The 55991-nt window shown below is 57.0% G+C and carries 59 protein-coding genes (2 of these 59 only partly in view); 40 read left to right on the forward strand and 19 right to left on the reverse strand.

Annotated features, from left to right (window positions below; all coding sequences use genetic code 11):
- The 5 genes from IB212_RS10930 to IB212_RS10950 form a co-directional block, all read right to left on the reverse strand.
- A protein-coding gene (locus tag IB212_RS10930) for a manganese catalase family protein (protein ID WP_028013106.1) crosses the window boundary here: on the reverse strand, positions 1–351 show its 5' end (the start). 522 nt of this gene lie to the left of the window's left edge; 351 of the gene's 873 nt are visible here — the first part of the coding sequence; its start codon is at positions 349–351; its stop codon lies beyond the left edge, outside the window.
- 17 nt (positions 352–368) lie between these two features.
- Positions 369–875, reverse strand: coding sequence for a ferritin-like domain-containing protein (locus IB212_RS10935; protein WP_028013107.1), 507 nt, complete (start codon positions 873–875; stop codon positions 369–371).
- Between the two features lie 25 nt (positions 876–900).
- Complete coding sequence (locus tag IB212_RS10940) at positions 901–1104, reverse strand: hypothetical protein (protein ID WP_008502273.1); 204 nt, start codon at positions 1102–1104, stop codon at positions 901–903.
- Positions 1105–1127: 23 nt separating this feature from the next.
- Complete coding sequence (locus tag IB212_RS10945; RefSeq protein ID WP_008502272.1) at positions 1128–1622, reverse strand: ferritin-like domain-containing protein; 495 nt, start codon at positions 1620–1622, stop codon at positions 1128–1130.
- A 94-nt stretch (positions 1623–1716) separates the two neighbouring features.
- Entirely contained in the window at positions 1717–1902 is a 186-nt protein-coding gene (locus IB212_RS10950; protein WP_004150795.1) for a general stress protein, read from the reverse strand.
- 506 nt (positions 1903–2408) lie between these two features.
- On the opposite strand from IB212_RS10950, the gene IB212_RS10955 reads away from it, so the two are divergent.
- Together IB212_RS10955 and IB212_RS10960 are read left to right on the forward strand one after the other, a co-directional pair.
- Positions 2409–3752 (forward strand): VOC family protein, encoded by a 1344-nt coding sequence (locus IB212_RS10955; RefSeq protein WP_028013108.1) that lies wholly within the window; start codon positions 2409–2411, stop codon positions 3750–3752.
- A 43-nt stretch (positions 3753–3795) separates the two neighbouring features.
- Entirely contained in the window at positions 3796–5301 is a 1506-nt protein-coding gene (locus IB212_RS10960; RefSeq protein WP_188245633.1) for a carboxylesterase/lipase family protein, read from the forward strand.
- On the opposite strand, the gene IB212_RS10965 is transcribed toward IB212_RS10960, so the two are convergent.
- Entirely contained in the window at positions 5288–6130 is an 843-nt protein-coding gene (locus IB212_RS10965) for a LysR family transcriptional regulator (RefSeq protein WP_048999545.1), read from the reverse strand. The two genes, IB212_RS10960 and IB212_RS10965, sit on opposite strands and share 14 nt — an antisense overlap.
- Positions 6131–6244: 114 nt before the next feature.
- Here IB212_RS10965 and IB212_RS10970 point away from each other — a divergent pair, with 114 nt between their 5' ends.
- From IB212_RS10970 to rimL, 4 genes are all read left to right on the forward strand, one after another.
- Entirely contained in the window at positions 6245–7414 is a 1170-nt protein-coding gene (locus IB212_RS10970; protein WP_188245632.1) for a pyridoxal phosphate-dependent aminotransferase, read from the forward strand.
- A gap of 155 nt (positions 7415–7569) precedes the next feature.
- Complete coding sequence (locus tag IB212_RS10975; RefSeq protein ID WP_025756391.1) at positions 7570–8343, forward strand: transporter substrate-binding domain-containing protein; 774 nt, start codon at positions 7570–7572, stop codon at positions 8341–8343.
- Between the two features lie 242 nt (positions 8344–8585).
- Complete coding sequence (locus IB212_RS10980) at positions 8586–10241, forward strand: glucan biosynthesis protein D (RefSeq protein ID WP_045260490.1); 1656 nt, start codon at positions 8586–8588, stop codon at positions 10239–10241.
- A gap of 45 nt (positions 10242–10286) precedes the next feature.
- A complete protein-coding gene (rimL, locus tag IB212_RS10985; protein ID WP_188245631.1) occupies positions 10287–10835 on the forward strand; it encodes a 50S ribosomal protein L7/L12-serine acetyltransferase in 549 nt (182 codons plus the stop codon).
- Here rimL and ydcK read toward each other — a convergent pair.
- On the reverse strand, positions 10830–11810 hold the full coding sequence (ydcK, locus tag IB212_RS10990; protein ID WP_188245630.1) for a YdcK family protein: 981 nt from the start codon (positions 11808–11810) through the stop codon (positions 10830–10832). The two genes, rimL and ydcK, sit on opposite strands and share 6 nt — an antisense overlap.
- Positions 11811–11932: 122 nt before the next feature.
- On the opposite strand from ydcK, the gene tehA reads away from it, so the two are divergent.
- Complete coding sequence (tehA, locus tag IB212_RS10995; RefSeq protein WP_060571852.1) at positions 11933–12934, forward strand: dicarboxylate transporter/tellurite-resistance protein TehA; 1002 nt, start codon at positions 11933–11935, stop codon at positions 12932–12934.
- Positions 12934–13527: a tellurite resistance methyltransferase TehB gene (gene tehB, locus IB212_RS11000; protein WP_028013116.1), complete on the forward strand. Its 594-nt coding sequence runs from the start codon at positions 12934–12936 to the stop codon at positions 13525–13527. Before tehA ends, tehB begins: the two co-directional genes overlap by 1 nt.
- Here the strand turns inward: tehB and pepT are convergent.
- Positions 13524–14753, reverse strand: coding sequence for a peptidase T (gene pepT / locus IB212_RS11005; protein ID WP_047365200.1), 1230 nt, complete (start codon positions 14751–14753; stop codon positions 13524–13526). The genes tehB and pepT overlap by 4 nt on opposite strands.
- 111 nt (positions 14754–14864) lie before the next feature.
- On the opposite strand from pepT, the gene IB212_RS11010 reads away from it, so the two are divergent.
- Together IB212_RS11010 and IB212_RS11015 are read left to right on the forward strand one after the other, a co-directional pair.
- A complete protein-coding gene (locus tag IB212_RS11010; RefSeq protein WP_047368531.1) occupies positions 14865–16460 on the forward strand; it encodes an ABC transporter substrate-binding protein in 1596 nt (531 codons plus the stop codon).
- 134 nt (positions 16461–16594) lie between these two features.
- Positions 16595–17269 (forward strand): DUF3313 domain-containing protein, encoded by a 675-nt coding sequence (locus IB212_RS11015; RefSeq protein WP_041910029.1) that lies wholly within the window; start codon positions 16595–16597, stop codon positions 17267–17269.
- Positions 17270–17304: 35 nt separating this feature from the next.
- Here the strand turns inward: IB212_RS11015 and IB212_RS11020 are convergent, their stop codons facing one another.
- Positions 17305–18201 carry a DMT family transporter gene (locus IB212_RS11020; protein ID WP_188245629.1) on the reverse strand — a complete coding sequence of 299 codons (897 nt, stop codon included), beginning with the start codon at positions 18199–18201 and terminating at the stop codon, positions 17305–17307.
- 174 nt (positions 18202–18375) lie between these two features.
- Here IB212_RS11020 and IB212_RS11025 point away from each other — a divergent pair, with 174 nt between their 5' ends.
- A complete protein-coding gene (locus IB212_RS11025) occupies positions 18376–19248 on the forward strand; it encodes a helix-turn-helix transcriptional regulator (RefSeq protein ID WP_188245628.1) in 873 nt (290 codons plus the stop codon).
- On the opposite strand, the gene IB212_RS11030 is transcribed toward IB212_RS11025, so the two are convergent.
- On the reverse strand, positions 19222–20394 hold the full coding sequence (locus IB212_RS11030; RefSeq protein ID WP_188245627.1) for a benzoate/H(+) symporter BenE family transporter: 1173 nt from the start codon (positions 20392–20394) through the stop codon (positions 19222–19224). The two genes, IB212_RS11025 and IB212_RS11030, sit on opposite strands and share 27 nt — an antisense overlap.
- Before the next feature lie 92 nt (positions 20395–20486).
- On the opposite strand from IB212_RS11030, the gene IB212_RS11035 reads away from it, so the two are divergent.
- Both IB212_RS11035 and IB212_RS11040 read left to right on the forward strand, forming a co-directional pair.
- Positions 20487–21014, forward strand: coding sequence for a helix-turn-helix domain-containing protein (locus IB212_RS11035; RefSeq protein ID WP_188245626.1), 528 nt, complete (start codon positions 20487–20489; stop codon positions 21012–21014).
- Between the two features lie 80 nt (positions 21015–21094).
- Positions 21095–23059 (forward strand): U32 family peptidase, encoded by a 1965-nt coding sequence (locus tag IB212_RS11040; protein WP_048958188.1) that lies wholly within the window; start codon positions 21095–21097, stop codon positions 23057–23059.
- Here IB212_RS11040 and IB212_RS11045 read toward each other — a convergent pair whose 3' ends face one another.
- On the reverse strand, positions 23060–23290 hold the full coding sequence (locus IB212_RS11045; protein WP_041912011.1) for a DUF2554 family protein: 231 nt from the start codon (positions 23288–23290) through the stop codon (positions 23060–23062).
- Positions 23291–23533: 243 nt separating this feature from the next.
- Here IB212_RS11045 and IB212_RS11050 point away from each other — a divergent pair, with 243 nt between their 5' ends.
- Positions 23534–23896 (forward strand): hypothetical protein, encoded by a 363-nt coding sequence (locus tag IB212_RS11050; protein WP_041910018.1) that lies wholly within the window; start codon positions 23534–23536, stop codon positions 23894–23896.
- Between the two features lie 155 nt (positions 23897–24051).
- Here IB212_RS11050 and ftrA read toward each other — a convergent pair whose 3' ends face one another.
- Entirely contained in the window at positions 24052–25059 is a 1008-nt protein-coding gene (ftrA, locus tag IB212_RS11055) for a transcriptional regulator FtrA (RefSeq protein WP_041910016.1), read from the reverse strand.
- Between the two features lie 73 nt (positions 25060–25132).
- Between ftrA and IB212_RS11060 the strand changes: the two genes are divergently transcribed.
- The 8 genes from IB212_RS11060 (at position 25133) to zinT (ending at position 33151) form a co-directional block, all read left to right on the forward strand.
- Positions 25133–25546, forward strand: coding sequence for a rhodanese-like domain-containing protein (locus IB212_RS11060; RefSeq protein WP_041910013.1), 414 nt, complete (start codon positions 25133–25135; stop codon positions 25544–25546).
- A 156-nt stretch (positions 25547–25702) separates the two neighbouring features.
- Entirely contained in the window at positions 25703–26806 is a 1104-nt protein-coding gene (locus IB212_RS11065) for a cobalamin-independent methionine synthase II family protein (protein WP_041910011.1), read from the forward strand.
- A 202-nt stretch (positions 26807–27008) separates the two neighbouring features.
- Positions 27009–28280 (forward strand): urea ABC transporter substrate-binding protein, encoded by a 1272-nt coding sequence (gene urtA, locus IB212_RS11070; RefSeq protein WP_028013130.1) that lies wholly within the window; start codon positions 27009–27011, stop codon positions 28278–28280.
- A gap of 24 nt (positions 28281–28304) precedes the next feature.
- On the forward strand, positions 28305–29879 hold the full coding sequence (urtB, locus tag IB212_RS11075; RefSeq protein ID WP_041910009.1) for an urea ABC transporter permease subunit UrtB: 1575 nt from the start codon (positions 28305–28307) through the stop codon (positions 29877–29879).
- On the forward strand, positions 29879–30952 hold the full coding sequence (urtC, locus tag IB212_RS11080) for an urea ABC transporter permease subunit UrtC (protein ID WP_047365177.1): 1074 nt from the start codon (positions 29879–29881) through the stop codon (positions 30950–30952). The genes urtB and urtC overlap by 1 nt, the downstream gene beginning before the upstream one ends.
- Entirely contained in the window at positions 30952–31749 is a 798-nt protein-coding gene (urtD, locus tag IB212_RS11085) for an urea ABC transporter ATP-binding protein UrtD (protein WP_041910005.1), read from the forward strand. The genes urtC and urtD overlap by 1 nt, the downstream gene beginning before the upstream one ends.
- 9 nt (positions 31750–31758) lie before the next feature.
- The gene (gene urtE, locus IB212_RS11090; RefSeq protein ID WP_028013134.1) at positions 31759–32457 is read left to right on the forward strand and encodes an urea ABC transporter ATP-binding subunit UrtE; all 699 of its coding nucleotides are present in this window, start codon (positions 31759–31761) and stop codon (positions 32455–32457) included.
- Positions 32458–32509: 52 nt separating this feature from the next.
- Positions 32510–33151, forward strand: coding sequence for a metal-binding protein ZinT (gene zinT, locus IB212_RS11095; protein ID WP_028013135.1), 642 nt, complete (start codon positions 32510–32512; stop codon positions 33149–33151).
- 46 nt (positions 33152–33197) lie between these two features.
- On the opposite strand, the gene ydeE is transcribed toward zinT, so the two are convergent.
- Positions 33198–34391 (reverse strand): efflux MFS transporter YdeE, encoded by a 1194-nt coding sequence (ydeE, locus tag IB212_RS11100; RefSeq protein WP_188245625.1) that lies wholly within the window; start codon positions 34389–34391, stop codon positions 33198–33200.
- 194 nt (positions 34392–34585) lie between these two features.
- Here ydeE and eamA point away from each other — a divergent pair, with 194 nt between their 5' ends.
- A complete protein-coding gene (gene eamA, locus IB212_RS11105; RefSeq protein WP_028013137.1) occupies positions 34586–35485 on the forward strand; it encodes an O-acetylserine/cysteine exporter in 900 nt (299 codons plus the stop codon).
- Positions 35486–35523: 38 nt separating this feature from the next.
- Here eamA and marB read toward each other — a convergent pair whose 3' ends face one another.
- The 3 genes from marB to marR are packed head-to-tail and all read right to left on the reverse strand — an operon-like array spanning position 35524 to position 36611.
- Positions 35524–35742 carry a multiple antibiotic resistance protein MarB gene (marB, locus tag IB212_RS11110; protein WP_028013138.1) on the reverse strand — a complete coding sequence of 73 codons (219 nt, stop codon included), beginning with the start codon at positions 35740–35742 and terminating at the stop codon, positions 35524–35526.
- A 33-nt stretch (positions 35743–35775) separates the two neighbouring features.
- Positions 35776–36156 carry an MDR efflux pump AcrAB transcriptional activator MarA gene (marA, locus tag IB212_RS11115; protein ID WP_008502237.1) on the reverse strand — a complete coding sequence of 127 codons (381 nt, stop codon included), beginning with the start codon at positions 36154–36156 and terminating at the stop codon, positions 35776–35778.
- A 20-nt stretch (positions 36157–36176) separates the two neighbouring features.
- The gene (gene marR, locus IB212_RS11120; protein ID WP_028013139.1) at positions 36177–36611 is read right to left on the reverse strand and encodes a multiple antibiotic resistance transcriptional regulator MarR; all 435 of its coding nucleotides are present in this window, start codon (positions 36609–36611) and stop codon (positions 36177–36179) included.
- A 256-nt stretch (positions 36612–36867) separates the two neighbouring features.
- On the opposite strand from marR, the gene IB212_RS11125 reads away from it, so the two are divergent.
- A complete protein-coding gene (locus tag IB212_RS11125) occupies positions 36868–37533 on the forward strand; it encodes a MarC family NAAT transporter (RefSeq protein ID WP_041909999.1) in 666 nt (221 codons plus the stop codon).
- Positions 37534–37579: 46 nt separating this feature from the next.
- Here the strand turns inward: IB212_RS11125 and IB212_RS11130 are convergent, their stop codons facing one another.
- Positions 37580–38776: a sugar transporter gene (locus IB212_RS11130; protein WP_047365168.1), complete on the reverse strand. Its 1197-nt coding sequence runs from the start codon at positions 38774–38776 to the stop codon at positions 37580–37582.
- A gap of 177 nt (positions 38777–38953) precedes the next feature.
- Between IB212_RS11130 and IB212_RS11135 the strand changes: the two genes are divergently transcribed.
- From IB212_RS11135 to IB212_RS11145, 3 genes are all read left to right on the forward strand, one after another.
- Positions 38954–39742, forward strand: coding sequence for a PhzF family phenazine biosynthesis protein (locus IB212_RS11135; RefSeq protein WP_041909994.1), 789 nt, complete (start codon positions 38954–38956; stop codon positions 39740–39742).
- 26 nt (positions 39743–39768) lie between these two features.
- Positions 39769–40563: a PhzF family phenazine biosynthesis protein gene (locus IB212_RS11140; protein ID WP_047365166.1), complete on the forward strand. Its 795-nt coding sequence runs from the start codon at positions 39769–39771 to the stop codon at positions 40561–40563.
- Between the two features lie 90 nt (positions 40564–40653).
- A complete protein-coding gene (locus IB212_RS11145) occupies positions 40654–41136 on the forward strand; it encodes a GNAT family N-acetyltransferase (RefSeq protein ID WP_153655877.1) in 483 nt (160 codons plus the stop codon).
- Here the strand turns inward: IB212_RS11145 and ptrR are convergent.
- On the reverse strand, positions 41090–41968 hold the full coding sequence (gene ptrR, locus IB212_RS11150) for a putrescine utilization regulator PtrR (RefSeq protein ID WP_028013145.1): 879 nt from the start codon (positions 41966–41968) through the stop codon (positions 41090–41092). The genes IB212_RS11145 and ptrR overlap by 47 nt on opposite strands.
- A 98-nt stretch (positions 41969–42066) precedes the next feature.
- Between ptrR and sad the strand changes: the two genes are divergently transcribed.
- From sad to IB212_RS11190, 8 genes are all read left to right on the forward strand, one after another.
- Positions 42067–43455 (forward strand): succinate-semialdehyde dehydrogenase, encoded by a 1389-nt coding sequence (gene sad / locus IB212_RS11155; RefSeq protein ID WP_188245624.1) that lies wholly within the window; start codon positions 42067–42069, stop codon positions 43453–43455.
- 107 nt (positions 43456–43562) lie between these two features.
- Entirely contained in the window at positions 43563–45152 is a 1590-nt protein-coding gene (locus tag IB212_RS11160) for a methyl-accepting chemotaxis protein (RefSeq protein ID WP_041909985.1), read from the forward strand.
- A gap of 86 nt (positions 45153–45238) precedes the next feature.
- Positions 45239–46141, forward strand: coding sequence for a glutaminase B (glsB, locus tag IB212_RS11165; RefSeq protein ID WP_153656315.1), 903 nt, complete (start codon positions 45239–45241; stop codon positions 46139–46141).
- Positions 46141–46503 (forward strand): DUF4186 domain-containing protein, encoded by a 363-nt coding sequence (locus tag IB212_RS11170; protein ID WP_188245623.1) that lies wholly within the window; start codon positions 46141–46143, stop codon positions 46501–46503. Before glsB ends, IB212_RS11170 begins: the two co-directional genes overlap by 1 nt.
- 170 nt (positions 46504–46673) lie before the next feature.
- Entirely contained in the window at positions 46674–47639 is a 966-nt protein-coding gene (locus IB212_RS11175) for a sensor domain-containing diguanylate cyclase (RefSeq protein WP_188245622.1), read from the forward strand.
- 83 nt (positions 47640–47722) lie between these two features.
- A complete protein-coding gene (locus IB212_RS11180; RefSeq protein ID WP_045630591.1) occupies positions 47723–48250 on the forward strand; it encodes a GNAT family N-acetyltransferase in 528 nt (175 codons plus the stop codon).
- Positions 48251–48366: 116 nt separating this feature from the next.
- Positions 48367–49818 carry a tagaturonate reductase gene (locus tag IB212_RS11185; RefSeq protein WP_041909979.1) on the forward strand — a complete coding sequence of 484 codons (1452 nt, stop codon included), beginning with the start codon at positions 48367–48369 and terminating at the stop codon, positions 49816–49818.
- Positions 49819–50018: 200 nt separating this feature from the next.
- Complete coding sequence (locus IB212_RS11190; protein ID WP_041909978.1) at positions 50019–50933, forward strand: bestrophin family protein; 915 nt, start codon at positions 50019–50021, stop codon at positions 50931–50933.
- On the opposite strand, the gene IB212_RS11195 is transcribed toward IB212_RS11190, so the two are convergent.
- Positions 50921–51469 carry a GNAT family N-acetyltransferase gene (locus tag IB212_RS11195; RefSeq protein ID WP_041909977.1) on the reverse strand — a complete coding sequence of 183 codons (549 nt, stop codon included), beginning with the start codon at positions 51467–51469 and terminating at the stop codon, positions 50921–50923. The two genes, IB212_RS11190 and IB212_RS11195, sit on opposite strands and share 13 nt — an antisense overlap.
- Before the next feature lie 229 nt (positions 51470–51698).
- Between IB212_RS11195 and IB212_RS11200 the strand changes: the two genes are divergently transcribed.
- The 5 genes from IB212_RS11200 to IB212_RS11220 all read left to right on the forward strand — a co-directional run.
- Positions 51699–52139 carry a GNAT family N-acetyltransferase gene (locus IB212_RS11200; protein ID WP_041909975.1) on the forward strand — a complete coding sequence of 147 codons (441 nt, stop codon included), beginning with the start codon at positions 51699–51701 and terminating at the stop codon, positions 52137–52139.
- Between the two features lie 145 nt (positions 52140–52284).
- Positions 52285–53280: an alpha/beta fold hydrolase gene (locus tag IB212_RS11205; RefSeq protein ID WP_041909973.1), complete on the forward strand. Its 996-nt coding sequence runs from the start codon at positions 52285–52287 to the stop codon at positions 53278–53280.
- Between the two features lie 44 nt (positions 53281–53324).
- Positions 53325–54065 (forward strand): response regulator, encoded by a 741-nt coding sequence (locus IB212_RS11210; protein WP_028013158.1) that lies wholly within the window; start codon positions 53325–53327, stop codon positions 54063–54065.
- The gene (locus tag IB212_RS11215; RefSeq protein ID WP_041909971.1) at positions 54062–55360 is read left to right on the forward strand and encodes an ATP-binding protein; all 1299 of its coding nucleotides are present in this window, start codon (positions 54062–54064) and stop codon (positions 55358–55360) included. The genes IB212_RS11210 and IB212_RS11215 overlap by 4 nt, the downstream gene beginning before the upstream one ends.
- Before the next feature lie 136 nt (positions 55361–55496).
- A protein-coding gene (locus tag IB212_RS11220) for a cytochrome c biogenesis protein/redoxin (RefSeq protein ID WP_041909969.1) crosses the window boundary here: on the forward strand, positions 55497–55991 show its 5' end (the start). The gene runs 696 nt beyond the window's last position; only the first 495 of its 1191 coding nucleotides appear in the window; its start codon is at positions 55497–55499; its stop codon lies beyond the right edge, outside the window.

Raw genomic sequence — 55991 nt, forward strand, 5'->3', positions numbered from 1 at the left:
GCCGCCGTAGAGGAGGGAGGTGATGTGGCTGTCGTTACCGTTTTCGGTCATGGACCGATACAGTTCAGCCTCATTTTCCACCCCTTCCGCCAGCGCCCCTTTGGCACCTTTGTTCAGCATACCAACCAGCGTACCGATGATTTCGAGGTGGCTTAGCTCCTCGGTGGCGATATCCATCAGCATATCCTTGCGGCCCGGATCGTCATCGCTCAGGCCCTGAGTGAAGTAACGGCAGGCGGCAGCCAGTTCGCCCTGCGGCCCACCAAATTGTTCCAGTAAAAGGTTAGCGAGACCGGGGTTGGGTTCGGCGACGCGAACCGTATATTGCAGCTGTTTGACGTGTCGAAACATAGGCACTCTCCTGTGGATTATTTTTTCGCTTCGACACCGTCTGCGTCTGAACGCAGCAGGAACTGTTCCGTCGTTTGCGGGATATGGCGAATCAGCCAGTCGGCCATTTCGCGCTCTTCTGCGAGGATCGTCTCAATGGCAGGCACAGAGGCGGTATCGCCCGCTTTTTTCGCCGCAGCGAGCAGGGAGGTGTAGCAGGCGATTTCAAACTGTTCGAAGACATAGCCGCTGATCGAGCCCTTAACGATCTCATCGGACGGGAACATACCGCCGATGGATTGACCCAGGGCCGCCATTTTGCTCATCGAGTCTTTTAAGACCGAACGAGAAATATCATTACGGTCGAGGATTTCCTCCAGCAATGTAATTTGCCGTTTTGTCTCATTAATATGTTGCTCAATTCTGGCGCGAACATCAGGATAATTATCAATACGGCTGGCCATGGATTCCAGCATTGATTCGGCTTGCTTTTCCATCGCATGGGCATCGCGTAGCCAGTCATGGTAGTGTTCTACGTGATTCATCATTGTATCCTCATTAAGGGTTCGCTTATTTGGTCTCACTTTCAGCTGCCTGATCGGCACGTGCGGCACTATAGCCAGATAAGTGGCCGACAATATTGGCGTAAATGCTGATGATAATGACCCATAGTACGCTATTCTTCCACCATATTACGGAAGGGATAGCGAGAATGAACCATATTATTGCTGCCGCTAAATGGCACCGTTTAATTGTCCTGGGACTGATGCTCATTTTATTTAACCTGTCTTATCGCGTCATTTCTGCGCTTTTTGGTTAATATTGCCAACGGCCAGGTCGGTGAGTTTAAGGTCGGTCTCTTTCTCTTCTTCCAGCGTTTCGGCAAGAAGTTTAACGGCTTTTTTGTAGCCCAGTTGTTCTGCGAGGGTCGCAAGAGTACCGTAGCTGGCTATTTCGTAATGCTCCACTTTTTGCGCAGCGGCAATTAATGCAGCATCACGCACTTCATTTTTTTCCGTACTTTCGATAACTTCGTTGGCTTCTTCAATTAAGCCCTCCATTGCCACGCACTTCATGCGCTTGAGCTTAATACCGTCTTCCTGTTCGACGATCTGGTCAATACGTTCAATCTGGCCCTGCGTCTCCTCCAGGTGCGCGGTGAAGGCGGCGCTCAGCTTCTCGCTGGAGGCGGCGCGAGCGAGTTTGCTTAACGCTCGGGTAAGTTGTTTTTCAGCGCTGTAGGTATCGGACAGAAGATGAATAAATACATCCTCAACACTTTTCATATTCATATTAATTACGCTCCGGTAAAATAAGGAAAGGGTACTGCGAGCTTTTCAGCCCGCAGCATGCTCTCAGGTTTTATTAAAAGAGTACTAAATAAGATCAGGAGTTATCAGATTTACGGCCTCCGCCGTGACTGTTCTGTCCCCCTTTCTTACCCGCTTCAGATGCGCGTTGCGGATCGTTTTTGAAATTACCACCGCTGTGCTGGCCGCCTTTACGTCCAGCTTCTGATGCTTTTTCACGGTCTTCAGCGAAATTACCGGAACCACCACGATGCTCTGCCATATTAAACCTCATAGTCATATATTGGTTATGTCAGTACGATACGAAAATATTCCGTATCACTCGTCGTTCGAGTAATAACTCTAGTCGCTGTGAGGCATACGTCAAATTCGTTTCGCCATTAGCGGTTGCGTTATATTTAATTATTGCTGCGTTTGCGCTTCGCTTGGCTTGGAAATATGGAAGTGTGGGAAGGACTTGTAAACAAATGTTCAGATTAGTCCTAAGTTTCATTTAAAAATCGGAAGGTTGAGGCCAATAATAATGGCGTAGCAAAAACGAATAATTTGCAAGCGGCGATTTGGGGAAAATTACCCCTTTGGGGCTAGAAAAAATAGCCGCTACGAATCATAAGGAAAATCCTGGAAAAAGATGACGAGGCGCCTGACAGGGGGCGGTAGCACACGGTTTAACCACTGGCGTCTTAAGATCACAAATCGGAAATTCTTCTCCCCGGAAGGAACGGCCTTCTCTACACTCCAGGTAATATTCACTGGAGGCATGACATCATGGCGAACACCATCACGGCTGATGATATTCGGGAACATTTTTCGCAGGCTATGTCGGCGATGTACCAGCAGGAAGTTCCGCAGTACGGCACCTTGCTTGAGCTGGTCGCGGACGTAAACCTGGCGGTTCTGGAAAATAATCCACTATTACATGAACAACTGGCGAACGCCGACGAGCTGGCGCGCCTGAACGTGGAGCGTCACGGGGCGATCCGCGTCGGTACGGCACAAGAGCTTTCCACCCTGCGTCGTATGTTTGCCATCATGGGCATGTTCCCGGTCAGCTATTACGATCTTTCTCAGGCGGGGGTACCGGTCCACTCAACGGCGTTTCGTCCGGTTGACGATGCGGCGCTGTGCCGCAATCCGTTTCGTATCTTTACCTCACTGCTGCGCCTTGAGCTGATTGAAAACGTGGCGTTACGCGAGCGGGCGGCAGAAATTCTCTCTCAGCGGAACATCTTTACGCCGCGCTGTCTGGAACTTATTGACCTCCATGAGTCGGAAGGGCACTTTACCGAAGCGCAGGCGCACGAGTTTGTGCAGGAAGCGTTAGAAACCTTCCGCTGGCACCGTCATGCAACGGTCGACCAGGAGACCTACCTGGCGTTGAGTAACGAGCACCGCCTGATAGCTGACGTGGTCTGCTTCCCGGGGTGCCATATCAACCACCTCACGCCGCGCACGCTGGACATTGACCGGGTGCAGGAGCTAATGCCGAAGTACGGGATTGAGCCCAAAATTCTGATCGAAGGGCCGCCGCGTCGTGAAGTGCCGATCCTGCTGCGTCAGACCAGCTTTAAAGCCCTCGAAGAGCCGGTGCTTTTCGCCGGGGAACATAAAGGCACCCACACCGCGCGCTTCGGTGAAATTGAACAGCGCGGCGTGGCTCTGACCCCGAAAGGCCGTGAACTGTACGATAGCCTGCTGGCCCAGGCCGGAACCGGAAAAGATAACCTCACGCACCAGCTGCATTTGCGGGAGATTTTCAGCGCCTTCCCGGACAGCGAAATGTTCCTGCGCCGTCAGGAGCTGGCGTATTTTCGCTATCGCCTGACCCCGGCGGGAGAGGCCCATCGTCACGCGTTTCGTCCGGGGGATGACCCGCAGCCTCTGATTGAGCGCGGGTGGGTGGTGGCCCAGCCGATAATTTACGAAGATTTCCTTCCGGTCAGCGCGGCGGGGATTTTCCAGTCCAATCTCGGGAATGAAACCCAGGCGCGCAGCCACGGCAATGCCAGCCGCAATGCGTTTGAAGCCGCGCTCGGCTGCCCGGTGTATGACGAATTTACGCTCTACGAGGAGGCGGAAACGCGCAGCAAACAGCGTTGCGGTTTGCTCTGAAATCGTTACTCTTCAGGGGTGTGATGGAAAAAATAAGGTCGTTATGCAAAATCCTTCCGCCCCTGTGGTTGAAACGCGCCAGGGCGCACTGTCTGGTTTAACCGATGAAAACGTTCACCTCTGGCGCGGTATTCCCTATGCCGCACCGCCCGTTGGCGACTGGCGCTGGCGCTCACCCCGGCCGCCGGAACGCTGGGATGGCGTGCGTGCAGCTACCGACTTTTCGCCCTCAAGCTGGCAAAGCAGTGAATATTGTCAGGAGCTGGGCGGAGGCGATCCCGGCCAGTTTTCTGAAGACTGCCTCTATCTGAACGTCTGGTCCCCTATCGACCGTACCGGGCCGCTGCCGGTCATGGTCTGGCTGCACGGGGGCGGGTTTACGATCGGCGCCGGAAGCCTGCCGCCGTATAACGGCAAAGCCCTGGCATCCCGCGGGGTGGTTGTCGTCACGATTAACTACCGTCTCGGCCATCTCGGCTTCTTCGCCCATCCCGCTCTGGAAGGTGAAGAGGAGCGGGTGGTGCATAATTTTGCCCTGCTGGACCAGATCGCCGCGCTCGAATGGGTGCGGGATAATATCGCCGCGTTTGGTGGCGACCCGAATAACGTGACCCTGTTTGGTGAATCCGCCGGCGCGCGCAGCGTGCTGTCTCTGCTGGCCTCGCCGCTGGCGGAAGGACTATTCCATAAGGCGATAGTGCAAAGCGGGTACACTTTGCCGGATACGCCGCGCGCGCAGGCCCTGCAAAAAGGGGAAGCGCTGGCCACCCACTTCGGGCTGGAAAATGCGACGGCAGAGCAGCTGCGCGCGATCCCGCCCGAGGCGTTCTGGCCGCTGACCGCGCCGCTGAACGTCGCCCCGGCCCCTATCGTTGGGGATTGCGTTCTGCCGGAGGCGATGCTGGACGTCTTTTTCGCCGCCCGCCAGCATCCCGTGCCGGTGATGATTGGCTCCAACAGCGATGAAGCCAGCGTGATGGCGGTGTTTGGTGTCGATCTCGCCGGGCAGATCCAGAAGCTTCGCCGGGAGCGCCGCTTCGGGCTGGGGCTCATCAAGCTGCTTTATCCGGGCGTGAAGGGCGACGAGGAGCTCGGCAGGCAGGTGTGCCGCGACATGGCCTTCACCACCATGGGCTACGTGGTGATGCAGGCCCAGCAGCGCGTCGGCGGGCTTTGCTGGCGCTACTGGTTTGACTATGTGGCCGAAGCGGAACACGCCACCTATATCAACGGTGCCTGGCACGGCAATGAGGTGCCGTATGCGTTCGATACCCTCGGGCAGGTGGAGCCTTCGCGCCAGTACGTTAACGAACGGGATCTGGCGTTTGCCGCCCAGGTGGCTGATTACTGGGTGAGCTTTGCGCGCGATGCCGGAACGCATGACAGCCTTCACGGGCCGACGCGCTGGCCCGCCTGCCGCAAAGGGCGGGACGTGCTGTTACGTATTGGTGTGAATAAACATGCAGGTTTCAGGCTTGAAAACCGCTTTATGCGCGCCCGCATGAGCCTCTTCAAGCGCGTAATGAAGCACCACGTCAGCCTCGATTAAGCAAACAGGCGCGAAACGCCGCCAGACCATTCTCCTGACAAGGCGTTTCGCGCAGCACCAGCCGGTAGCTCGCGCCGGTTTTAATGCTGGTCTCATAGGGCCGCATTAGCCTTCCGGCGCGGACATCTTCTGCCACCAGCGTTTCGTCGGCAATGGCTACGCCCAGCCCCTGAATGGCGGCGGTAATGGCGAGATCCATCGTATCGAAGTGTTGATTTTTGTGCATAGCAAAGCCCGGACCTTCCTGATTCGCCAGCCACAGTGACCAGTCTGTTTTATCCCTTGTCGGATGAAGAAACGTCAGCGAACCCAGCGCGGCACCCGCTCGCACGGGGCTGAACACCGGCGTCAGCGCCTCTTCGAACAGCAGATCTCCTGCGCTCATGTGCGTGCCGAAGACGATGGCGGCATCGTAAGATTCGGTTTTGAAATTGACGTTATGATCGGTCGTGGTGGTGAGCGCGATCTGCAGATCCGGCTGCTCGCGCTCCACTTCCAGCAGGCGCGGCACCAGCCAGCGCATCGCGCAGGTGGGGGCCTTGAGGCGGATCACCGTATGCTGGCTGCGGGCCTGGTCGGCCACGCTCAGCAGCTGTTCGAAGGAGGACTGCAGTTCGGGAAGCAGGGCGCTGCCCTGCGGGGAGAGGCGCAACCCGCGCGCGTGGCGCTCAAACAGCGGAAAGCCAAACCAGGCTTCAAGGGAGGCAATCTTACGGCTCACGGCCCCCTGCGTCAGGCAGAGTTCCGCGGCGGCGTGGGTAAGATTCAGATGACGCGCGGTGACTAAAAATGCGTCGATAGCATTGAGCGGGAGCGAACGGCGTGACATTGAAACACCTCAGCTATGCATTTTTCTCATGGCTATTATGACAACAATTCGATTGTCCCGGCAACGAAGTTGTTGTTTGAATAGTTATGCAATATCCATGAGAAGGGAAAGAGGATGACTTTACGAACGCCGGTGCAAACGCGCTCCAAGCTGCCAGACGTGGGGACCACCATTTTTACCGTTATCGGCCAGCTTTCGGCCCAGCATAACGCCATCAACCTTTCTCAGGGGGCACCGAATTTTTCCTGCGACCCGAAGCTGATCGCCGGCGTTACCCGCGCGATGGAGGCAGGGCATAACCAGTATGCATCGATGACCGGCCTGCAGCCGCTCAAAGAACGCATCGCCGATAAGATTGCCGCGCTCTACGGCACGCAGTATCACCCTGCCAGCGAGGTGCTGGTCACCGCCAGCGCCAGCGAAGGGCTCTATTCGGCGATAAGCGGGCTTGTGCACCCTGGCGATGAGGTGATCTACTTTGAGCCGTCGTTTGACAGCTACGCGCCGATTGTTCGTCTGCAGGGGGCAACGCCTGTCGCCATCAAGCTCACGGTGCCGGATTTTGCCGTCAACTGGGATGAGGTCCGTGCGGCAATCACCCCGCGCACGCGCATGATCATCATCAATACGCCGCACAACCCGAGCGGCCAGGTCTTCTCTGCTAATGACCTGCAGCAGCTGGCGGCGCTAACGCGCAATACCGACATCATTATTTTTTCTGACGAAGTGTACGAACACGTCGTGTTTGATGGGGAACCGCACCACGGGATGGCCACGCACCCGCAGCTGGCGGAGCGTAGCGTGATTATTTCTTCTTTCGGAAAAACCTATCACGTCACCGGCTGGCGCGTGGGTTATTGTGTGGCACCCGCAGAGCTGATGGACGAGATATGTAAAGTCCATCAATTTTTGATGTTCTCTGCCGATACGCCAATGCAATACGCGTTTGCAGAACACATGACCGATCCGCAAACCTGGCTGTCGCTGTCGGCGTTTTACCAGCGTAAGCGCGATCTGCTGCACGGCCTGCTGGCCGATTCGCCGTTTACCCTGCTGCCGAGCGCCGGGTCGTTCTTTATGCTGGCGGACTACAGCCAGTTCAGCGACGAGCGCGACAGCGAGCTGGTGAAGCGGCTGATTGTTGAGTACGGTGTTGCCACCATTCCGCTGTCGGCGTTTTATGCCGACGGCACGGATAATAAATTGATTCGCCTCTCTTTTGCGAAAGATGAGGCGACGTTACGGGCAGGTGCTCAAGCCCTGTGTCAGGTTAAACCACGCTGAGCCTATCCCATTAGGCTATTTTATTCGCCATTTTGGCACCGGGCAGTGCTCGAAATCCTCACGTACTACATGTACGTTCCGGTTTCTGTGCGCTGTCCGGTACCAAACTGTCTTCAACAATTACGCCTACTGGGATAGGCTCTGAGGAGTATGAGATGAAATTACGCGCGTTAGTTGTCGGCATGGGATTGCTGTGTACCTTTTCCTCCTTCGCGGCCACCGAGCTGCGTTATGGTCTGGAAGCGGAATATCCGCCGTTTGAAAGCCGTAATGCGGCAGGCGAACTGGAAGGGTTTGACGTTGAGCTGGGAAATGCCATCTGCAAAGCGGCAGCGCTGAAGTGCAGCTGGGTCGAAACCTCGTTTGACGCGCTGATCCCGGGGCTGGTGGCGAAGAAGTTTGACGCCATCAATTCGGCGATGAATATCACCGAACAGCGCCGCAAGAGCATCGATTTTACCCAGCCGATCTACCGCATTCCGTCTCAGCTGGTGGGCAAGGCCGGTACGGCGGTCGAAGCAACGCCTGAAGGGCTGAAGGGGAAAACCATCGGCGTGCTGCAGGGGTCGATTCAGGAAACCTATGCCAAAGAGCACTGGGAAAAGCAGGGTGTCACCGTGGTGTCGTATAAAGATCAGAATATGGCCTGGGGCGACCTGCTGAATGGCCGCATTGATGCCTCGCTGGTCATGTCCGCGGCCGGGCAGGCGGGTTTCCTCAGCAAGCCGCAGGGAAAAGGGTTTGGCTTCATCGGCAAACCGGTGTCTGACGACACTATCCTCGGCAGTGGGATCGGCTTTGGGTTGCGCAAAGGTGACGAGGCCACCAAAAAGCAGCTTGATGCCGCCATTGATAAAGTACGTGCCGACGGCACGATCGCCAAACTCGCTGATAAGTACTTCCCGGGTATCGATGTCAGCGTAAAATAACCGCCTCATTGGCCCCGTCAGCTGATGTCCTGACGGGGCATTTTTCTACACATTTTCCAGGCTTTCTTTACACCACTTTCGGGCCGTTCTGGTCGACAGAAAATATTTCTCACTTTGTTCAGATAATCACCGGCAAACAATTGGATTCTTAACCATTTTTGTTTAGGCTGTGCGTTCTTTCTTGCCGTCATTTCGCCGAGCGCGAAACACATTCACACGACCATAAGGACGTTTTTCCAGGCATGAATCGCAGACGTTTTCTAAAAGGCTCGCTGGCTGTGGCAGCCCTGAGCGGCACCTCCGGCCTTGCTTCCCTGTTTTCCAAAGCGGCATATGCGGCTGACTCTGACATCGCTGACGGTCAGAGCCGTCGGTTTGACTTCTCCGTACTGCAATCCATGGCGCATGACCTGGCGAAAACCCCGTGGGGTGGCGCGCCGCGTCCGTTGCCGGAGACGCTGGCGACCATGACGCCGCAGGCGTATAACGCCATCCGCTACGATGAAAAACAGTCTCTGTGGAACAACATTGAAGGGCGTCAGCTGGACGTGCAGTTCTTCCATATGGGAATGGGGTTCCGCCGCCGCGTGCGGATGTTCTCGCTGGACCAGTCTACCTCTATGGCGCGCGAGATCCACTTCCGCCCTGAGCTGTTCAGCTACGGTGACACGGGCGTCGATACCAAACAGCTGGAAGGGCAAAGCGATCTCGGCTTTGCGGGCTTCCGCGCCTTTAAAGCGCCTGAGCTGGCGCGCCGCGATATCGTCTCTTTCCTCGGGGCGAGCTATTTCCGTGCGGTGGACGATACCTACCAGTACGGGCTTTCCGCGCGCGGTCTGGCGGTAGATACCTTTACCGACACCCCGGAAGAGTTCCCTGACTTCACCTCCTTCTGGTTTGAAACCGTCAAGCCGGGTGACACCACCTTTACCGTCTATACGCTGCTGGACAGCCCGAGCGTCACCGGTGCCTATAAATTCGTGATCCACTGCGAGAAGAGCCAGGTGATCATGGAGGTGGAAAACCATCTCTACGCGCGTAAGGACATTAAGCAGCTGGGCATCGCGCCGATGACCAGCATGTTCAGCTGCGGCAACAACGAACGCCGCATGTGCGACACCATTCACCCGCAAATCCACGACTCCGACCGCCTGGCAATGTGGCGCGGCAACGGGGAGTGGATCTGCCGTCCGCTCAATAACCCGCAGAAGCTGCAGTTTAATGCCTATCTGGACAAAAACCCGAAAGGGTTCGGCCTGCTGCAGCTCGATCGCGATTTTTCCCACTATCAGGACGTGATGGGCTGGTATAACAAGCGCCCGAGCCTGTGGGTTGAGCCGCGCAACGACTGGGGGAAAGGATCTATCGCGCTGATGGAGATCCCAACCACCGGTGAAACGCTGGATAACGTGGTCTGCTTCTGGCAGCCGGAAAAACCGGTGAAAGCGGGCGACGAGCTGGACTTTAAATATCGTCTCTACTGGAGCGCGCAGCCGCCGGTGCGTTCCCCGCTGGCCAACGTTTACGCGACCCGCACCGGCATGGGCGGATTCCCGGAGGGCTGGGCGCCGGGCGAACACTATCCGAAAGTGTGGGCCCGTCGCTTTGCGATTGATTTCGTCGGCGGTGACCTGAAGGCCGCCGCGCCGAAGGGCATCGAGCCGGTGATTACGCTCTCCAGCGGTGAAGCGAAGCAGGTTGAGATCCTTTACGTTGAGCCGTTTGACGGGTATCGCATTCTGTTTGACTGGTACCCAACGTCGGATTCGACGGAGCCGGTGGATATGCGCCTGTTCCTGCGCTGCCAGGGCGATGCCATCAGCGAAACCTGGCTGTATCAGTATTTCCCGCCAGCGCCGGATAAACGTCATTACGTTGATGACCGGGTAATGCGTTAACGATCGATTCCCTCTCCCACAGGGAGAGGGTTAGGGTGAGGGGCAATGACCGCAACACAATCCGAAACTATTCCCGTATCTGACGCGCTCGAGCTTCGCGCCGTCGAAGAGCGCTACACCGCCGAACTGCATAACCTCGTCGTCAAAAACAGAGCCTATCTGCAAACCGCCTTTGACTGGGCGCAGCACGTGGGAAATGAAGATGACACCCGACGCAACGTGCAGAGTAACCAGATGCTGCACCAGCGCGGCTACGCCAAAATGTTTTTGATCTTCAGGGAGGATGCGCTGGTCGGCGTACTGTCGTTTAATGCGATTGAGCCTGCCAACAAAGCCGCGTACATCGGCTACTGGCTGGATGAAGCACATCAGGGGCAGGGGGTCCTCTCGCAGTCGCTGCAGGCGTTCATGCGCTACTACGCTGAGCGCGGTGAGATCCGCCGATTTGTGATCAAGTGTCGGGTGGCGAATCAGCACAGCAACAGCGTGGCCCTGCGCAACGGTTTCACGCTGGAAGGGTGCCTGCGGGAAGCGGAATACCTCAATGGCGCCTATGACGATGTGAACATCTACGGCAAAATTTATACCCTATAGCGCCCCCAGCAGCGGCGTGCGGGTGATGCGCTGGTCGCCGTTGATCACCTTTTCACCGCGCAGGTGAATGCTCTCACCAGCAAAGGCCTCTATCACCGCATCGTCGGTGATTTCTACCCGATGCTCAATCAGCACGTCGCCGCTGATCCGCGCGCGTCCCTGAATCACCACTTTATCATCCAGCATGATCGGCCCGCCGCGCAGCCATGCCTGACCGCCGATCAGGACGTGGTGCTTGATGATGCAGTTTCCTTCCACCACGGCGTTCTCGGCAATCTGAGAGCTGTAGCGCACGGTAGGGATGGCGTCATCGTCGAAACCGGCTATTACGCGGGCGTTGCCGTACACTTTGGCGCAGTCGCACACCCAGACGTTGTTGAGTTCGTTACCTTCGAGGATCGCGCAGTCGAACACTTCGGCGCGGTGCTCAACAAACGCGTTATTCACCATCGCCTCGCCGTATATTTGTGCCTGATGCACAATGCGCGATCGGCTTACCGTCGCCTTGCCGTAGATTTGCAGGATCTGGTCGTGGTCCGGCGTGAGGCCTTTAGCGGCACTGATGACGCTGTTGTGCAGCACGCGCGCGTCGCCGTAGAGATGGCACTCACCCCGCACGCAGGAGTGCTGAATAGTGACGTTGTCACTTATTCGCGCCCCGTGGCTGACCTCTGCGGCGTCAAGCCAGCAGTTATCGCCGATATGCGCATCATGGCTGACGGTGCACGGCAGGGTCAGGCGCGCGTTGCCGGACACGGTTGCGCCAGCGAATACCACGCTGTTTTCATCGTAGATCCAGCAGTCTCCGTCCTGCGCAAGGGCGCGCTCATCGTCAATCCAGCCGCCTTTCGTGCCGGCCTTCACATCGTTAAAGTCCACCGTAGCGATAATCTGCCGCAGCGTCGTTGAGTGGGATGTTTCGCCATTTTTCCATTGCCAGAGCCGGGTTTCATCGCTGAGCCGATACTTATTCATCGTGGGGTCCCTGATATGCGTCTTCACTAAACGTAGCAAACTTTCGGCTTTCCGTTGTGCTGGCATCCGTTGCTGAAACCCCTTAAAATGGCATTTAAAATACATTTTAAAAATTCAAATTAATGGATAAATTAAACAAACCTGAACAGGCGCTTAACCTTCCCGCAGGCTATTTTGGCATGGTGCTGGGCATCATCGGCATGGGTTTCGCCTGGCGATACGCCAGCACCCTGTGGCCGGTGACGCGCTGGCCGGGTGAGATTCTGGTCGCTCTCGCAGTTGCCTGCTGGTTTTTACTGACGACGGCGTTTATTACCCGTGCGATCCGTTTCCCGCACAGCGTGCTGGCAGAGATGCGCCACCCGGTGATGAGCAGCTTCGTCAGCCTTTTTCCGGCCACCACCATGCTGGTCGCCATCGGTTTTGTGCCCTGGTTCCGCCCGGTATCGCTGGCGCTGTTCGGCGTGGGCGTGATGTTACAGCTTGCTTATTCCGCCTGGCAAAGCGCCGGGCTCTGGCGAGGCAGGCACCCGCAGGAGGCCACCACGCCCGGATTGTATCTGCCGACGGTGGCGAATAATTTCATCAGCGCGATGGCGTGCGGTGCTCTGGGGTTCAACGATGCAGGGCTCGTTTTTCTCGGCGCGGGCGTCTTTTCCTGGCTCAGCCTGGAGCCGGTGATCCTCCAGCGTCTTCGCAGCGCCGGGGAGCTTCCCACCGCGCAGCGCACCGCTTTAGGCATTCAGCTGGCGCCCGCGCTGGTGGCGTGCAGCGCCTGGTTTAGCGTCAACGGTGGGGAAGCCGACACCTTCGCCAAAATGCTGTTCGGCTACGGCCTGTTGCAGTTGCTCTTTATGCTGCGCCTGCTGCCGTGGTATGTGTCTCAGCCGTTTAACGCCTCCTTCTGGAGTTTCTCGTTTGGCGTGTCGGCTCTGGCTACCACCGGGCTGCATCTGGGTCACGGCAGTTCGTCTGGATTCTTCCACGCCATTGCCGTGCCGCTGTTTATCTTTACCAATCTCATCATTGGGATGCTGTTGGTCCGTACGTTTATTCTGCTGATTCAGGGCAAACTTCTGGTGCGCACTGATAAGGCACTGCTTATGCAATCTGAGGAAAAATAATGGCTGTCGATGAAAATTACTTCACAGAGAAATATGGCTTAACCCGTACGCATTCAGAGGTGCTGTACAGCGCGGGGATCGTAAAGCCCGGCAAGACATTGGATCTGGGCTGCGGAAATGGCCGCAACAGCCTTTACCTGGCGGCCAACGGCCACGAGGTGACCGCCTGGGATAAAAACCCGATGAGCGTTGATAACATTGAGCGCATCAAGGCGGCAGAAGGGATTGAGAATCTGCACACTGCCGTCAAAGATCTTAACAGCCTGAGCTTTGACGGCGAGTACGACTTTATTCTCTCCACCGTGGTGCTGATGTTCCTGGAGGCGAAAACCATTCCGGGCCTTATCGCCAACATGCAGCGCTGCACCAAACCCGGCGGCTACAACCTGATCGTTGCCGCGATGGACACGGCGGATTACCCGTGCACCGTCGGCTTCCCGTTTGCGTTCAAAAGCGGTGAGCTGAGCAGCTACTACGAAGGCTGGGAGCTGCTGAAATACAACGAAGAGGTTGGCGAACTGCACCGCACCGATGAAAACGGCAACCGCATCAAGCTGCGCTTTGCCACTATGCTGGCGCGCAAGCCCGCTTAACGGGCGGCCAGCAGGCAGATCTGCAGGGCAGTCTTGTAAGACGCCTCGAACGACGACAGCGGCAGGAACTCAAACTTCGAGTGGAAATTATGCGCGCCGGTGAAGAAGTTCGGGGTGAGTAGCCCTTTTGCCGACAGCGCCGCACCGTCCGTGCCGCCGCGCATAGGGATCGGCTTTGGGGTGATGCCGAGCGATTCCATCGCCTCAAACATCAGGTCGATGGCGCGCCGGTCTTCACCAATCGCATTGCTGATGTTGCTGTAGGTATCTTCAATGCGATAGTCGACCTTCGCCGTCGGGTGTTGGGCGGCAATCAGCGCGGCGACGTCCGCAATCTGCTGCTTGCGGGCGTCAAAGCTGGCTTTATCAAAATCGCGAATATTAGCCTTTAGCACGGCGTCGTTCTGTCCGGCCTGAATGCCGTTAAACCAGATATAGCCTTCGCGGCCCTCGGTGCACTCCGGGGTTTGCTGGCGGTCGAAATGGCTGATGAAGTCGGTTGCCATCAATAACGGGTTCACCAGTACCCCTTTGGCGGACATCGGGTGCGCCGTCACGCCGGTGAAGTGGATCTCTGCCGCTGCCGCGTTAAAATTCTCGTAAACAATTTCTCCCAGCTCGCAGCAGTCAATGGTCCAGGCAAAGTCCACGTCGAAGCGTTTCAGATCCAGCGCCTTGGCGCCGTTCAGGCCAATCTCTTCGTCGGGCACAAACGCGACCACAATGTCGCCATGCTGATGCTCAGCGGTGAGGTTTTCCAGTACGGTCATTACCACCGTCACCGCCGCTTTATTGTCTGCGCCCAATACGCTGGTACCGTCGCTGAAAATAATCTCCTCATTCGGATAAGCCAGAATTTCCGGGTGCTCGTTCACGCGCAGCCAGATGTCTTTTTCCTTATTCAGGCAGAGATCTTCACCATTAAACGTTAATATTTGCGGATGAATATTCGGTGATAAACCGACGTCAACGGTATCAATGTGGGTAATAAAGCCGATGCGCGGCGCGCCGGGCACGTTGCCTTTTTTCACTGCCGTCACGGTCGCGAATTCGTCAATCACGATGTCGTCTAACCCCAGCTGCGCCAGCTCCTGCGCCAGCTCTCGCGCCATGTCGTGCTGGCCCGGCGTCGAGGGCAGAGTTTTCACTTTCGGATCGCTCTGGCTGGTAATCGCAAGATAGCGGAAAAAACGGTGCGTTAATTGTCTGGAAAGCGGCGAGCCCATAGTGTTTTCTTCCTTATTTATTTTTCGGGTGTTTGCCACTTCACTTTAATGTTATTTATGAAATGGCAAAAGAATTAATTAGCCGTCGAATTAAAAAGACAGGAATAAATGATGACAAGCAAACGCACAACGTTAACGCTGGCACTCGCTGCGCTCACGGTCAGTTCCACCGTAGCCGCGAAAACGCTGGTGTATTGCTCCGAAGGGTCACCGGAAAACTTTAATCCCCAGTTATACACCTCGGGCACCAGCGTGGATGCCAGCGCAGTGCCGGTCTACAACCGGCTGGTCGATTTCAAACCCGGCACCACGGAGCTGGTGCCGAGCCTGGCAGAGCGCTGGGAGGTGAGCGACGACGGTAAGGTTTATACCTTCCATCTGCGTAAAGGGGTGAAGTTTCAGAGCAATAAATTCTTCACGCCGACCCGCGATTTTAACGCCGATGACGTGATCTTCTCGTTTATGCGCCAGAAGGACGTTAACCATCCCTATCACAACGTCTCAAACGGCAGCTATTCCAACTTCGAAAGCCTGGAGTTTGGCAGCCTGATTACCGCTATTGATAAAGTCGATGACCACACGGTGCGCTTTACCCTGGCGCACCCTGAAGCGCCGTTTGTTGCGGATCTGGCATGGTATTTTGCCTCGATCCTCTCCGCGGAGTATGCCGATGCAATGTTGAAAGCGGGCACGCCGGAGAAGGTGGATATGCAGCCCATTGGCACCGGGCCGTTTAAGCTGGCGCAGTATCAGAAGGATTCCCGCATTCTGTTTACGGCGTTTGCCGACTACTGGCAGGGGAAATCAAAGCTGGACAGGCTGGTCTTTACCATCACCCCGGATCCTTCCGTGCGTTTTGCCAAAATTGAGAAAAACGAATGCCAGGTGATGCCGTTCCCGAACCCGGCGGATCTGCCGCGCATGAAGGCCAATAAAGATATTACGCTGATGAGCAAGGCCGGGCTGAACACGGGTTTCCTGGCGTTTAATACCCAAAAGCCGCCGCTGGATAACGTGAAGGTTCGCCAGGCGCTGGCGATGGCGATCAATAAGCCGGCCATTATCGACGCGGTGTTCCACGGCACCGGCACCGCGGCGAAAAACCTGCTGCCGCCGGGCGTCTGGAGCGCTGACAGCGAGCTGAAGGATTACGATTACGATCCTGAAAAAGCCAAAGCGTTGCTGAAAGAGGCCGGTTTAGCCGGCGGCATGAGTATTGACCTGTGGGCGATGCCCGTCCAGCGGCCCTATAACCCGAACGCCAGACGGATGGCGGAGATGATTCAGGCTGACTGGGCGAAGGTGGGGGTGCAGACCAAAATTGTCACCTACGAATGGGGCGAATATCTCAAGCGCGTGAAGGACGGTGAACATCAGGCTGCCCTGATGGGCTGGACGACCGCAACGGGCGACCCGGATAACTTCTTTGGCCCGCTGTTTACCTGCACCTCGGCCAACGGCGGTTCGAATTCGGCGAAGTGGTGCTATAAGCCGTTTGATAAAATTATCGCGGAAGCAAAATCAACTACCGATCGCGACAAGCGCGTAGCGCTGTATAAAGAGGCGCAGCAGATCATGCATGACCAGATGCCGGCGGTCATGATTGCGCATTCAACGATCTTCGAACCGGTGCGCAAAGAGGTGACAGGTTACGAAATCGATCCGTTTGGCAAACATTTGTTCTGGCAGGTGGATATTAATCAGTAATTTTCTATGCCCGGTACGCTGCCGGGCACTCTTTTCGCAATTTGTGCTCCCCACGTCATTTTTTGTCACAACAAACCCGCCGAACTTTTGCTATAACTTCAAATGCATACTTGCAGATTACATGGAAAACTATCATGCGTACTCAAACTTTTTTTAAAGTTGCAGTGCTTACGGGTTTATTGGCAGTGGCGGGCTGTTCTTCAAAAGTCGCGGCTCCAGAACAATATTCAGGCTTTTTAAAAGATTATTCCGGCTTGCAGCAGACGACGTCTGCAACGGGTAAACCAACGCTGCGTTGGGTTGACCCTTCTTATAACGAAGCCAACTATGACAGCATTATCTGGACGCCGATTACCTATTATCCAGCGCCAAAACCAACCACTCAGATTGGTAAAAGAACGCTTGATGAGCTGCTGGATTACACCAATAACAAAATGAAAACGGCTATTGGTACCCGTAAGCCGATTGTGACCACACCGGGTAAACACAGCCTGATTTTCCGCGGTGCTATTACCGGGGTGAGTTCGCAGAAAGAAGGCCTGCAGTTCTATGAAGTGGTGCCGGTCGCGCTGGTGGTAGCAGGTACGCAGATGGCAACCGGCCATCGCACCATGGATACCCATCTCTACTTTGAAGGTGAGCTGATCGACGCGGCCACCAATAAACCGGTGATGAAGGTGGTTCGTAAAGGTGAAGGTAAAGAGCTGAATAACGAAAGCACGCCGATGACCTTTGCGACGCTGAAGCAGGTTGTTGACGACATGGCGACGGACGCCACCATGTTTGACGTGCATAAAACAGCGAAATAACGTTAAGCGGCCTGCATTGCGCAGGCCGTTTTTTTTTACGCCGTACGCAGGCGCCTGAACCAGGTCTCTGGTTTCGTGAACATCACCATATTCCCGCCCAGAATCAGCAGCAAACCGGCGATACCGTTAATGTGCCAGACGTAGCCTTCATACACCGTTGAGATAGAGAGCGCCACCAGCGGGAAGAGCAGCGTACTGTAGGCCGCTTTCCCGGGGCCTATGCGTCCCACCAGCGTGAAGTAGGCGCCAAAGGCAATCACCGAGCCGAAGAGTGCCAGATAGAGCAGCGCGCCCATGTAGGTGACCGTCCATTCCGGGGTAAAACTGTCGCCTCTGAAGAGCGCAATAACCCCCATCACCAGCGTGCCGTAAAGCATAGCCCAGGCGTTGGTGGTCATGGTTTCCAGACCTCTGCGCTGATGGCGCATGCTGATCATATTGCCCAGCGAGAAGCCGTACGTGCCGAGGGCGGAAAGGCCAATGCCCGTCAGGAGCGATACGCTCCAGCCGCTGGCCAGCAGGTCGTCCCAGAAAAGGGTCACGATCCCCACAAGACCCAGCGCCGCCGCCGTCCAGAAACGCGCGGGCGGGCGCTGTCCAAAGAAAATAAAACAGTTAATGGCGTTGTAGAGCACCGCCATGGAGAAGATAACCGATTCCAGCCCGGTGTTGATGTGTGCCGCCGCGGTATAAAAACACCAGAAGTTAAAGCAGAAGACGCAGCATCCCTGAAGCATGCAGAACAGATGATCCCGCAGCGCCAGCTTACGCAACCGGCGCAGGGCAAGTAACACCACCATCATCGTGGCGCTGGCCACCGCGAAACGCCAGAAAATAGAGACGGGGGCGGGTACGGGACCCTGCTGCAGGAAAATGGCAATCCAGGTGGTTCCCCAGATGATCACCACCAGTCCGTATAATAACGCGTTCATATTTTTTCTCTTCTCAAACCACGGAAGCCCGCAGTATGGCGCTGTCCTCGGTCTGGGGCTTTCACCGGCTTGCGCTAGACTTGCAAAATCTTGCGCTTTTTTTTTTTCCGGGGGCTGGCAACGGGGGACAACAGTTCTTAGACTGACAGTTCACTCAATAACGCGCTAACGGTTATGTCTCACGCTTACGATACCTTTGAAACGCTTCGCCAGCAGAATGCGGTCCTTCGGGAAACGGTCGCGCTCAATTCCGGCATTCAGCTGGCGGCGTGGTACAACAAGCACGATACGATAACGGTTAAAAGCAATCATCATACCCTTAGTCTGTACGTCGCCGACGGTTACGAAAGCTATCAAAAGACGCCGGGCGGCTGGAAGAACGGCGGGGGACCGGACCGTTTCTGTCTGATGCCGAAAGAGAGCGAATCGACGTGGGACATCCGCGATGACCTGTCGTTTGTCCATCTCTACTGCACCGATGAACACCTGCGCGATGTGGGCGAAAAAATCTGGGACAGGCGGCCCCTGTCGCTGACTCTGGACGAGCGCATTTTTGGCAGCGACCCGAAGATCACCGCGCTGTACCGCCAGTTTCTGCTCGGCTGCGACTGGCAGCAGCAGGCCAACCAGCTCACCCTGAGCACGGCCTCTACGCTGCTGTTGACCCACCTGCTGCAAAACTACGCCAACGTTCAGTGGAAGCTCCCGGTCGTTACCGGCGGGCTATCGCCGTTTGTTCTGCGCAACGTGCTGGCATTTATTGAAGAAAACCTCGGACAGCCCCTGACGCTGGCCGATCTGGCGGCGCAGGCCGCACTCAGCGAATACCATTTTGCCCGCATGTTCCGCCAGTCGACGGGGCTGGCGCCGCATCAGTACGTTATGCAACGGCGCATGGAAAAAGCGAAAAACCTGGTGCAGCATACCTCGACGCCGCTGACGGATATCGCGCTGGCCTGCGGGTTTAACTCCGCCAGCCACTTCAGTAACCGTTTTCGCAGCGTCATGGGCATCACGCCGTCACAGCTGCGCGCGGCGAGCGCGTGAAAACAGGGCATAGCTTAAGCCGCCCAGCACCAGCCCCCAGAATGCCGAGCCGATGCCCAGGAGCGTGACGCCGCTTGCGGTCATCAGAAACGTGACGATAGCCGCGTCGCGCTCCGCTTCATGATTCAGCGCCTGATATAAACTCCCGCTGATGGTACCCAGCAGCGCCAGACCGGCCAGCGTCTGGATCCAACTGAGCGGCAGCGCAGCCATTATCCCGGTGATGGATCCGCCGAACACTCCCGCCAGCAGATAAAACCCGCCGGCCGCGATGGCCGCCAGCCAGCGTTTACCGGCATCGGGGTGGGCATCCGGGCTTTGACAGATAGCGGCGGTAATGGCGGCTATGCAGATGGAAAAGACGCCGAAGGGGGAAAGCAGCAGCGCCAGCCCGCCCGTAAAAATAATGAGCGGTGAGACCGCCAGCGGATAGCCGGACGCTTTCATGGTCGCGAAACCGGGCGCATTTTGCGAGGCCATGGTCACCAGGAAGAAGGGCAAGCCGATGCTCACCAGGCTGGTGAAGGTGAACGTGGGCGCAATAAACTCAGGTGTCACGAAGGAAATGGTGATTTTATCCGTGACAACGTCACCTCCTGCCCACGCCACGATCCCGCCCACCAGCAGCGTGACGACGATCGCATAGCGCGGTGCCAGCGCTTTCGCCAGCAGCCACGCGGCAATCATGCTGCCGCACAGCAGAAAGTGCCCGTCCAGATGGGCAAACGCATGCAGCCCAAACTGCAGGAGTACGCCTGCCAGCATGGCCGCAGCCAGTGAGTGTGGGATCAGCTTCATCAGGCGGGCGAAAAGCCCGGTCATGCCGCAGAGTAAAATGAGCGCGTTGGCGAAGATAAACAGGCCGATTGTCTCGGCAAGCGTCACGCCGTGCAGGCTAGTGGCGAGCAGCGCCGCGCCGGGCGTAGACCAGGCGGTCAGCACCGGAGCTTTATACCACCAGGAGAGCGCCAGCGTGCTGACGCCCATCCCAACCCCCAGCGCGGTCATCCAGCCCGCAATCTGCTGCGCGCTGGCGCCTGCCGCCGCGGCGGCCTGCCAGATGATGGCTGCCGAACTGGCGTAACCGACCAGAACGGCGACAAATCCAGCCATTACGACTGGAACGAGATGAGAGGTAGGGCGCATAGATACTCCGCTGTGCGTTATAACGTCCGCGATAAGTTAACACTGTGCGCTATAGCGTACAAGTGGTATGCTCAGGGCCATCAGGAGGGAGCATGGACATTACACAACATCTTGCAGCAACGCTGAAAACGCTGCGCCAGGCGCGCGGCTGGAGTTTGTCGAAGCTGGCGGACGAAACGGGCGTGTCGAAAGCGATGCTCGGGCAAATCGAGCGCAATGAGTCCAGCCCGACGGTGTCGACGCTGTGGAAAATTGCCACCGGGCTGAACGTCCCGTTTTCCGCTTTCATTACGCCAGAGGCGGACAGGCCAGCTGTGTTTGATTCACAGCAGCAGGCGATGGTGGTCAAACCGCTCTTTCCCTGGGATGAGACGCTCCGGTTCGATCATTTCTCCATCACGCTGGCACCGGGTGCCCTGAGCGAGTCCACGCCGCATGAGGCAGGCGTGATTGAACATGTGGTGGTCATCAGCGGCGAGCTGGAGATGAACATCAACGACAAGTGGCAGACGGTGCATGCCGATTCTGGCGTCCGTTTTGCCGGCGATAAACCGCACGCCTACCGCAACAGCAGCGACAGGCCGGTGCATTTTCACTCTCTGATCCATTATCCCCGCTGAGGCTACGCAAAACTGTTTCGCTGGCGCATACTTCTGACTACAATAGCCGCCATTTTGACCATAACGGATAACGACGAAGTATGCGCCTGCAATCCCATCATCTTGAACTTTTAAGCCCGGCCCGCGACGCCGCCATTGCCCGTGAAGCGATCCTTCATGGCGCTGACGCCGTCTACATCGGCGGCCCTGGCTTCGGTGCCCGCCATAACGCCAGCAACAGCCTGCGCGATATTGCCGATCTGGTGCCGTTCGCCCACCGTTTCGGGGCGAAAGTGTTCGTGACCCTGAACACCATTCTTCATGATGATGAGCTGGAACCCGCGCAGCGTCTGATTACCGATCTCTACCAGACCGGCGTCGATGCCCTGATTGTTCAGGACATGGGCGTGCTTGAGCTGGATATTCCGCCTATCGAACTGCATGCCAGCACCCAGTGCGATATCCGCACGGTTGAGAAGGCGAAGTTTCTCTCCGACGTGGGCTTTTCGCAGATCGTTCTGGCCCGCGAGCTGAACCTCAATCAGATCCGCGATATTCACCAGGCAACCGACGCGACGATCGAATTCTTTATCCACGGCGCGCTGTGCGTGGCCTATTCCGGCCAGTGCAACATCTCCCACGCGCAGACGGGCCGCAGCGCCAACCGCGGCGACTGCTCGCAGGCCTGCCGTCTGCCGTATACCCTGAAAGACGACCAGGGTCGCGTGGTGGCGTTCGAAAAACACCTGCTTTCCATGAAGGATAACGATCAGACCGCCAACCTGGGCGCGCTGATCGACGCGGGCGTGCGTTCCTTTAAGATTGAAGGGCGCTACAAAGATATGAGCTACGTGAAGAACATCACCGCGCACTATCGCCAGATGCTGGACGCCATCATCGAAGATCGCGGTGACCTGGCGCGCGCCTCGGCCGGTCGTACCGAACATTTCTTTATTCCGTCAACGGACAAAACCTTCCACCGCGGCAGCACGGACTATTTCGTGAACGCCCGCAAAGGGGATATCGGCGCGTTTGACTCACCGAAGTTTATCGGTTTACCGGTCGGTGAAGTGCTGAAAGTGGCGAAAGATCACCTGGACGTTGAAGTGACCGAGCCGCTGGCGAACGGCGACGGCCTTAACGTAATGATTAAGCGTGAAGTGGTGGGCTTCCGCGCCAACACGGTCGAAAAAACCGGCGAGAACCGCTACCGCGTCTGGCCGAATGAAATGCCTGCCGATCTCTACAAGGCAAGGCCGAACGCGCCGCTCAACCGTAACCTGGATCATAACTGGCAGCAGGCGTTGCTGAAAACCTCCAGCGAGCGTCGCATCGCGGTGGACATTGAGCTGGGCGGCTGGGAAGAGCAGCTGATCCTGACCATGACCTGCGAAGACGGCATCAGCGTAACGCATACCCTTGATGGCCTGTTCGAGGTGGCAAACAACGCGGATAAAGCGCTTAACAGCCTGAAGGACGGCGTAGCGAAGCTGGGCCAGACGATTTACTACGCGCGCGCCATCGAGGTTAATCTGCCGGACGCGCTGTTCGTGCCGAACAGCCTGCTGAACCAGTTCCGCCGCGAAACGGCAGAGATGCTGGATGCCGCACGCCTGGCGCAGTATCCGCGCGGCAGCCGTAAGGCCGAATCCGTTCCTGCGCCTGTGTATCCGGACACCCATTTATCGTTCCTGGCCAACGTTTACAACCATAAAGCGCGTGAATTTTATCATCGCCACGGCGTGCAGCTTATCGACGCGGCCTATGAAGCGCACGAAGAGAAGGGCGATGTGCCGGTGATGATCACCAAGCACTGCCTGCGCTTTGCTTTTAACCTGTGCCCGAAACAGGCGAAAGGGAATATTAAAAGCTGGAAGGCCACCCCCATGCAGCTGGTCAACGGCGACGAAGTCCTGACCCTGAAGTTTGACTGCCGTCCTTGTGAAATGCATGTTATCGGCAAAATGAAAAACCACATTTTCAAAATGCCACCGCCGGGCAGCATCGTTGCGTCCGTGAGCCCGGACGATCTGATGAAAACCCTTCCGAAACGCAAGGGCAGTTAATTACCTTACGTGCGTGTCCGGTTTGCGCGATTTCTGCCACAGGTGGTGTTCGCGCAAACCCTCCGCTGACTCTTCCGCTGCACTGCGTAACTCGTCACTGTCGGCCTCATGCCGCAGCTGATGATCCACATTCTTTACCCAAACATATTCATGCCCTTTGTGCCCGGCCATCAGCTGGCCGGAAAACAGCGCACAAATAAGCATGACGAGAGATAACCCTTTTTTCACCATGGTTTCACCGCTGAATAACATTGCGGGAATAAGCATGCCGATTATTTCTTCTCGTTATTATTCAATAATTCAAAGTACGGCAAAGAAAGTGTCAAATACTGTAGGATCGGAATTCTTCTTAAGAAATATCCTAAAAACGAATTACGCGTTGTAAACTACCTGTTCTGGTACGGAAACAGACATTTACTTTAAGGATAATCCTATATAATAGAGGTTCTCTGGCTAAGGAATGAGTCTAAATAAATGAAAAAAATAATCGCACTTGCGCTCCTCGTGGCTGCCGTTGGGGCTACCGCAGGATTTCGCTATATCGGTAATGACGAACCAGAATATATTCAGTCCGCTGAAATTCGCGTTGGTTCCTATTTAACCAGCGACTATGGACGCGTAGCCTGCACTAGTAAAAGAGTAAATGAACAGCGCTGGGAATTAGACTGCACCCATCCGGCACGGGGAAAAACATTCCAGTTTGCGGTATATCCCTCTGAAAAGGCTCCCTATGGCGTATCGCGATCGTTTTATCTCGAGGCCCTTAACGATGATGCCAGGCAGAGCGCTGAGCAGGGCCTGATGCGCTATTTACAAATCAACACCAGCGCGAGTTAATCAGGCTGTTTAGCTTTCGTTGAGACAGCCAGTGTTAGTTTGTATGAGATCCGCTGCCCGACCATGGAGCGTCGGGGACGTAGAGACCAAAATACAAATCTATCCATGCAAGCATTTACCGCCAGATAATGGCGGTTTTTTTTGCGCTTTTGCCGCTAGCGGGCAGTATCAGAACGTGAAAATTGTTTGCGATACTGAGCCGGGGAAAGCGCGAACTGCTGACGAAAATGATGACGCAGCGTCGACGCCTGACCAAACCCGGTCTGTTCCGCGATGCTGTCGATGCTTAAACGGCTGCTCTCCAGATAATCTTTTGCTCTCAGCAGGCGCTCATTGAGCAGCCAGCGTGCGGGCGTCGTGCCCGTTGCCGCCTCGAAGCGACGAAGAAAGGTGCGCTGGCTCATGCCGACCCGACGCGCCAGCGAATCGACGCTGTGCGGCTCGATAAGGTGCGTGTGCAGAAAATCAAACAGCTGGCCCAGGCGCTGGCTCTCACGCAGCTGCGCCACCGGGCGGCTCAGCTGCTGCGGCTGTGAACCATCCCGGTGAGGGGGGATCACCAGCCGACGCGCCACGCTGTTGGCGGTTTCCATGCCATAGTCCCGCCGGACGACGTGCAGACAGAGATCGATCCCCGCCGCGCTGCCCGCGGAGGTCAGGATATCGCCCTCATCCTGGTAGAGCACATCCTCAACCACCTCGATGTCAGGGTAGCGGACCTTAAGCGCGTCAATGTAGCGCCAGTGCGTCGTGGCTTTACGTCCGTTCAGCAGCCCCGTAGCGGCCAGCACGAACACGCCCGAGCAGATGGACAGCAGCTGACATCCGCGCGCGCTGGCCTGGCGCAGCGCCTCGCAGAGCGCCGGAGGAACCGGTGGGTCCAGCCCCCGCCAGCCGGGAACCACGATCAGGTCCGCCGACGCAAGCAGGCTCAAGTCCCCATCGGTAACGATGCGGATCCCGCCGGTCGCCCGCAGTTCGCCGCTATCCACGCTCGCCACCGCAAAACGATACCAGTCGTCGCCCAGCTCCGGACGCGGCAGGCCAAAAATCTCAACCGCCACGCCAAACTCAAAGGTACATAGCCCGTCATATGCCAGCACCACCACCTGCGGGCGGGTAACCTGTCTTAAGTTTGTCATCTTTTTGCTGTTTTCTGGCATAAGCGAGCGCATTCACGGGCTGAATTTGTGGATAGAGTAGTGTTAACACAAACGCCAAAGATGAGGAAGGATCATGAGCTATGTTACTGAATTTCCGGCTGCCGAGCCGCAGGAAGCCGTTACCCATTTTCTGCGTCGCCTGAGCGTCGAAACCGACTGCGCCGACGTGCATCACGCCATCGCCAATAATGAGCAGGACTTCGTGCTGCTGCATGTGGTGGGGAGCCCGGAGCAGTTTGCCCGCCGCCATGTGCCGGGCGCTCTGCATATGCCGTGGAGCCAGATGACCGCTGAGCGCATGGCCCAATGGCCGGAAGGTACGCTGTTTGTCGTCTACTGTGCGGGGCCACACTGTAACGGCGCGGACAGGGCGGCGCTGAAGCTGGCGCGTCTCGGGCTGCCGGTCAAAATCATGCTCGGCGGCATCACCGGCTGGGAAGATGAACGCTACGCCTTTGCCAGCCAGGCCCACGCTGACGCGCTGTGAAGATGAATTTTTTTCAACACCCGTGAAATTTTCTCGTTTGCCGGAAACGGTAAGGTATGACATCTTTTTTGGACATTTAGACATCCAGAAGTCTAAAGATTCAAATGATGAATTATCACTGCGGGCAATTAATACCGGCAGACTGAGGAGATTTCCATGCAACGACAGCACGCCCCATACCGCGCCGACGTAGTCGGCAGCTTTTTACGCCCGGATGCCATCAAGCAGGCTCGCCTGAAGTTCGCCAGCGGCGAGATTGATGCCGGACAGCTTCGCGCGGTGGAGGACGAGGCTATTCGCCACGTCGTCGAGCAGCAGTGCGCGTGCGGCCTGCATGTGGTGACCGACGGTGAATTTCGCCGTGCCTGGTGGCACTTCGATTTCTTCGACGGTCTTCAGGGCGTTGAGCGTTACGATTCACAGCAGGGGATTCAGTTCAACGGAGTACAAACCAAAGCCCACGGCGTGCGCGTGACCGGCAAGCTGGGCTTTGGCGACCACCCGATGCTGGAAGACTTCCGCTATCTGAAAAGCATCAGCGGCAATGCCCAGCCGAAGATGACCATTCCCAGCCCAAGCGTGCTCCATTTCCGCGGCGGGCGCAAAGACATCGACGCGACGGTGTATCCGGATCTGAACGACTATTTCGACGATCTGGCAACCACCTGGCGCGACGCGATACGCGCATTCTACGACGCGGGCTGCCGTTATCTGCAGTTGGACGACACCGTCTGGGCCTACCTCTGCTCGGACGACCAGCGCCGTCAGATCCGCGAGCGCGGCGACGATGCCGATGAGCTGGCGCAAATCTATGCCCGCGTACTGAACAAGGCTCTGGAAGGCAAGCCGGAGGATCTGACCATCGGGCTGCACGTCTGCCGCGGTAACTTCCGTTCAACCTGGATTTCCGAAGGCGGCTACGAGCCGGTGGCGGAAGTGCTGTTCGGGACGGTCAACGTTGACGCATTCTTCCTGGAATACGATAACGACCGCAGCGGGGATTTCGCGCCGCTGCGCTTCGTTCGCCCGGGCAAGCAGCAGGTGGTGCTGGGCCTGATCACCACGAAAAACGGTGAGCTGGAGAACCCGGAAGGCGTGAAGGCCCGTCTGGAAGAGGCGGCGAAATACGTGGCGAAAGAGCAAATCTGCCTCAGCCCGCAGTGCGGTTTTGCCTCCACCGAAGAGGGCAACAGCCTGAGCGAGTCCCAGCAGTGGGATAAGGTCCGTCTGGTGACGCAGATCGCCAGCGAAGTCTGGTAAAACCGCTTCCTCAGCGCTGCATTATAAAAGTGCAGCGCTGTGCCATTCTGAGTCGTTCTCTTTACATCCTGCCGTCTGTCTCCTGCAATAGCGCATCCTCCATTCTGGCATCCTTTTTGCTCCTGCTTCGCTGACACCTTTATTTCCGCGTCCATGCCGTAACGGACGTTTTCGCACAGCGTTCTTTTTCAGGAGTGAAAATATGCAGCGTCGTACCTTATTAAAAGCCTTTGCGTTATCCGCGTCCGTCGTGGCGATGGGAATGAGTTTTGGCGTGCAGGCGGCCGACACCATCAAAGTGGGGATCATGCACTCTCTGTCCGGCACGATGGCCATCTCCGAAACCCCGCTAAAGGACGTCGCCCTGATGACCATCGACGAGATCAACGCCAAAGGCGGCGTGCTGGGTAAGAAACTGGAGCCTGTGGTGGTGGATCCAGCCTCAAACTGGCCGCTGTTTGCCGAGAAGGCGCGCCAGCTGCTGAGCCAGGATAAAGTGGCGGTGGTGTTCGGCTGCTGGACGTCGGTTTCGCGCAAATCCGTACTGCCGGTTTTCGAGGAGCTGAACGGCCTGCTGTTCTATCCGGTGCAGTATGAGGGCGAGGAAATGTCGCCAAACGTCTTCTATACCGGCGCGGCGCCGAACCAGCAGGCTATCCCGGCGGTGGAATACCTGATGAGCGAAGACGGCGGCGGGGCGAAGCGCTTCTTCCTGCTGGGGACCGACTACGTTTACCCGCGCACCACCAACAAAATCCTGCGCGCGTTCCTGCATTCGAAAGGGGTTGAGGATAAGGACATCGAAGAGGTTTACACCCCGTTTGGTCACAGCGACTACCAGACCATCGTCGCCAGCATCAAGAAATTCTCCGCCGGCGGCAAAACCGCCGTGGTGTCGACCATCAACGGCGACTCCAATGTGCCGTTCTACAAAGAGCTGGCTAACCAGGGGCTGAAGGCCACCGACGTGCCGGTGGTGGCGTTCTCTGTCGGCGAAGAAGAGCTACGCGGAATCGACACCAAACCGCTGGTGGGTAACCTGGCGGCGTGGAACTACTTTGAGTCCGTGGATAATCCAACCAACCAGGCGTTCGTCGCGGATTACAAAGCCTATGCGAAGGCGCACAAGCTGCCGAATGCCGATACCGTCGTGACAAACGACCCGATGGAAGCGACTTACGTGGGGATCCACATGTGGGCACAGGCGGTGGAAAAAGCGGGCACCACCGACGTGGATAAAGTGCGCGCGGCGATGGCCGGTCAGTCATTTAAGGCGCCGTCTGGCTTTACGCTCACCATGGATGCCACCAACCATCATCTGCATAAGCCGGTCATGATCGGTGAAATTGAAGGCAACGGCCAGTTCAACGTGGTCTGGCAGACGGAACAGCCAGTACGCGCCCAGCCGTGGAGTCCGTTCATCGCCGGAAATGACAAAAAGCCCGACCAGCCGATGAAAACCGCCAGCAACTAGGCCATTGCCTCAGGGAGAAACGTCATGAACGCCATGCGCATGTTCATCGCTCTTGTATGGCTTTCCGGACTGCTGCCAGGGATGGCGCAGGCATCGGATGCCGATCGTTTTGTTGCCGCCAGCCGCGGCCAGCAGGCGGAGCTCCTCACGCAGTGGGCCGCCGCGCCGGATGCCGCCAGGCTTCCGCTGCTTCAGTCCCTGCAAAAGGAAAACCTGTATACCGACAGCCAAAAGCACGCCTTTGCGAAGCGTAATGGCGAAATGGTTTCGCTCGGTGACGCCCGCGCGGCAGTAGGGCAAACCAAAGCCGTACGCCTGACAAACCGGCTGCGCGTGCTGGCTGCAACGGCCATTGCCACGCATCAGCTTGTTAGTGACAGTGTCACCGAAAGGCGGGCGGCAGCCCGTCAGCTCCAGCGTGATGCTCAGCCCGACATGCTCGCTTTTCTGGAAAAGCGCGCCGGGGATGAAGCGGACGCTGTGGCGCGTCAGGCGCTGCTGCTGGCGGTGGCAAACCTCCAGCTGGCGAGCCCGCAGCCGGAGGTGCGCCGCAGGGCCGTCGAACTGCTGGGCCAGTCAGACGATCCGGACGTACAGTCCAGACTCACTCCGTTTACCCAGGCGCAGACCGAGCCGGATGCCGGCGTGCGCGCGGCCGCAGAAGAGAGCCTTAGCCAGATTACGCATCGCCTGATGTGGGGCGATCTGCTGGGCCAGGCATTTATGGGGCTTTCTCTGGGGTCGGTGCTGCTGCTGGCCGCGCTGGGGCTCGCGATCACCTACGGCCTGCTGGGCGTCATTAACATGGCCCACGGCGAGATGCTGATGCTGGGGGCGTACGCTACGTGGATGGTGCAGCAGGCAATGGCCGGGATTGCCCCTCAGTGGCTGGCGCTCTATCCCGTTATCGCCTTGCCGGTAGCGTTCTGCCTGACGGCGGGCATTGGAATGGTGCTGGAGCGCACCGTGATCCGTCACCTGTACGGTCGTCCGCTGGAAACGCTGCTGGCGACATGGGGGATCAGCCTGATGCTCATCCAACTGGTGCGCATGACCTTTGGTGCCCAGAACCTCGAGGTGGCAAACCCGGCATGGCTTTCCGGCGGGGTGCAGGTTTTTGCCAACCTGACCCTGCCGTGGAACCGCATTGTGGTGCTGGGCTTCGTGCTGCTGGTGCTGTTCTTCACCTGGCTGATTCTGAATAAAACCCGTCTTGGTCTGAACGTGCGCGCGGTGACGCAAAACCGCAGCATGGCCGCCTGCTGCGGGGTACCGACCGGGCGCGTCGATATGCTGGCGTTTGGGTTGGGCTCAGGGATCGCCGGGTTAGGCGGCGTGGCGTTATCCCAGCTTGGTAACGTCGGGCCGGAGCTTGGTCAGGGGTACATCATCGACTCGTTCCTCGTAGTCGTTCTCGGTGGCGTAGGCCAGCTGGCAGGCAGCGTGGCCGCCGCGTTCGGGCTGGGCATATTCAATAAAATCCTTGAGCCGCAGATGGGTGCGGTGCTGGGCAAGATCGTGATTCTGGTGGCGATCGTCCTGTTTATCCAGAAGCGCCCTCAGGGGCTGTTTGCGCTGAAAGGGAGGGTGATTGACTGATGAGCCAGCCGCTGACCTTAACGCTGGCGCGTAAAGCGCCGCGCACGACACAGATTGCAGGCAGCCTGCTGGTGGCGTGTTTGCTGATATTACCATTTTTCGCCTTGCTGCCCGCCACGCATCCGCTGGCGCTGTCGACCTGGATGCTGACGCTCATCGGCAAGATCCTCTGCTATGCCATCGTTGCGGTGGCGCTGGATCTGGTGTGGGGCTACGCCGGCATGCTCTCTCTTGGACACGGCATCTTCTTCGCCCTGGGCGGCTATGCGATGGGCATGTACCTGATGCGCCAGGCGTCAGGCGACGGCCTGCCCGCGTTTATGTCGTTTCTCTCATGGAGCGAGCTGCCGTGGTTCTGGTGGGGCACCCAGCACTTTGCCTGGGCGCTGGTGCTGATCGTGATGGTGCCGGGTTTGCTGGCGCTGGTGTTTGGCTGGTTTGCCTTCCGCTCGAAGATCAAAGGGGTCTACTTCTCGATTATGACCCAGGCGTTGACCTACGCGGGCATGCTGCTGTTCTTTCGCAACGAAACCGGCTTTGGCGGCAATAACGGCTTTACCGGCTTCACCACGCTGCTCGGGTTTTCGGTGACGGAAACGACCACCCGCATCGCGCTGTTCCTGGCGACGGTGCTGTTGCTGCTTCTGGCGTTGGCCCTCGGATTTGCACTGGCGAAGAGCAAGTTTGGCCGCATCCTGACCGCCGTGCGCGACGCGGAAAACCGCCTGACGTTCTGCGGGTACGATCCGCGCGGGTTCAAGCTGCTGGTATGGACGCTCTCTGCCGTGCTGTGCGGCCTGGCGGGGGCGCTGTACGTTCCGCAGGTGGGCATTATTAACCCCGGTGAAATGTCGCCGACCAACTCGATAGAAGCCGCCATCTGGGTGGCGCTGGGCGGGCGCGGCACCCTGGTGGGGCCGGTGATTGGCGCGGCGCTGGTGAACGGGGCGAAAAGCTTCTTTACCGTTGCCATGCCGGAGTACTGGCAGCTGTTTCTGGGGCTGATTTTTATCGCTGTCACGCTGTTCCTGCCGCGCGGCGTCTACGGTCTGTTGCGTAAGGGAGAGAAATAATGCAGCCAACGGAAGAGTTATTTACCCGCCAGTTGCCCGGCGATCGCTACCGGGACCAGACTGACCCGGTGCTTCAACTTGAGGCCATTAACGTCAGTTTCGACGGCTTCCAGGCGCTGACCGATCTCTCCCTGAATATCGGCGTGGGCGAGTTGCGCTGCGTGATTGGCCCCAACGGGGCGGGTAAAACCACGCTGATGGACGTGATCACCGGCAAAACCCGACCCAAAAGCGGGAGAGCGATTTACGACCAGTCCATCGACCTGACCGGGCTGGAGCCTGCGGCCATTGCTCGCCAGGGGATTGGCCGAAAATTCCAGAAACCCACGGTCTTTGAAGCGCTGACGGTGTGGGAGAACCTTGAGATCGCCATGAAAACCGATAAATCCGTCTGGGCGAGCCTGCGGGCAAAACTCAACGGCGAGCAGCGGGACCGCATTGACGAGATGCTGGTTCTTCTGCGCCTTGGCAGCGAGCGGGACCGTCGCGCCGGGCTGCTTTCGCACGGGCAGAAACAGTTCCTGGAGATCGGCATGCTGCTGGTGCAGGACCCGCACCTGCTGCTGCTGGATGAACCCGCCGCCGGGATGACCGATGCGGAAACGGAATACACCGCCGAGCTGTTCAAAACCCTGGCGGGCAAGCATTCCCTGATGGTGGTGGAGCACGACATGGGCTTCGTTGAAACGATTGCCGACCACGTCACGGTGCTGCATCAGGGGCGCGTGCTGGCGGAAGGCTCGCTTCGCGAGGTGCAGGCCAACGAGCAGGTGATTGAGGTCTATCTGGGCCGCTAAGGAGCGATGATGTTACAGGTTAACGAACTGAATCAGTACTACGGCGGCAGCCATATCCTGCGCGGCGTGAGCTTCGAAGCCGCTCCCGGTGAAGTCACCTGTCTGCTGGGCCGCAACGGCGTCGGGAAAACCACGCTGCTGAAGTGCCTGATGGGGCTGATCCCGGCGAAAACCGGGGAGGTCATCTGGCAGGGTAAAACGATCACCCACAGCAGGCCGCACCAGCGGGTGCAGTCCGGCGTGGCGTATGTCCCGCAGGGCCGCGAGATTTTCCCGCGCCTGACCGTGGAAGAGAACCTTTTGCTTGGGCTTTCGCGTTTTTCCGCCCGCGAGGCAAAGCAGGTTCCTGACGAGATCTGGCAGCTGTTCCCGGTTCTCAAAGAGATGAAGCACCGCCGAGGGGGCGATCTCTCCGGCGGGCAGCAGCAACAGCTGGCGATTGGTCGCGCGCTGGCGAGCCGTCCGCAGCTGCTGATTCTGGACGAACCGACGGAAGGCATACAGCCTTCCGTCATCAAAGAGATTGGCCAGGTGATCCGCACCCTGGCAAACAGAGGCGACATGGCAATCCTGCTCGTCGAGCAGTTTTACGACTTTGCCGCCGAGCTGGCCGACAGCTATCTCCTGATGTCCCGCGGCACTATCATTCAGCGCGGGAGGGGCGAAAATATGGAGCAGGAGGGTGTTCGCGGGCTGGTTGCGATCTAAAATGTTATAATATAACATCCTCATTCTTATAAAACGGAATGAGGGTGTTACTTTGGCTGCACATATTGGAAAATTTGCCATGACTCTGGGGGCGCTGCTGGTCAGCGGCCAGCTGTTTGCTCACTCGCACGGCCATCAGATGACCGAAGCGGAACAGAAGGCGGCGAACGGCGTGTTTGAGGATAAAGACGTGAAGGACAGAACGCTGTCCGACTGGGACGGCACCTGGCAGTCGGTGTATCCGTTCCTGCTGGACGGTTCGCTGGATCCGGTCTTCAAACAGAAAGCGCAGAAGGATAAAAGCAAAACCTTTGACGAGGTGAAAGCGTACTACCGCAAGGGATATGCCACGGACGTGGATGCCATCGGCATTGAAAATAACGTAATGGAATTCCACAGAGGCAAGGCGGTCAGCAGCTGTCAGTATGACTACAGTGGCTACAAAATTCTGACCTACGCATCGGGCAAAAAAGGCGTTCGCTATCTGTTTGAGTGTAAGGATGCCGACAGCAAGGCGCCGAAGTTCGTGCAGTTCAGCGACCACATCATCGGGCCGAAAGCCTCATCGCACTTCCATATTTTTATGGGCAATACCTCCCACGAGGCGCTGCTGAAAGAGATGGACAACTGGCCGACCTATTATCCAAACGAGATGTACAAAGAGCAGGTGGTGGAGGAGATGCTGCACCACTGATGCGTTATTGCCGGGGGGCGGCTTCGCCTTACCCGGCCACTATTTTTTACGCCGCTTTGGGGGATTCGTTCCACGCCTTCACGCTCATTCCCCGCAAAATCATCAGCCAGGCAACGACGATGGCAACCATCATGATTGCAAACAGCGACCAGTGCGGCAGGTTGGTCAGGATAATGCCGGTGATCATCGGGTTTGCCGCCGCGCCGAGCCAGCCCAGCGCCTGCGCGGAAAAATAGCTCGCCTTCATCCCCGGCGGGGCGATGTTGTCGATCAGTATGTATTCACCCGGTGCGTAGATAATCTCACCCAGCGTAAAGATGGCGGCGGCGATGCCCCAGTAAATCAGGTTCTCCCCGGAGAGCATAAAGCCTCCCAGCCCCAGGATAAAAAACAGCGTTGCGACGGTCATTAAAGGCCGAATATTGCTGGCGGAGATCTTCCGTCCCAGCGCGTACTGCAGCGTCACCACCACGGCGGCGTTAACGGGCAGCACCACAGCGACCACCTTCTGGGCAAAATCGCTGTCGGCATTGGCGGCCAGTACGTATTGCGAAATGCAGCTGGCGAACGATCCGCCCACGTAAGACGCGAGCAGGCCGGAGAGGGTGAACCAGAAAAGGGCGCGATCTTTCAGCAGCACCGACGGCTGCCAGGGCATCTTCTCCTCGGCGGTATCCAGCGCGACGCTCTTTTGCACGAAGAAATGAATAAACCCGAGCGGCAGCGCGGCGCAGAAGGCCGCCAGCCAGAACGGCAGCTGCAGGCTGTACATCACCAGCAGGGTGCCAATCGGCGGCCCGACCGTCCAGCCAATGTTCAGAAAGCTGTAGTTGAGCGAGAAAACACGCGCTTTTTGGCTTGAGGTGAGCACGTCGGAGAACCAGGCTTTCAGCACCGTCGAAAAGACGGAATAGGCGCAGTTGATCAGGGAAAAGAACAGGACTACCAGGGTGACGTTATCCACCAGCGGAATCGCGACAAAACCGGCGATAAAAGCCACGATCGCGATCAGCATATAGCGTTTTTTATCAAACTTATCGGCCAGAATGCCAAATCCCAGGCTGAACACCACGCCAACGGTCAGCGCAATCGTCAGGGCATAACCAATATTCTCGACGCTCATATTAAACACGCGCGTGAGATAAATGGTCATGAACGGCAGCGTTGCCCCCCGACCGATGGTTAATAACAATGACGATGCCAGCAGCGCTGCGGTTGAGCGCCTGAGAGATGGTTTCATATTCCTTCCCGACGGTTGCTTATGCTTTTTTTAGACGAGTGTTAACAGGATTACCATGACATAAGGGGCTTGTATAGCACCCGATTTATCCCTAAGTGCTTCAGCTGCCTGCCAGAAATAATGATCTTCTCGCGGCACACTTTTTTCTGTTACCTTGAAGTGTTAACAAATTATTAATAATTCAGGGGCAGGGTATGACGCGTAAAGACGGACTGCTGGCGTTGCTGGTGGTCGTGGTATGGGGGCTCAATTTTGTGGTCATCAAGCTGGGATTGCACAACATGCCCCCGCTGATGCTGGCCGGTTTGCGTTTTATGCTGGTGGCGTTCCCGGCGCTCTTTTTCGTCGCCCGTCCGAAAATCCCGTTAAAACTGCTGCTGGGCTACGGTTTGACCATCAGTTTTGGCCAGTTCGCGTTTCTCTTCTGCGCCATCAAGTTCGGCATGCCGGCCGGTCTGGCCTCGCTGGTGTTACAGGCGCAGGCGTTCTTTACCATTATTCTCGGCGCATTTGTGTTTGGCGAACGCCTGCAGGGCAAGCAGCTGGCGGGGATAACGCTGGCGGTATTTGGCGTTCTGGTGCTGATTGAAGCCAGCCTGAACGGTCAGGATGTGGCGCTGCTAGGGTTTATGCTCACGCTGGCGGCGGGGCTGAGCTGGGCGTGCGGCAATATTTTCAACAAGCTGATTATGCAGCACGAGGCGAGGCCTCAGGTGATGTCCCTGGTGGTCTGGAGCGCATTGATTCCGATAATCCCGTTTCTGGTGGCGTCGTTTATTCTGGATGGCCCGGAGGTGATGCTGAACAGCCTGGTCGAGATCGATCTGACCACGATCCTTTCTCTTATCTATCTGGCGTTTGTCGCCACCATCGTGGGCTACGGGATCTGGGGTTCGCTGCTGGGACGCTATGAGACCTGGCGCGTCGCGCCGCTGTCTTTGCTGGTCCCGGTAGTGGGGCTTGCCAGTGCGGCGATACTGCTGGATGAAACGCTGAGCGCGCTGCAGCTGCTCGGTGCCGTGCTGATTATGGCCGGGCTGTACATCAACGTGTTTGGCCTGCGGGTTCGCCGGGCGGCGCGGGTAAGGGGATAGGGCATAAAAAAGCCCCGCTGCTGCGGGGCAAAAACGAATCAGAGGCCGTGCTGATTATAATAAGGCACGCCTAATTCGTCGGATTTGTCGCTACCAGCACCCATGTGGTTGAAATCATAAGGCGACTGGTCATGTGCTGACGGCAAAATCATCGTGTCATGATTATTTTGCTGCGTTGCACCTGGGGTTTGCTCCGCGAAGGTCTGGCTGGAAAACAGCACCAGCAAGGCGAGGGCGGCGGAGGCGGTAACTTTCATTTTTTCCTCGGTTACGTCTTTTACAGGCGATGATTAACTACAGTGTTTTAACGGATACAGGTAACGGGATTCACCCGGCACGCTGGTGATTCGGTACTTATGAGGCGGCACGTCAAAATAGTTCTTGAACGTACGCGTGAGGGTTTGCTGTGATTCAAATCCGTAACGCTCCGCCAGATAAAGGATCGGTTCATTGCTTTCTTTCAGTTTCTGGGCAATTTCCGTCAGCTTGCGGCTGCGAATATATTGACCTAATGAATGACCGGTCTCTTTTTTGAACATCCGTTGCAGGTGCCATTTGGAGTAACCTGAACGCTCAGACACTTTTTCAAGGGAGAGCGGCGATTCCAGGTTATCTTCGATCCAGTCCAAAATGCTATGAATAGTGATAGCGTCAGTATTGCGTCTGGACATCGTCATACCTCTTTTTCTGTTTACGGCAGTATTTTCTTCAGCAAAAGCTCAAGGGTAGCCACTTCATCTGCCGTTAAGTTTTTTGTTAGTTCCTGATGCAGTGTTTGTCCTACTAATTGATGACATTGCTCGCACATAGCCGCACCATCGCTGGTGAGCCTGACCAGTACGCCGCGTTTGTCATTCGGGTTAGGGCTTCGTTCTACCCATCCTTTGCAGACGAGACGATCGAGCATGCGGGTTAACGCACCCAGATCGACAGAGAGCACCTTTTTCAGCTCAACCGGCGTGATACACACTTCGCAGCGAATGGAACACAGCACTTTGAACTGTGTTGCGGTGATATCCAGCGGTGACAGGTAGTCATTGAGCAGGCGATCTTTTTTCTGGTTAACCATATGAATAAGACGACCCAGCGGAACAACGTCGTTAAAGATATCACTGGTGCTTTTCACAATGGTTGCCCTGGCAAGTAGTTTAATCACGGCAGATATTATTGCTCAGGCAAGTATAAGTCAACTGAATGAATCAGCCGATGCCACAAATTGCTAAAACGTTTCATGAACGATTTTTGCAACCTTTCAAATCAGGAAGATAACTAACGGGTATCGTTCCCAAAGGAAAACTATCGTTACGTTGCGCCGATGGCTGAACGTCACACTTTCACCCTATAATTGCGATGTTAAATGTGGATAAGGACAACAACGCACTATGTTGGATTTGATAAAAGCAATTGGTCTCGGGCTGGTGGTACTGCTGCCGTTAGCTAACCCGTTAACGACGGTGGCGCTGTTCCTGGGGCTGGCAGGGAATATGAACAGCGCCGAGCGCAACCATCAGTCGATGATGGCTTCGGTGTATGTGTTTGCCATTATGATGGTGGCCTACTACGCCGGGCAGTTGGTGATGAACACCTTCGGGATTTCAATTCCCGGGCTGCGTATAGCGGGCGGGCTGATTGTGGCCTTTATTGGCTTCCGCATGCTGTTCCCGGCGCAGAAAGCGCACGAGTCTCCGGAGGCAACCAGCAAATCAGAAGAGCTGGAGTCCGAACCGAGCGCGAATATTGCTTTTGTACCGCTGGCCATGCCGAGTACGGCCGGGCCGGGAACCATCGCGATGATCATCAGTTCTGCATCGACGGTGCGCGACAGCTCTACCTTCCCGGACTGGGTACTGACCGTTGCGCCACCGCTAATTTTTGCGCTTATTGGGGTTATCGTGTGGGCGTCTCTGCGCAGTTCCGGTGCGATCATGCGCTGGGTGGGCAAGGGCGGTATCGAGGCGATTTCCCGTCTGATGGGCTTCTTACTGGTCTGTATGGGCGTGCAGTTTATTATTAACGGCGTGCTGGAGATTATTAAGACCTACCACTGATGTCATTGCCGGGTGGCGGCTACGCCTTGCCCGGCACAAACGCACCTTACCCGTGCTGCCCCTGTTCCTCCAGCGCCACCGGCCACTTGCGGAAGATGAGTACCGACCAGACGAGCGCGACGAGCGCCGGAATCGCCCCCAGATAGCCAATCGCCGACATCGATACGTGCAGGCTAATCTGATTGCCCACCAGCGCCCCCGCGCCAATCCCCAGATTGAATATCCCCGAAAACAGCGACATCGCCACGTCCGTGGCATCCGGCGCCAGGGCCAGGACTTTCACCTGCATGCCGAGACCAATAATCATGATCGCCACGCCCCAGAACAGGCTCAGGATCGCCAGCTGGCTTTCGCTGCCTGACGCAGGCAGCAGCAGCACCAGGCACGCCAGCAGCAGGCCGATGGCGCTGCTCACCAGCAAGGAGGCATGCTGATTACCCAGTTTACCAAACAGCACGCTGCCAATAATGCCCGCGCCGCCGAGAATGAGCAGTAAGAGGGTGGCAAAGTTTGCGCTAAAGCCCGCGACCACCTGCACAAACGGTTCAATATAGCTGTACGCCGTGTAGTGCGCGGTGACCACGATAACGGTAAGCAGGTAGATACTCAGCAGCGCCGGGCGACGCATCAGCAGCGGCAGGCTTTTCAGCGAGCCGGAGTGTTCGCTTGGCAGCGCGGGCAGCAGCTTAATCAGACACACCAGCGTCACCAGCGCGCCCATGCCGATGGCAAAGAAGGTAGTACGCCAGCCGAAGTACTGTCCCACGATGCGGCCAATGGGCAGCCCCAGCACCATCGCCAGCGCGGTACCGGTGGCAATCAGGCTCAAGGCCTGGGCGCGTTTACCCGCCGGCGCGAGCCGAATAGCCAGCGATGCGGTGATGGACCAGAACACCGCGTGGGCAAAGGCAATGCCGATGCGGCTAATGACCAGCACCGTAAAATTCCACGCCATAAACGACAGGACATGGCTGGCAATGAACAGGGCAAACAGGCCGATCAACAGCCTGCGCCGCTCCATCTGGCTGGTCAGCAACATAAACGGCAAAGACATCAGCGCCACCACCCAGGCGTAGATAGTTAACATAATCCCCACCTGCGCCGTTTCCATCTGGAAGCTTTCTGCTATGTCAGACAACAGCCCAACCGGAACAAATTCTGTGGTGTTAAAAATAAATGCGGCAATGGCCAGCGTGACCACGCGTAGCCACGCGATCCTGCGGGAAACTGTGTTCGTTGTCATAGGGATGTCGGAGATTCGTTGCTGGAAAGATGAGAAGGCGATCTTAAAACGCCATACGGCGAAAACTCAACCATTATGTGACGCAGATCTCAATATTTACCTTATGAAAGCGGTAGCCGGGGGCGTTGTTTTCATTGAATATAAAAGTACAACACAGCACAGACAGGCGGTAAGACAATGCAGGAGATTGATTTTTATCTGGTAGATGCATTCAGCAATACCTCGTTCGGCGGCAATCCGGCAGCGGTTTGCCCGCTGAACGAATGGCTGCCGGATGAAACGTTACTGAAAATGGCGCAGCAGCATAATCAGTCGGAAACCGCATTTTTCGTCTGCACTAAGGGCGGCATTGAGCTACGCTGGTTTACCACGCTCACTGAAGTCAATCTCTGCGGTCACGCCACCCTGGCTGCCGCGTACGTTCTGTTTAATGAACTCGATTACCCCGACTCGCGGATCCACTTTGATACCGCCTCTGGCCGACTGACGGTCAGCCGGGAGGGAGAGTGGATGACGCTGGACTTCCCGGCGTGTCCGACCCGAGAAGAGACGCCGCCGCCGGAGATGCTCGCGGCGCTCGGTATCCGCCATTATGTTGAAGCCCGTAAAGGCCGCGCCTGGGTGATTGTGCTGGAAAATCCCCGGCAGGTTGAAGCGCTTGCGCCGCGCTTTTCGGCGATGACGCCGGGCGAGCATAAAGTGAGCGTGACGGCACCGGGTGAAGGGGAATATGACTTTGTCAGCCGCTTCTTCTCACCGGGCGTTGCCGTTCCGGAAGATCCTGTGACTGGATCCGCGCACACGATGCTGATCCCCTACTGGAGCAAAAAGCTGGGGAAAACGGCAATGTTTGCCCGTCAGGTTTCGGCGCGCGGCGGGGATGTGCGCTGCGAGCTGAAAGGGGAGCGCGTATTGATGAGCGGTCAAGCGTCGTGCTACCTGAAAGGCACTGTGTATCTGCGCTAAAACTGATAACAAAAGAGGAAGAGACAATGCGGGAAATTGATTTTTATCTGGTGGATGCCTTCAGCGACAAAACCTTTGGTGGCAACGCGGCAGCGGTATGTCCTCTGGAAGAGTGGCTGCCGGACGAGACGCTTCTCAAAATGGCACAGCAGCATAATCAGTCGGAAACCGCGTTTTTTGTGCGAACCGACGACGGATTTGAACTGCGCTGGTTCACCACGCTGCATGAAATTAACCTCTGCGGCCATGCGACCCTCGCGGCATCACACGTCATTTTTGAGTATCTGGACTATCCGCATACGGAAATCCACTTTTCCACGCGCTTCGTGGGGGAGCTGACGGTCAAACGTAGCGGCGACTGGCTGACGCTGAATTTCCCCGCATGGTCCACGGAGGTCGTCGATAACCCACCGCCTGCACTGTTTAGCGCGCTGGGCATCCCGGCGGCAAAAGAGGTGCGCGTCGGGCGAGACTACGTCGTGGTGCTGGAGAGCCAGCAGCAGGTGGAGGCATTAACGCCGGATATTGGCGCGATGGTTCCGCTGGGCAAAATGGTCTGCGTAACCGCGCCGGGCGAAGGGGAATATGACTTCGTCAGCCGCTTTTTCTGCCCGGGCGAAGGGGTGCCGGAAGATCCGGTTACCGGGTCCACGCACAGCATGCTGATCCCCTACTGGAGTGAAAGGCTGGGTAAGACGTCGCTCAATGCCCGCCAGGTGTCGTACCGCGGCGGGGATCTGCGCTGCGAGCTGAAGGGCGACCGCGTACTCATTGCCGGTCAGGCCACCCTGTACCTGAAAGGGCGGATTTTTTTACGCTAGCGGCTGCGCGATAAGTTAATACTATGAAGCAGCCTGGCAGGCCTGCGCTATGTTGACATTGAGTTTCACAAATAAAGCAAGGAGCCTGCCATGTATTCCATTACCTCTGAATCTGCACGTCACCCGGACATTCTTATGCTGATTGCGGCCCTCGACCGTTATCAGAGCGAACTCTATCCCGCCGAAAGCAACCATCTGCTCGATCTTTCAGAACTGCCCGCGACATCCCTTATCCTGATGATCGTCCGCGACACGCAGCTTCAGGCCGTTGGCTGTGGAGCTATCGTGCTCAACGGCGACGGAACGGGGGAGATGAAGCGGGTCTATATCGATCCGGCCCATCGCGGGCAACATCTGGCTGAGAAGCTGCTGGCCGCGTTGGAAGATGAGGCCCAGAGCCGTCACTGCCATACCGTACGGCTGGAAACGGGCATCAAACAGCATGCCGCGATTCGTCTTTATGAACGAAGCGGCTACGATCGGCGTCCGGCGTTTGCCCCGTATGTGGACGATCCGCTCAGCCTGTTTATGGAGAAGGCGCTGGTTGAAGACGTTCGTTTAGCAGCGCTATAAACGCTTCCAGCTGGCGGGTCATCGCTCCGCGTCGCCACACCAGCCAGGTAGTGAGCCAGCGCCAGTTTTCCGCCAGCGGCCAGGCTTCAACCTGATGGTGGCCTGGCATACTTTCCAGCATTGAGCGCGGCATCAGTGCGATGCCCGCGCCCGCGATGACGCAGGCGAGCATGCCGTGATAGGACTCCATCTCATGAATGCGTCCCGGCGCGGCTCTGTCTGCATGAAACCAGCTCTCCAGGTGTCGGCGATACGAGCAGTTTGCGCGAAAAGCATAAACATCGCTGCCGCTCACCTGCGCAGCGCGCGTTACCTCCGTCTGCCCGGCAGGGGTGACCAGCATCATCTCTTCCCGGTAGACAGGCATCCCCTCCAGCTCCGGGTGCGACAGCGGCCCGTCGACAAAGGCGGCGCTCAGGGTTCCCTCCAGTACGCCATCAATCATCGTCCCGGACGGCCCGGTAGAAAGGGCAAACTGGATGCGCGGATAGCGCTGGTTAAACTGCGCCAGCGTCTCAGGGATGCGCACGGCGGCGGTGCTCTCCAGCGCGCCAAGGGCAAACAGCCCCTGCGGCTCATCGCCCGCGACGACCATGCGCGCTTCATCCACCAGCGCCAGGATCTGTCTGCTGTAGCGCAGGAAGTTATGCCCGGCGGGAGATAAGCGCAAGCGCTGGTTCTCACGAATAAACAGCTCCACGCCAAGATCGGCCTCCAGCTGGCGGATGCGGGTCGTCAGATTAGAAGGAACGCGATGCACCTTCTGCGCCGCCTGGGTGATGCTGCCCGTCAGCGCGACGGCGTTAAACATTTCAAGCTGGGTTAAGTCCATAGCATTCTCGTTTCGTGAATAAGGTGGTCAGTATTATTCATTTTTAAGAAATAGCAGAGTGAGCCACACTTAATCAACCGAAATGCGTGGAGAACATCATGAAATATTCATCTGCTACACATGCTCTGTCCGTTAACCCTGCAACGGGTGAAACGCTCGCCTCATATCCGTGGGCGACGCAGGAAGAGGTTGAACGTGCCATCGCGCTGGCTGATGCGGGCTTTCGTCACTGGCGGTGCGAAAGCGTAGCCCACCGGGCGCAGAAGCTGCGCGATCTCGGCACCGCGCTGCGCGGTCGCGCGGAAGAGATGGCCCGGATGATGTCCCGCGAGATGGGAAAACCCATTCAGCAGGCGCGGGCGGAAGTGGCGAAATCAGCGGGCCTTTGCGACTGGTATGCCGAACATGGCCCGGCGATGCTGAATGCTGAACCCACGCAGGTCGAGAATGACAACGCTGTCATCGAGTATCGTCCGCTGGGGCCAATTCTGGCGGTGATGCCGTGGAACTTCCCGCTCTGGCAGGTGCTGCGCGGCGCGGTGCCGATCCTGCTGGCAGGTAACAGCTATCTGCTCAAACACGCGCCCAACGTGCTTGGCTCGGCGGAACTTATCGCGCAGATTTTTGCGGACGCCGGCTTCCCTGAAGGGGTATTCGGCTGGGTGAACGCCACCAATGACGGCGTAAGCCAGGCGATTAACGATCGTCGCATTGCGGCGGTAACCGTCACCGGCAGCGTGCGCGCCGGGGCAGCCATTGGCGCGCAGGCGGGGGCGGCGCTGAAAAAATGCGTTCTTGAGCTGGGGGGTTCTGACCCGTTCATCGTTCTCAACGATGCCGACCTGGATCTTGCCGTGAAGGCGGCGGTAGCAGGGCGCTACCAGAATACCGGGCAGGTGTGCGCGGCGGCCAAACGGTTCATTGTGGAAGAGGGTATTGCAGACACCTTTACCCGACGCTTCGTTGACGCCGTCGCCGCGTTAAAGATGGGCTCGCCGGATGAAGAAGAGAACTACCTTGGCCCGATGGCGCGCTATGATCTGCGCGATGAACTGCATCAGCAGGTGCAGGCGAGCCTGGCAGAAGGGGCAACGCTGCTGCTGGGGGGAGAGAAAATCAGCGGTGAGGGGAATTATTACGCGCCAACCGTGCTGGCGAACGTTACCCCGTCGATGACGGCCTTCCGCCAGGAGCTGTTTGGTCCGGTCGCGGCCATTACGGTTGCGAAAGAGGCGGCGCACGCCCTGACGCTTGCCAATGACAGCGACTTTGGCCTGTCTGCCACGGTCTTCACCGCCGACGCAGCGCTTGCGGAAAAATTCTCTCGCGAGCTGGAGTGCGGCGGGGTGTTTATCAACGGATACAGCGCCAGCGACGCGCGCGTGGCCTTTGGTGGCGTGAAGAAAAGTGGCTTTGGCCGCGAGCTTTCCCATTTTGGTTTGCACGAGTTCTGTAATGTGCAGACGGTGTGGAAGGATCGCGTGTAATTTATTCGGCCCTCATCACGAGGGCCGTTGTCATTTATCTGCAATGGTTCTGTCATTTTCGTTTCGTAGACTCGCACGCGTCTAACGTCTTGTTACTGAAGAAAATTATGAACCTAACGCAAATTTTTCGCCGTATTGCGCAGCGTCTTATCCCTCGCCAGTTTGGCCTGCTGACGGGTATCTTTTGTATTATTGGCCTTTTCTCCGCGCTGCAGCTCTCCTCATCCTTTCTGCTGAACGCCTCCCTGAAGGAAGCTCAGCGCAATGAACGACAAAACCTGCTGGCGTATCAGCAGCAGAGCAAGCTGGATCTGGCGCGCGTCTCCCTGCTGGCGGCGAGCGATCTGCTCAACCGTTCCGGCGTCTGGTTTATGCAGGATAAAGAAACCGGCTCGGAAGGAAGCTGGCACAGCCTGATGGACGACGCACAAAAGTCGCTGGCGGTTTCTCAGCAGGCATGGAAGGCCTGGCTGGCGCTCAGCCCGCCAAAAGATGAGGCGCTGATTAACAGTTACCAGCTTTTCTACGATGCCATTAAGGAGCAATCGGAAGCGCTTGTCAGAACCAACTCCATTGATGCCTTTTTTGCCGTGCCGGCACAGGCGTTTCAGACCGACTTTAACGACAACTACGCGCGCTATCAGCAGGCCAGCGAGAAGCAGGCCATGCAGGGGCGTCAGGCTTTAATGGCGCAGCTCTCCGGTCTGCAAACGTTGTTCCTGCTGGCGCCGGTTCTGCTGCTCGCCATCGCCGCAGCCGTCTGGTTCGGCATGTCCAGGTGGGTGATTACGCCGTTGCGTCGGCTTATTGCACATATTAACCGGCTGGCCGCTGGAGATCTCTCCGGCACGCCGCCAAACGTGATGCGCTTTAACCGGGAGACGGGGCAGCTTAGCGACAGCGTTGCCACCATGCAGCGCGGCCTACAGCAGCTGGTGACGCAGGTCAGCCACGCCACAGCCACGATGGTGGAGAACATTGGCTCCCTCGCGGAGGGAAACCAGAAGCTGTACCAGCAGTCGGCGCGTCAGGCAAAGGAGCTGGAGGAGGTCACAGCGCATATCGCGGCGCTGGAAACCCACGTGGAAGGGAATACCGGTTATGCCCGCCTCGCCAGCTCGCGCGCGGATGAAGCGCGTCAGGCTGCCGTAGGAGGCGACCAGATGATGTCGACCGTGAATGCCTCTATGCAGGCGATCGTCGAGCGATCGTCAGAGATGCGCGGGATCGTGGCGATGATCGACAGCGTGGCGTTTCAGACTAACATTCTGGCGCTCAACGCCGCCATTGAGGCCGCCCATGCCGGAAACCAGGGGCGCGGGTTTGCCGTCGTCGCCCGGGAAGTCGGGCTCCTGGCGCGAAAGAGCAGCCACTCGACGCAGACCATTCAGGAGTTGATCAACCGCTCCGTGCAGGGCATTGAAGACGGCTCCCGCGCCGTGAATCTGATGGAAGAGAACCTGCAGCAGGTCACCGGTCTGGTGGGCAATTTAAGCAGTTTGCTGAATGAAATCTCGACCGCCACGCTCAGTCAGGGAGAAAGTATTCACCAGATGACGCGCCAGCTTCAGGCGCTGAATCAGGTCTCGCGCCAGACGGATCTGCTGGTTTCTGACGCCTCTGAGGCCTCTGAACGCCTGCAAAAGCAGTCCGATCTTTTATTGCAGGCCGTTTCGCGTTTTCGTCTTAGCGCCTGACGCAATACATTAGCCTCTGTTATACTCGCAGCCCGTTTTAGCCTGAGGGCAAGGAGCAAAGAGTGGCTGCGGTCATCCATAATGAGATGCTGGACGAGATTCTGGCGCAGGTTCGTCCGTTATTGGGAAAGGGGAAGGTGGCCGACTACATTCCGGCCCTTGCCTCGGTGAGCGGGAATAAGCTGGGCATCGCTATCTGTACCATAGACGGACAGCGATACCAGGCAGGCGATGCCACTGAACGCTTTTCTATTCAGTCTATTTCTAAAGTGCTAAGTCTGGTCGCGGCGATGCGCCAGTATGAGGAAGAAGAGATCTGGCAGCGCGTGGGAAAAGATCCGTCCGGCCAGCCCTTTAACTCACTGCTTCAGCTCGAAATCGAGCAGGGTAAACCGCGTAACCCCTTTATCAACGCCGGGGCGCTGGTGGTCTGCGATATGCTGCAAAGCCGCCTCAGCGCACCGCGTCAGCGAATGCTTGAGATTGTTCGTCAGCTTTCTGGCGTGGACGATATTGCCTATGATTCGGTGGTGGCGCGCTCGGAGTTTGAACACTCCGCCCGCAACGCGGCTATCGCCTGGCTGATGAAATCCTTCGGTAACTTCCACAACGACGTGGCGACCGTGCTGCAAAACTACTTCCATTACTGCGCCCTGAAGATGAACTGCGTTGAGCTGGCCCAGACGTTTCTGTTCCTTGCGCACCAGGGGCACGCGCCGCATCTCGATCAGGAGGTGGTTTCCCCGCTCCAGGCGCGGCAGGTTAACGCCCTGATGGCTACCAGCGGCATGTATCAGAACGCCGGGGAGTTTGCCTGGCGGGTTGGCCTTCCGGCCAAATCGGGCGTTGGCGGCGGTGTGGTGGCGATTGTGCCGCATGAAATGGCGATTGCCGTCTGGAGCCCGGAGCTGGATGAAACGGGAAATTCACTTGCCGGCGTGGCGGTTCTGGAGAAGCTGACCCAACGCCTGGGACGTTCTGTATACTGATGTCTGACCTGGATCCCCTTTTTTCCCGCCTGGCGCGATCGAAGTTTCGCTCGCGCTTCCGCTTGGGCAATAAGGAACGACAGTACTGCTGGGACAAAGGCGCCGAAACCATTGACCAGCATGCCGCCGATTTTGTCGCTAAACGCCTTGCACCCGCGCAACCCGCAAACGACGGCAAGCAGACGCCCATGCGTGGCCACCCGGTGTTTATCGCCCAGCATGCCACCGCGACCTGCTGCCGGGGCTGTCTGGCAAAATGGCATAACATTCCCCAGGGCGTGCAGCTGAGCGCGCAGCAGCAACATTATATCGTCAGCGTGATCCACCGCTGGCTGGTGATACAGATGAACGCCCAAAAATGATATTTAATGCGTTCTGCGCTTACCGCCTGCAGCCTCGTACCCGGCTGGCGGACGAGCAAATCGTCATAACGCATTGACGTGAAATGGATAGCGGCTTAACAGGACGTCGAACGCTGACAATGTCTCGGTTTAAGCTACGCTTTGAGTAACGCTTTACGTCAGGAGACATTATGAAAGCACCTGCAACACCTGAAAATGAAATTGACAGACTTAACGCGCTGCGCGAATCGGGTCTGCTTGAGATTGACAGTTCCCCGGCGTTTGACCGCTTAACGCGTCTGGCAAAACGCTTTTTCCAGGTACCGCTGGCCATGGTCAACCTTATTGATGAGCATACGCTGATCGTTAAGTCGGCGGATGGGCAGGCACCCGATTCCGTTCCGCGCAACATCTCTTTTTGTGGCCATACCATCCTCACCGAAGCACCGCTGATCGTCGGGGATATGCTTCAGGACGATCGTTTTGCGGATAACCCGCTGGTGGCCGGCGAACCTCGCGTGCGGTTTTACGCAGGCTTTCCGCTGCGCTTACGCAACGGCGCAAGCGTTGGCTCGCTTTGCCTGATTGACTACGCACCGCGGGAGTTCTCAGCGACCGATCTCGCCGTGCTGGGGGATTTGGGGGCGCTGGCTGAAGATGAGTTTGCGGCAATCAGCGCGGCGACCACGGATGAATTGACCGGATTATTCAACCGACGGGGCTTTAACCAGCTCGTGCGGTTCACGCTCTCCATCGCCCGACGCCGGGCGGAGCCGTTAACGCTCGGCTGGCTGGATCTGGATCGTTTCAAGGAGATTAACGATCGCTACGGGCACGAAGAGGGGGATAAGGCGTTAAAGACCATGGCGCAGCTGATGCGCGCCTCTTTCCGCGAAGCGGATATGCTGGTTCGTTTTGGTGGCGATGAGTTTGCCGTGCTGTTTGCTGATACGGATGAGAAGGGCGCGTGGATTGCCATGCAGTATCTCGCCGAGCAGGTCGAAAACTACAATGCACGCAAGCTACATCCATGGTCGCTTCTGTTCTCCTGGGGGCTGAGCGAATTCGATCATAACGGCAACGACCTGCTGCAGTGGCTTAAAGATGCCGATGAAAAAATGTATGCCATGAAGCAGCAGCGGCAGCGGGCCAGATGACATAACAAAAGCGTATGACCGTTCCGTTTGCGTTAATGAAATGTTAAATGCAAAGTGAGGGTATTCAACGTAAGGACAAAAAAATGAATACCTCACTGCACATCAAAAACCTCACCCGCGACGACATTCTCACTCATCTTGATGCGCTGGCCGGGATCCTCGAAAACTGCGTAAACGGCGGCGCATCCGTCAGCTTTATGCTGCCCTTTAACCTGGAGAAGGCCCGTTCATTCTGGCTCGGCATAGCTGACAGCGTAGGGCGCAACGAGCGCGTGGTGCTGGCCAGTATTGATCCGCAGGAGGGCGTCATCGGCACGGTGCAACTGATTACCGACCAGCCGGAAAACCAGCCGCACCGTGCGGACGTGGCAAAGCTGCTGGTTCATGAAAAAGCGCGTCGAAAAGGGGCCGCAATGGCGCTGATGGAAGCGCTGGAAGCTGAGGCCCGGGCCAGAAACATTTCGGTTCTGGTGCTCGATACCTCCACCGGCAGCGGCGCCGAAACCTTCTACCAGCGTGCCGGCTGGCAAAAGGTCGGTGAGATCCCGCGCTACGCCCTGATGCCGGACGGCGCTATGACGGCCACGTCGGTGTTCTATAAATTCTTATAATTTTTTCACAACCACGCCGGGGATTGATCGAAACAGGGTTTCTGGTCGTAAAGTTTTGATAAGTTATCGTACCAATCTTATCAGGCTGTATGACTAATCATAAAAGGAACCCTCTTGTGAACACGCTCAACCGTCGTGATTTTCCCGGTGCGCAGTACCCCGAACGCATTATTCAGTTTGGCGAAGGCAATTTCCTGCGTGCGTTTGTCGACTGGCAAATTGACCTTTTGAATGAACATACCGATCTCAACGCCGGTGTGGTTATCGTTCGTCCTATTCAAAGCGACTTCCCGCCGTCGCTGAACACGCAGGATGGGTTGTACACCACCATCATTCGTGGCCTGAATGAGCAGGGCGAAGAGGTGAGCGAAGCCCGACTTATCCGCTCTGTTAACCGTGAAATCAGCGTCTACGACGATTACGACGCCTTTCTGAAACTGGCACACAGTCCGGATATGCGCTTTGTTTTCTCGAACACCACCGAAGCCGGAATCAGCTATCACGCGGGGGATAAGTTCGACGATGCGCCTGCCGTCAGCTACCCGGCGAAGCTAACGCGCCTGCTGTTGGAGCGCTTTAGCCACTTTAACGGCGCGCCTGACAAGGGGTGGGTAATCATTCCGTGTGAACTGATTGACTACAACGGTGACGCATTGCGTGAACTTGTGTTGCGCTATGCCCAGGAGTGGGCGCTGCCTGCCGCCTTTATCCAGTGGCTGAACGAGGCAAACCACTTCTGCTCAACGCTGGTTGACCGTATCGTGACCGGTTACCCGCGGGATGAAGTGGGCACGCTTGAGGCCGGGCTGGGTTATCAGGATGGGTTCCTGGACACGGCTGAACACTTTTACCTGTTTGTAATTCAGGGGCCAGCCTCGCTGGCTGGTGAACTGCGCCTGGATAAGTACCCGTTAAACGTGCTGATTGTCGACGACATCAAGCCCTATAAAGAGCGTAAAGTCGCCATTCTTAACGGTGCGCACACGGCGCTGGTACCGGTGGCCTATCAGGCCGGGCTGGATACGGTTGGCGAGGCGATGAATGATGAAGACGTGTGCGCTTTCGTCGAAAAAGCAATTTATGAGGAGATTATTCCGGTTCTCGATTTGCCCCGCAGCGAACTGGAGTCGTTCGCCAGCGCGGTAACAGGGCGTTTTCGAAATCCCTACATCAGACACCAGCTGCTTTCCATCGCGCTCAACGGCATGACCAAGTATCGCACGCGTATTCTTCCGCAGCTGCTGGCAGGGCAGAAGGCCTCAGGTCAACTGCCAGCGCGTCTGACGTTTGCGTTAGCGGCACTGATCGCATTTTATCGCGCGGAGCGTAACGGAGAGAACTATCCGGTGCAGGATGATGCGTTCTGGCTGGAACGTTATCAACAGCTATGGGCGCAGCATCGCGATAATCAGCTCGCTACCCGCGAACTGGTGCACGCCGTGCTGAGCGTAGAAGCGCACTGGGAGCAGGACCTGACGAAGGTGGACGGTCTGGTTGATCAGGTGACGCGGGATCTGGATGCCATTCTGCTGAAGGGCATGCGCGCAGCGGTGAAGCCGCTTTGCTAATTACGTGACCCGGCTTCGGCCGGGTTTAAACAGGCACTGTTTTAGTTACAACATACTATTTACCCTGTTTTTAAAATCAAATGCAGCACCGTGCGGTTTTCATTCTTCAGGTGAGAGAATGCAATGTTCCGTTAACATGCTTGCAACCGTGATGGGGATCACGTTTAATAGCCACGCTCTTTTCTTGCCTGAAACTCACTATGATTGTTCGTCCTAAACAGCACTGGCTACAACTGATTTTCGTCTGGCACGGTTCGGTACTCCCCAAAATCTATACCCGACTGCTGCTCAACTTCCTGCTTTCTATCGCCGTCATCCTGATGCTGCCGTGGTATACCTCGCTGGGCATCAGATTTACCGTGGCGCCATTTAGCATTCTCGGCGTGGCGATCGCAATCTTTCTTGGTTTCAGAAACAACGCCTGCTATTCACGCTACGTTGAGGCTCGCCAGCTGTGGGGGCAACTGATGATAGCGGCACGCTCGCTGTTTCGCGAGGTAAAAAACACCTTGCCGGACGATAAGTACCTGGGGGAATTTGTCCGCCTGCAGATCGCCTTTGCCAACTGCCTGCGTATGACCCTGCGCCGGGAAATGAACGCTGACCAGCTCTCTCGCTATCTTTCCCCGGACGTTCTAGCTCAGGTAATGGGCGCCAACTCGCCGGCGAACCGTATTTTGCTGGTCATGGGGGAGTGGCTGGCCGTGCGGCGGCGTAACGGCCAGCTTTCGGACATCCTGTTCCACAGCCTGAACAACCGCCTCAACGATATGTCCATCGTCCTTTCCGGTTGTGAACGGATTGCGACAACGCCAGTGCCGTTTGCCTATACGCTGATTTTGCACCGCACGGTGTATCTGTTCTGCATCATGCTGCCGTTCGCGCTGGTTGTGGATCTGCACTACATGACGCCGTTTGTCTCGGCGCTGATCTCATACACCTTTATCTCGCTGGACACCCTGGCGGAAGAGCTGGAAGACCCGTTTGGCACAGAAGATAACGACCTTCCGCTGGACGCCATCTGCAACATGATGGAACGCGATCTGCTGCAGATGAACGATGAAGAGAACATTCCGGAAAGGCTGATGCCGGATAAATACTATCAGCTGACCTGATGGGCGTTCCACTCGTCGCGGGTGATCTCCCACAGTTCGGAGTCCAATATCCCGCTGACGTAGGCTTTCTTTTCCGTTCTGATGAGCCGCATGCCGCTGCTGTCTGAAATACGACGGGAGCGGCTGTTCGCGGCGGCCTTCGGCGCCCGCAAAACGGGTTTGTTGAGCGTATTAAACCAGTAATCCGTCGCGGCAATGCTGGCCTCACGCATATATCCCTGTCCCTGAAACTCCGGCGCCAGCCAGAATCCGCGGTTATTATCGTCAACATCGTACAGACAGATAATCCCCATCAACGCATCCGGCACCTCACGACGGCGAATGCTCCAGATCCAGGCTATCCCTTTTGCCATATCCGGCAGCGCGACGTTATTCACATAGTTTTCCGCGCCATTATCCGGGTAGGGCCAGGGCACGGAAGAGACCAAATAGCGAACGATCTCCCAGCGCGGATACAGCTTTTGAATCTGAACCGCATCTTCGGCGACCAGCGGTTTCAGCAGGAGACGTTCTGTCGTGAGGGTCGCTATTGTCATCTGCGGATCTCCTTATTTAAGCGTTATGTTTTTGTTTGCATTCTGGTATTTTCATCTCTATCACATTCTGGTGAGGCGTGCTGTGGTTATTCACTACCAAAAATGGGCAACGTCTCTTTCATGGCGAAATATTGTTGTGACGCTGCGCGAAAACTATCATCACTCGCGTATGGCGGGGGCTGATTTACGCTGTTTTGAAATGGTAATCGACTTGTAATGTGAGGAACGCATGGCTGTCACGGTAAGACCTCTACGCGAAGACGACTATCCCCAGTGGCGACCGCTGTGGGATGGCTATACCCATTTTTATGATTGCTACCTCGAAGAGTCCGTTACCGCATCGACATGGGAAAGGGCGCTCTCAACGCATTCACCGATGTTCTGCCGCGTGGTAGAGAAAGACGCAAAGGTCATCGGTTTCGCAATGTGTGTTCTGCACGAAGGAACCTGGTCAACCGCGCCCATCTGCTACCTGGAAGATCTGTTTGTTGATGCAGCCGAGCGCGGCGCGGGAGCGGGTAAGGCGCTTATTGATGCCTTGATAGCGGAAGGCAAGCGCGAAGGGTGGTCAAAGCTCTACTGGGTTACCCGGGAGAACAATCCGGCACGTAAACTCTACGATCGATACGGTGACGCTGACGATTACGTCCGCTATCGTCTCTCCCTTTAAGGCAAAAATGCCTGTGTTTGTATCACACTGTATCCGTGTTCCAGATACATACACAGGCTTGCAATAAACGCGTTTCCGCACATATCCGCTATACATTGAACTGTTGTTATATCCCCGTGAATTGTACTCAACCGGAGATACCAACATGTTCAGCAAACTCGCTTATTCAACGCTTGCTCTCACCGTTTCCCTTGGCACCGTCATGTCATGTCAGGCCGAAGTCACCGGCACTAACTTCGCGGCGGCTTTCGATCGTCCACAGCAAATTAACGCCGGCGATCTTAACGTCGGGTATGTCGACATTGGTCCTAAAGACGGCCAACCGGTCATTCTGTTACACGGCTGGCCCTACGATATTCACAGCTACGCTGAAGTCGCGCCTGCGCTGGCGGCAAAAGGCTACCGCGTGATTGTGCCTTCTCTGCGCGGCTACGGCACTACGCGCTTCCTGTCGGCAAAAACGCCGCGCAACGGCCAGCCTTCCGCGATGGCGAAAGATATCGTAAATCTGATGGACACCCTGAATATCAAGCAGGCGGTGTTTGCAGGCTATGACTGGGGTGCCCGTACGGCCGATATCGTTGCGGCGCTGTGGCCAGAGCGCGTTAAGTCGCTCGTTTCGGTAAGCGGTTATCTCATCAGCAGCCAGCAGATTGGCAAACAGCCGTTGCCGCCAAAAGCGGAGCAGCAGTGGTGGTATCAGTTCTATTTCGCCACCGAGCGCGGCGCTGAAGGCTATGCCAAAAACACGCATGACTTCGCTCGTTTGATCTGGTCTCAGGCCTCACCTGACTGGAAATTTAGCGACGCTGTCTTTAACGCCAGCGCCAAATCCCTTGATAACCCGGATCACGTTGCGGTAACGCTCAGCAACTATCGCTGGCGCTTAGGGCTGGAAAAAGGCGAGCGCAAATACGACGCCTACGAGCAAAAACTGGCCACGCTGCCGAATATCACCGTTCCGACGATCACCATCGAAGGCGGAAACAACGGGGCGCCGCATCCGGCACCGCAGGCCTACGCGGGTAAATTCACCGGTAAGTATGAACACCGTACCTTCGGCGCAACCGTGGGGCACAATCCGCCTCAGGAAGATCCGCAGGATTTCGTCAAGGCAGTTGTTGACGCTGACAAACTCTGAAATGTGCTATTTTCAGTACGTTACCCTTCGGTCTGGAGATTTCGGTGGAGCATATTGATCATATCCTTGTCGTCGATGACGACAGGGATATTCGAGAACTGATTATCGACTATCTCGTTAAGTCCGGTTATCGCGCCTCTGGCGCGGCAAACGGCAAAGAGATGCGCGTCGTGCTGGACAAGCAGCATATCGACCTGGTGGTGCTGGACGTTATGATGCCCGGCGACGACGGGCTTACGCTGTGCCGGCAATTACGCGTCGGGAAATATAAAGATCTGCCCATCCTGATGCTGACGGCGCGCAACGAGGAGACGGACAGGATCCTGGGTCTGGAAATGGGAGCCGACGATTACGTCGTAAAGCCTTTCGTCGCGCGAGAATTGCTGGCGCGTATCAAAGCGATTTTACGCCGTTTTCGCACGATGCCGCCCAATTTACAGGTGACGGAAGCAGGGCGGCTGGTGACGTTCGGCGAATGGCAGCTCGATACCGTTGCCCGCCACCTGATCGACCCGGAAGGGGTGATTGTGGCGCTCAGCGGGGCGGAGTATCGCCTGCTGCGCGTTTTCCTTGACCACCCGCAGCGGGTGCTGACCCGCGATCAGCTGCTCAACCTGACGCAGGGGCGTGACGCCGAGCTGTTTGAACGCTCAATCGACCTCCTGGTTAGCCGGGTTCGCCAGCGTCTGAATGAAGATGCCCGCACGCCCGCGTATATCAAAACCGTGCGCAGCGAGGGCTATGTGTTTACCATGCCGGTCACCATCAAAGAGGCTAACGAATGACGCTCTGGCCTCGCTCGCTGCTGGCCCGCTTGCTGATCGTCGTGCTGCCCGGCCTGTTGCTCGCCAATGCCCTGAGCCTGACGCTGGTCATGATAGAGCGAATGCACAGCGCCCGAACGGTGATGCTCGGTAATCTGGAATACGATGTCGCGACCAGCGTGGCTATTTTAGACCGCTTACCCGCCAGCGAGCGCGCGGCCTGGTTGCCGCGCCTTGAACGGGGTAACTATCGCTATATTCTGGGGCCGGGAGAGCCCGGGAACGCGCCGACGGATAAGCGTTCCCGGGACGCCATCCAAACCTTAAAAGCGACGCTTGCGGAACAGTACCCGCTCAGCTTCACCGCCGTTCCCGGCGCCATTTCACATATCCAGGCGCATCTCACGCTACATGATGGCGCGCCGCTGACCATTGACCTGATCCCACGGATGCCGCCGGTCGCCAGCTGGCTGCCCGTTGTTCTTATTCTGCAGCTGCTCGTGCTGGCTGCCTGCTCCTGGATCGCCGTACGCCAGGTGATACGGCCTTTTTCACAGTTTACCCGCGCGGTAGACTCCCTGGACCCGGCCGCCAACATGCCAATGACGGAAAAGGGGCCAGTCGAGGTGCAGCGGGCAGCACATGCCTTCAACGCGATGCAGGCGCGCATTCAGTCCTATCTCAGGGAGCGGGCGCAGATCCTGGCATCCATATCGCACGATCTCCAGACCCCCATTACCCGCATGAAGCTTCGTGTTGAAATGGCGGATCAGCCTGACCTGCGCGACAAGCTCTTAAACGACCTTGATAACATGTCGCGTCTGGTGCGGGAGGGTATTGCGTATGCCCGGTCATCAGAATCACTGGAAGAGACCTCGCTGAAGCTGGAGCTTAACGCCTGGATAAACAGCATCGCCTGCGATTATCAGGACATCGGTAAAAACGTGCAGTTTCAGGCAGGCGAAAACCGTTTGCCCATCGTCACGCGTCCACAGGCGCTGCGCCGGGTGATGACCAACCTGCTGGATAACGCCCTGAAATTTGGCGACTATGCCACCATTAGCATTGATGACTCGGTTGCCGGAGAGGTGGTGATTCACATCATAGACGGCGGGCCGGGGATACCGGATGCCGAGCTGGAGGCGGTATTACAGCCGTTTTATCGGGTAGAAACATCACGCAACCGCGACACCGGCGGGACAGGGCTCGGCCTGGCGATCGCAGCGCAGCTCACCGCTCAGCTGGACGGAAAGCTAAAGCTGGCGAACCGCGCAGAGGGCGGGCTGGACGTTTCGATTACTCTCCCGCGCCTTTAATTGTACGGTTCTGTATCTCCCCGCGTGGCCGATACAGAGCCAGACAAAAACCCACGCTTTTACACATATCCTGAACACATCCGCACGATGAAATAGCCTCACTGCAGCGTCGCAGGACTTGTATTGTGAGGTATCTATGTTTCTGATAATTGCTTTCCTGGGCGGGATGATAAGCCTGCTCAGTCCATGTACGCTCCCGGTAATTCCTCTCCTGTTCGCCGGTTTTCAGGGGCAGCGGCGACATATTCTGGCGCTGCTCGCGGGGATGATCGTCATGTTCACCCTGGTGGCGATGGTCGTCACCGTCGCCAGCGAGTGGATAGCAGAGGCAACTATCGTCGGGCGCTGGATCGCGCTTATCGTCCTGGCCACGGCCGCGCTGGCCTTACTTTTTCCGGCCTTTGCCCAGCGTATCGCCGGGCCGGCAGTCAGCGCGGGAAATGTCCTCAACGCCCGAAGCGGGCAAACGCGTGGTATGGCATCGGCTTTTCTGGCCGGGCTTGCCGTCGGGCTGCTCTGGTCTCCCTGCGCGGGACCGATTCTGGGCGCCATTTTCAGCATCAATATTGCCGGACACTCGGCCATTGCCACAGGAGCCTTGCTGGCCGCCTATGGTAGCGGCTGCGCGCTG

Origin of the sequence: Enterobacter sp. E12, assembly GCF_014596715.2 — a bacterium.
In the GTDB taxonomy this organism is placed as follows: domain Bacteria; phylum Pseudomonadota; class Gammaproteobacteria; order Enterobacterales; family Enterobacteriaceae; genus Enterobacter; species Enterobacter bugandensis.

Coding starts and splice junctions, on each gene's coding strand:
- IB212_RS10935 (WP_028013107.1), bottom strand. CDS start 875: ATGAATCACGTAGAACACTACCATGACTGGCTACGCGATGCCCATGCG.
- IB212_RS10940 (WP_008502273.1), bottom strand. CDS start 1,104: ATGAGCATCAGTCCCAGGACAATTAAACGGTGCCATTTAGCGGCAGCA.
- IB212_RS10945 (WP_008502272.1), bottom strand. CDS start 1,622: ATGAATATGAAAAGTGTTGAGGATGTATTTATTCATCTTCTGTCCGAT.
- IB212_RS10950 (WP_004150795.1), bottom strand. CDS start 1,902: ATGGCAGAGCATCGTGGTGGTTCCGGTAATTTCGCTGAAGACCGTGAA.
- IB212_RS10955 (WP_028013108.1), top strand. CDS start 2,409: ATGGCGAACACCATCACGGCTGATGATATTCGGGAACATTTTTCGCAG.
- IB212_RS10960 (WP_188245633.1), top strand. CDS start 3,796: ATGCAAAATCCTTCCGCCCCTGTGGTTGAAACGCGCCAGGGCGCACTG.
- IB212_RS10965 (WP_048999545.1), bottom strand. CDS start 6,130: ATGTCACGCCGTTCGCTCCCGCTCAATGCTATCGACGCATTTTTAGTC.
- IB212_RS10970 (WP_188245632.1), top strand. CDS start 6,245: ATGACTTTACGAACGCCGGTGCAAACGCGCTCCAAGCTGCCAGACGTG.
- IB212_RS10975 (WP_025756391.1), top strand. CDS start 7,570: ATGAAATTACGCGCGTTAGTTGTCGGCATGGGATTGCTGTGTACCTTT.
- IB212_RS10980 (WP_045260490.1), top strand. CDS start 8,586: ATGAATCGCAGACGTTTTCTAAAAGGCTCGCTGGCTGTGGCAGCCCTG.
- rimL (WP_188245631.1), top strand. CDS start 10,287: ATGACCGCAACACAATCCGAAACTATTCCCGTATCTGACGCGCTCGAG.
- ydcK (WP_188245630.1), bottom strand. CDS start 11,810: ATGAATAAGTATCGGCTCAGCGATGAAACCCGGCTCTGGCAATGGAAA.
- tehA (WP_060571852.1), top strand. CDS start 11,933: ATGGATAAATTAAACAAACCTGAACAGGCGCTTAACCTTCCCGCAGGC.
- tehB (WP_028013116.1), top strand. CDS start 12,934: ATGGCTGTCGATGAAAATTACTTCACAGAGAAATATGGCTTAACCCGT.
- pepT (WP_047365200.1), bottom strand. CDS start 14,753: ATGGGCTCGCCGCTTTCCAGACAATTAACGCACCGTTTTTTCCGCTAT.
- IB212_RS11010 (WP_047368531.1), top strand. CDS start 14,865: ATGACAAGCAAACGCACAACGTTAACGCTGGCACTCGCTGCGCTCACG.
- IB212_RS11015 (WP_041910029.1), top strand. CDS start 16,595: ATGCGTACTCAAACTTTTTTTAAAGTTGCAGTGCTTACGGGTTTATTG.
- IB212_RS11020 (WP_188245629.1), bottom strand. CDS start 18,201: ATGAACGCGTTATTATACGGACTGGTGGTGATCATCTGGGGAACCACC.
- IB212_RS11025 (WP_188245628.1), top strand. CDS start 18,376: ATGTCTCACGCTTACGATACCTTTGAAACGCTTCGCCAGCAGAATGCG.
- IB212_RS11030 (WP_188245627.1), bottom strand. CDS start 20,394: ATGCGCCCTACCTCTCATCTCGTTCCAGTCGTAATGGCTGGATTTGTC.
- IB212_RS11035 (WP_188245626.1), top strand. CDS start 20,487: ATGGACATTACACAACATCTTGCAGCAACGCTGAAAACGCTGCGCCAG.
- IB212_RS11040 (WP_048958188.1), top strand. CDS start 21,095: ATGCGCCTGCAATCCCATCATCTTGAACTTTTAAGCCCGGCCCGCGAC.
- IB212_RS11045 (WP_041912011.1), bottom strand. CDS start 23,290: ATGGTGAAAAAAGGGTTATCTCTCGTCATGCTTATTTGTGCGCTGTTT.
- IB212_RS11050 (WP_041910018.1), top strand. CDS start 23,534: ATGAAAAAAATAATCGCACTTGCGCTCCTCGTGGCTGCCGTTGGGGCT.
- ftrA (WP_041910016.1), bottom strand. CDS start 25,059: ATGCCAGAAAACAGCAAAAAGATGACAAACTTAAGACAGGTTACCCGC.
- IB212_RS11060 (WP_041910013.1), top strand. CDS start 25,133: ATGAGCTATGTTACTGAATTTCCGGCTGCCGAGCCGCAGGAAGCCGTT.
- IB212_RS11065 (WP_041910011.1), top strand. CDS start 25,703: ATGCAACGACAGCACGCCCCATACCGCGCCGACGTAGTCGGCAGCTTT.
- urtA (WP_028013130.1), top strand. CDS start 27,009: ATGCAGCGTCGTACCTTATTAAAAGCCTTTGCGTTATCCGCGTCCGTC.
- urtB (WP_041910009.1), top strand. CDS start 28,305: ATGAACGCCATGCGCATGTTCATCGCTCTTGTATGGCTTTCCGGACTG.
- urtC (WP_047365177.1), top strand. CDS start 29,879: ATGAGCCAGCCGCTGACCTTAACGCTGGCGCGTAAAGCGCCGCGCACG.
- urtD (WP_041910005.1), top strand. CDS start 30,952: ATGCAGCCAACGGAAGAGTTATTTACCCGCCAGTTGCCCGGCGATCGC.
- urtE (WP_028013134.1), top strand. CDS start 31,759: ATGTTACAGGTTAACGAACTGAATCAGTACTACGGCGGCAGCCATATC.
- ydeE (WP_188245625.1), bottom strand. CDS start 34,391: ATGAAACCATCTCTCAGGCGCTCAACCGCAGCGCTGCTGGCATCGTCA.
- eamA (WP_028013137.1), top strand. CDS start 34,586: ATGACGCGTAAAGACGGACTGCTGGCGTTGCTGGTGGTCGTGGTATGG.
- marB (WP_028013138.1), bottom strand. CDS start 35,742: ATGAAAGTTACCGCCTCCGCCGCCCTCGCCTTGCTGGTGCTGTTTTCC.
- marA (WP_008502237.1), bottom strand. CDS start 36,156: ATGTCCAGACGCAATACTGACGCTATCACTATTCATAGCATTTTGGAC.
- IB212_RS11125 (WP_041909999.1), top strand. CDS start 36,868: ATGTTGGATTTGATAAAAGCAATTGGTCTCGGGCTGGTGGTACTGCTG.
- IB212_RS11130 (WP_047365168.1), bottom strand. CDS start 38,776: ATGACAACGAACACAGTTTCCCGCAGGATCGCGTGGCTACGCGTGGTC.
- IB212_RS11135 (WP_041909994.1), top strand. CDS start 38,954: ATGCAGGAGATTGATTTTTATCTGGTAGATGCATTCAGCAATACCTCG.
- IB212_RS11140 (WP_047365166.1), top strand. CDS start 39,769: ATGCGGGAAATTGATTTTTATCTGGTGGATGCCTTCAGCGACAAAACC.
- IB212_RS11145 (WP_153655877.1), top strand. CDS start 40,654: ATGTATTCCATTACCTCTGAATCTGCACGTCACCCGGACATTCTTATG.
- ptrR (WP_028013145.1), bottom strand. CDS start 41,968: ATGGACTTAACCCAGCTTGAAATGTTTAACGCCGTCGCGCTGACGGGC.
- sad (WP_188245624.1), top strand. CDS start 42,067: ATGAAATATTCATCTGCTACACATGCTCTGTCCGTTAACCCTGCAACG.
- IB212_RS11160 (WP_041909985.1), top strand. CDS start 43,563: ATGAACCTAACGCAAATTTTTCGCCGTATTGCGCAGCGTCTTATCCCT.
- glsB (WP_153656315.1), top strand. CDS start 45,239: ATGCTGGACGAGATTCTGGCGCAGGTTCGTCCGTTATTGGGAAAGGGG.
- IB212_RS11170 (WP_188245623.1), top strand. CDS start 46,141: ATGTCTGACCTGGATCCCCTTTTTTCCCGCCTGGCGCGATCGAAGTTT.
- IB212_RS11175 (WP_188245622.1), top strand. CDS start 46,674: ATGAAAGCACCTGCAACACCTGAAAATGAAATTGACAGACTTAACGCG.
- IB212_RS11180 (WP_045630591.1), top strand. CDS start 47,723: ATGAATACCTCACTGCACATCAAAAACCTCACCCGCGACGACATTCTC.
- IB212_RS11190 (WP_041909978.1), top strand. CDS start 50,019: ATGATTGTTCGTCCTAAACAGCACTGGCTACAACTGATTTTCGTCTGG.
- IB212_RS11195 (WP_041909977.1), bottom strand. CDS start 51,469: ATGACAATAGCGACCCTCACGACAGAACGTCTCCTGCTGAAACCGCTG.
- IB212_RS11200 (WP_041909975.1), top strand. CDS start 51,699: ATGGCTGTCACGGTAAGACCTCTACGCGAAGACGACTATCCCCAGTGG.
- IB212_RS11205 (WP_041909973.1), top strand. CDS start 52,285: ATGTTCAGCAAACTCGCTTATTCAACGCTTGCTCTCACCGTTTCCCTT.
- IB212_RS11215 (WP_041909971.1), top strand. CDS start 54,062: ATGACGCTCTGGCCTCGCTCGCTGCTGGCCCGCTTGCTGATCGTCGTG.